Origin of the sequence: Neobacillus novalis NBRC 102450 (assembly GCF_001591805.1) — a bacterium.
Taxonomy (GTDB): domain Bacteria; phylum Bacillota; class Bacilli; order Bacillales; family Cytobacillaceae; genus Neobacillus; species Neobacillus novalis.
Genome location: NZ_BCVP01000002.1, coordinates 1 through 57,671 on the forward strand (window position 1 = coordinate 1; position 57,671 = coordinate 57,671).

A 57,671-nucleotide genomic window follows, 5' to 3' on the forward strand; every position below is an offset into this window, starting at 1 on the left:
GCCGCTGACCAGGGCGCTTGCGCTTTTCTTATTACGATAAATTATTAGGAAATTCTCCATCAGGACTAATCAAGGTAACAGAATATTTGTCCGTAAACACGGCTCTTGCCATGTCGTCCACACTTTTCTTCGTCACTACATCAATCTGCTCAATAATTTCATCGAGGGAACGATGGCGTCTTAATAGGAGTTCATTTTTGCCATTACGGCTCATTCGGCTATTTGTGCTTTCTAAACTTAACATCAAACTGCCTTTAAGCTGTTCTTTACTATTTGTTAATTCTTTCTCGGTAATTCCATTTTGCTTTAATTTCTCAAGTGTCTCTTGGATCGTTTCAAATAAAACATCCAGCTGTTTTGCACCCGTTCCGCCATAAACAGTGACGATTCCACTATCCTTATAGGCAGAATGGTAAGAGAATACGGAGTAAGCTAAGCCTCTTTGTTCACGGACCTCTTGGAATAGTCTCGAGCTCATGCTGCCGCCCAAAATATTATTTAGCGTAATTAAACTATACATGTCCTCATGACCAACCTTAAGCCCTTCAAAACCAATACATAAATGGGCCTGCTCCGTCTCCTTTTTCCTTGATATTCGATTAGAATGAAAAACAGGAACATTTTCGGGGTTTTCCTTTGAGCCGCCCTCGTAGCTTCCAAAATATTTTTCAACTTCCTGAATAAAAGCCTCTGAGATATTACCTGCAATTGAAATAACCACATTTTCAGGAGTGTATCTTTCATGGATATATTCTCTGAGTGTGTCACCAGTAAATGTGTTTAATGTTTCTTCTGTCCCAAGAATCGGGTATCCAAGTGGATGATTTTCAAAAACAGCTCTGCTAAGTAAATCATGGACGATATCATCCGGTGTATCTTCGTACATTTTTATTTCCTCTAAAACAACGTTTTTCTCCTTTTTTAATTCCGCTTCAACAAAAGTAGAATTAAAAAACATATCTGCTAGCACATCTAAGGCAAATTGAGAATGTGTATCAAGAACCTTGGCATAATAGCATGTATATTCCTTAGAGGTAAAGGCATTAACCTGACCGCCAATGCTATCAAAAGATTCAGCAATGTCCTTTGCAGAACGCGTGGCAGTACCTTTAAAAAACATATGCTCTAGGAAATGGGAAATACCATTGTTTTGTGGATTCTCATCTCTAGAACCAGTTCCAATCCATACACCAATGGCAACGGATCGTACGGTAGGAATATTTTCTAATACAATTCTTACTCCATTTTGGCAAGTGTATTTATTAATCATCGACTTCCTCCTGTCTATACACAGCAGATGCTACTACTCCAATTATTTATTATACTTTCTAGAAGTTATTTTCTCCAATTTTAAGAGATATCTTCCTTAAATTATTTAATGATTCTTTCCTCATTCATTAATTCTGAGACCGTACCGATTTTTAAATTCCTTTGCTCGATTAATTTAATTAATTGCTCGAGTGAGTTTGCTGTCGATGCAGTCGGATGCATCAGCACCATGGAACCGTTATCAATTTTTGACATGACACGATTAATCAGGGCTTCAGGAGTGGGCTTTTTCCAATCCACTGTATCGACTGTCCACATTACGGTTTTCATATTTAATTCATGAGCGACTTTTATGGTCTCATCCCGATAACTGCCGCTAGGCGGAGCGAACCAGAAACATTTCGCACCAGTCGCTGCTTCAATGATTTCATTCGTTTTCTTTATTTGTTCCCTAGCCATAGGAGCTGTCAGCCGCTTCATATCCGGATGTGAATACGAATGATTTCCTACCTCATGTCCAGCACTCACGATCATTTTTGCGAGGTCTGGATTTTCTTTCACCCAATTTCCTTCTAGAAAAAAACTAGCTGTTACATGATGCCTTTTCAGGGTTGCAAGCATTTCTGATAAATATTCATTTCCCCATGCAACATTAATAATGAAGGATACCATTGGTTTTTCCGGATGGCCTTTATATATCGGCGAGGGAGGCAATTCGTCAAGATGCACCTGTGGTTTTGTTTGGATAAACACCAGTTTCTTTTCGTCAAAAACTTGCTTTTTTTTCATATTTTTATAAGAAGCTTCAAGATCAACTTCAAGTCCGTTATATCCGGGAATAGCCTTCCAAACCCTATCTATTTTCGCATCTGAAGGTGGGATTTCATATGTAGAAGCATGTTTAATGATACTTTGATAAAGAGGATCTGACTGCTTTGCTGCTGGAAGTGCTGATTGCTTTATTGAAGCAACATACTTGTTCACAATTGGATTGTTAACTAATATCCATGCAGCCAAACCTAAACTTAAAAAAATCCAAACCTTTTTCATCTACCTTTCCCCCCTTCCATACACTTTATGTATCGAAGGGACAAGGTAGAACAGAAAAGCCGACGTCCCAGTGAAAGGCTTTTAATACATGAAAAAAGTCAGGGTGTGTGCCCCGACTTACTGGTGTTTCCTGCCTTTAAAAGCCTGAGTCAACTATTACTGGTTTTCTTCAGCCTTTTCGCGCTGTTCCTTCAGGACCGCTTTACGTGATAGATTCACACGGCCTTGTTTATCAATTTCGGTTACCTTAACTAAGAATTGATCGCCAATTTTAACAACATCCTCCACTTTTCCTACCCGCTCTTCAGCAAGCTCCGAAATATGGACGAGTCCGTCTTTTCCGGCAAAAATTTCAACGAAGGCACCAAATTTTTCAATCCGTTTTACCTTGCCAAGGTACATTTCTCCGACTTGAACCTCACGAACAATATCTTCAATGATTTTCTTCGCTTTTTGATTCATCTCTTGGTTAGTCGAGGCAATAAAAACAGTACCATCTTGCTCGATATCAATCTTCACGCCTGTTTCTTCAATAATTTTATTGATTTGTTTTCCGCTCGGCCCAATGACATCACGGATTTTATCTGGGTTAATTGTCATCGTTAAGATTTTTGGTGCAAACTGGGAAAGTTCTGGCCTTGGTTCCGTAATGGTAGCAAGCATAGAATCTAAAATATGCATTCTTCCAACTTTTGCTTGCTGTAAGGCTTCTTCTAAAATTTCGCGGGAAAGACCATCGATTTTTATATCCATTTGCAGCGCTGTAACACCTTTTGCTGTTCCTGCGACTTTAAAATCCATGTCTCCTAGATGATCTTCCATCCCTTGAATATCAGATAATACAGTATAGTGCTCTCCTGATTTAACAAGACCCATGGCAATACCAGCGACAGGCGCTTTAATCGGCACACCTGCATCCATCATCGCCAACGTACTTGCACAAATACTTGCCTGAGAAGTTGAACCATTGGATTCCAGAACCTCAGAAACAAGGCGGATCGTATATGGAAAATCCTTTTCAGATGGAATAATCGGTTCAAGGGCACGTTCACCCAAGGCACCATGGCCAATTTCACGACGGCCCGGTCCGCGGATTGGGCCTGTTTCCCCTACACTGAATAGAGGGAAGTTATAATGATGCATGAATCGTTTCTCTTCTTCAATTCCTAAACCATCAAGAATTTGTACATCACCCATTGCTCCAAGCGTACAAATACTTAAAGCCTGCGTTTGTCCACGCGTAAATAATCCTGACCCATGGGTACGAGGTAATATACTTACTTGTGACGATAATGGTCGGATTTCATCAATTTTACGGCCATCTGGACGGATTTTTTCCACCGTTATTAGGCGGCGGACTTCACCTTTAACCATCTTGTCCAAAATTTGTTTGACTTGTTTCAAATCTTCAGCTGTTGCTTCTTGTTCTTCATATTTAGCCAAAACTTGGTTTTTAACTTCTTTGATGGCATCTTCACGGGCATGCTTTTCCTGAACCTGGATCGCACTGATCATTTCTGATTCGCACATTTCTCTTATTTCAGCTTCAAGCCTTGCATCTAATTCATACAAGGAAATTTGTCTTTTTTCTTTGCCAACTTCAGCGACAATTTTTTCTTGGAATTCAATTAATCGTTTAATTTCATTGTGACCAAACATAATGGCTTCAAGCATGATTTCCTCTGGAACTTCTAAAGCCCCGGCTTCAACCATGTTAATCGCATCTTTTGTACCTGCTACTGTTAAATGAATGTCACTTTGTTCTGCCTGTTCAACCGTTGGGTTAACGACAAATTCTCCATTGATACGTCCGACAACAACACCGGCAATTGGTCCCTCAAACGGAATATCTGAAGTACTTAGCGCCAACGATGAGCCGAACATTGCAGCCATTTCAGTCGAACAATCCTGATCCACACTCATAACAATGCTAATTACTTGAACATCATTACGGAATCCATCCGCAAAAAGCGGGCGAATCGGACGATCGATAAGGCGGCTGGCTAAAATAGCCTTTTCACTTGGACGGCCTTCTCGTTTAATAAACCCTCCAGGAATCTTACCAACAGCATACAACCGTTCTTCATAGTTAACTGTTAATGGGAAGAAATCCAAGTTTTTAGGTTCTTTGGAAGCTGTTGCGGTACTTAATACGGCTGTATCACCATAGCGAACCATTACTGCCCCGTTTGCCTGCTTTGCCAATTGACCGATTTCGACGGTTAACTTGCGCCCCGCCCAATCCATCGAATATTCATGTTTTGTTTGTTCCATAATTTTACCCCTCTCCATCTAAATCACTTAGGAGGATGATGCGAAATATGACTATCCCGCTGTACTCATCTTACTAAAGATAGCTTATATTAAAAAAGCCATGAAAGCTTATTATATAAATTCAAATTACTTATAGTATGCACATAATTGTTCTGACTTAAAATATGTATAAAAAATTTTAACCTAATAAAAAAGCGGGAAAATTCCCGCTTCTGTAGACTAACGACGTAGACCAAGCTTATTAATTAACACACGGTAACGTTGAACGTCTTTATTACGTAGGAAAGTCAAAAGATTACGACGTTTACCAACCATTTTCAAAAGACCACGGCGTGAGTGGTGATCTTTCTTGTGTGTACGTAAGTGCTCGTTCAAATTGTTAATTGATTCAGTAAGGACAGCGATTTGAACTTCTGCAGATCCAGTGTCGCTCTCATGAGTTTTGTACTCATTGATAAGTTCATTTTTACGTTCTTGAGTGATTGCCATCCGGATTCACCTCCTAGTTTTCTATCCCCAGTTACCGAGCAAGCGTCGGTGACTCGACTTGCCAAGCAAAGGTTGTTTTCAATACGTAGTTAAGAATACATTGTTTTACGCCAAAAAGCAAGTAAAAACCTCATTATCTTGTAAGAAATACTTCATAATGGAAGCAATCTCAGGAAGATTGTCGATTCTTTTCAAAGTAATCTAAGGCATTTTGCTTATCCTTCTCTAGTTGAGTAACGAGTTCTTCTATACCTGAAAATTTTTGTTCTTTTCGTAAATATGGATGCCATTCGATAACCACTTCATTTCCATAAATCTCACGGTTAAAGTCAAACAGATGGACTTCCACAGATAGCCTTGTAGCTTCCTTATTAAATGTTGGTTTGTATCCCACATTACAAACACCATCATGCCAATCATGATCTACTTTCATTCGTACTGCATAAACACCGGTAGGTGGTACAATATATGCCTCATTTAAGTCGATGTTCGCCGTTGGAAAACCAATTGTCCGGCCCCGTTTATCCCCATGTATGACCGTTCCTGTCGTCGTATAGAACTTTCCAAGAAGAGGAGGAAGCTGTATTGTTTTTCCTTCTTTCAGGAGATTACGGATTCTAGTTGAACTAACCTTTTCGTTATCTTGCACAAATTTTGCTACTACTGTATGAGAAAACTGATCTCTTGAATGGAATGGCAAGGTTTCCATTGTTCCTTTACCCATTCGTCCATATGTAAAATCAAATCCAGCGACAACATGGTGTACATTAAGCCCGATTATATATCGATCAATGAATTCCTGCGGAAGCAGATTGGCAAATTCAGCGCTGAAATGGACGATAAATAGAAAATCGATTCCTAAGCCGTTAATAATGTTAATTTTTTCCTCTAGAGGTGTTATATACTGTACATGTTTTCTGCCTTTTCCTAACACGACCGATGGATGCGGGTCAAATGTCATGACCGCACTGTGAAGTCCCGCATTCTCCGCTTGCTTTTTGGCCTCAAGGATTACCTGCCTGTGGCCGCGATGAACTCCATCAAAATAGCCAAGAGCCATTGCTAATGGCGGAAATTCCTTATTTATGTTATATGGAAAACTAAGCCTTATTATTTCCAAATGAAACTCACCTTTTCTTTTGCGGTAACCTTTTATTCTATCTCGTTTCTTAAAACCTTAACTGGTTTAAGCAGATCTGGCTTATTGGGATGTTTTGCATAAATCGCCAGTGCCAGGCCATCCTTAGTTTCTGCAATAATAGGTCCGTTACTAGTGTTTAAATATTCAGGTATTGGCAAAAGTGCACCATTTTTCACTTTCTCTGCTACTTTATCATTAATCAGTAATTTCGGCAAATGAGAAAGTGCTGTTTCTAATGGTCTTAAAACGGTTGATATGTTCCCAGCAGCCATCAATTTTTCAACCTCTTCAAATGTGAGGCAATCATTCAATGAATAGGATGCGGATTGAATTCTTGTCAGGTGCGACATATGTGCTGGATACCCTAGGCGCTCACCAATCATGACCGCCAAGGTGCGGATATAGGTCCCCTTACTGCAGCTGACTCTAAATCGGAAACTAATCGTTTCACCAGCATATTCACTTCTCTCGTCAAGTAATTCTATGGAATAAATCTTCACCCTTCTCGATGGGCGTTCCACTTCAATCCCTTTCCGTGCATATTCATACAGTCGGACTCCTCCGACTTTTACAGCTGAGAACATAGGGGGTGTTTGTTCAATTTCACCCGTTAATGAATTCAGAACCTGCTGAATTTCTTCATGAGTAATCGTACGATTAACGATTTTCTTCTCAACTAGATCTCCTGAGGCATCCTCAGTTGTAGTCGAAAAACCGATTGTCACTTCGCCTTCATATGCCTTGCCAGCATCGGTTATGTACTCAGCAACCTTGGTTGCTTTCCCAATACAAATAGGAAGAACACCGGTCACATCAGGATCAAGTGTACCTGTATGACCCACCTTTTTTGTTTTTAATATCTTCCTTAACTTAAAGACACAATCATGTGATGTTAACCCCGCAGGCTTAAATAATGGTAAAATTCCTTCCAAGATTAACTCTCCTCACTAAAATATTTAAAAAAATGGATAGACCTGTGTCTATCCATTTTCCATTTAAATGTTACTCTTCTTCATTCTTATCCATTGGTTTATCATCTGTATGCAATTCATGAAGCAGCGTTTCAATCCGATTTCCATAATCGATTGATTCATCCCACTCAAAGATGATTTCAGGTGTTTTGCGAAGGCGAATACGCTGACCAATTTCTGTCCGGATAAAACCTTTTGCCTTGGCAAGGCCTTTTAATGTATTTTCCCGTTGCTCTTCATCACCTAATACAGAAATATATACCTTAGCTTGTTGTAAATCTCCCGTTACTTCAACATCGGTAACCGTCACAAATCCAATCCGAGGATCTTTGATTTTTCGACTGATGATGTCACCTAGTTCTTTTTTCATTTGTTCTCCAACACGATTTGCTCTGTGGCTCATCACATTCACCTCTTAACTTAAAGCCAATCCATCTCGGTGATCGTTCTTTCTATTTCCGGAAACGAGTCGATAAATTTCAACGCATTTTGCAGCTCCTGCTCCGTTGATACCCTTGAGGAAGTGACTGCTGCGATGGCAATCTTTGTCCGCTGCCATACATCCTGATAGTCAACTTCAGACACAGATACGTTAAACTTTTGTTTCAAACGTGTAAGGATTCGCTGCAAAACGGCTCGTTTCTCTTTTAAGGAATGGGCATCATAAATGATACATTCACAAACGGCAGCGCCGATGATCATTTACGTTCAATTTCTTCCATAATGTATGCTTCAATGATGTCTCCTTCTTTAACATCATTAAAGTTTTTAATGGTGATACCACATTCATAGCCTTGTGCGACTTCTTTTGCGTCGTCTTTGAAACGTTTTAGGGCATCGATTTGTCCTTCAAAGGTGACAACTCCGTTACGAATTAAGCGAATGCCGCTGTCACGGGTAATTTTACCATCCGTCACATACGAGCCAGCAATCGTACCCACCTTAGATACTTTGAATGTTTGACGAACCTCAGCTTGACCGATGATTTTTTCTTGGAATTCGGGGTCAAGCATCCCTTTCATCGCCGCTTCAATCTCTTCGATAACTTTATAAATGATTCTGTGCAGACGGACATCAACTTTTTCAGCATCTGCAGCACGTTTCGCGTTTACATCTGGGCGAACATTGAATCCGATAACGATGGCATTTGATGCCGCCGCAAGACTAATATCCGACTCATTAATCGCACCTGCACCGCTATGGATAATTTTAATATTGACACCTTGAACGTCGATTTTTTGCAATGAAGCAGCAACAGCTTCTGCAGAACCTTGAACATCAGCTTTAAGGATGATGTTTAAGTCCTTCATTTCACCTTGCTTCAATTGTTCAAACAGCGTTTCTAAGCTTACAATCGATTTCTCCCCGCGATGTGCAACCAATGCCTGCTGGGAGCGTGCTTCCCCAACTTGACGTGCTGTCTTTTCGTCGTCAAACACAACGAAGCGGTCTCCAGCCTGCGGAACATCACTTAGTCCTGTTATTTCAACTGGTGTTGATGGGCCTGCTTCTTTAACACGGCGACCTTTATCATTCACCATCGCACGAACACGACCATGTGTATGACCAACAACAATCGGATCACCAATTTTTAGCGTGCCGTTTTGCACTAGTAAGGTGGCAACCGACCCGCGGCCCTTATCCAATTGGGCTTCAATCACGGTTCCAACAGCTTTTCTATTTGGATTTGCTTTATATTCTTCTACTTCACCGACAAGAAGGATCATTTCTAAAAGATTATCTATTCCTTCGCCGGTTTTTGCAGATAGTGGGACAAAAATAGTATCCCCACCCCATGCTTCAGATACTAAACCATGTTCTGTAAGTTCCTGCATTACACGATCAGCATTTGCGGCCTCTTTATCCATTTTATTTACAGCAACAATAATTGGAACCTCAGCTGCTTTTGCATGGTTAATAGCTTCTACAGTTTGCGGCATTACACCGTCATCTGCAGCTACAACAAGAATGGTAATATCGGTAATTTTTGCACCCCGTTGACGCATGGTTGTGAAAGCAGCGTGTCCTGGTGTATCAAGGAATGTGATTTTCTTTCCGTTTTCAACCACTTGATAGGCACCGATATGCTGGGTTATTCCACCAGCTTCTCCTTCAGTTACCTTTGTGTTTCGAATCGAATCAAGCAATGTTGTTTTACCGTGATCAACATGCCCCATAATGGTAACGACAGAAGGTCTTTCTACTAAGTTTTCCGCACTGTCTTCCGTAAAATACACTTCAAGGTCGGTTGTATCGATTTTAATTTCTTCCTCGACCTCGACACCATATTCCCCGGCGATTAATTCAATTGCATCTTTATCTAACACCTGGTTAATTGTTGCCATAACACCAAGCAAGAAGAGTTTTTTGATGATTTCTGATGGTTCGCGATAGATTTTTTTCGCTAGCTCTGCCACCGTTAGTGATTCACTAAAGGTAATCTTAGCTGGAAGTTCTCTCTCTTTTCTCTTTTGCGGTGCTGCTTGCTGTACTGGTGTATGGTTTTTCTTTTTATTATTGTGATTATTACGATTCTGATTGTTATAGTTATTATAAGGTTTACTTTTTGCTTTTCCTGAACTGAAGACTTTATTTTCTTTTGATTGATTTTCTTGGTTTTGCTTTTTACCTTCTGCCGTTTTTGGTGGAGAGACTACTTTCACCTTGCTAGGAGCAGAATTTTTATCTGCAGCTTCCTCAAATGCTTTAGGTGTTTTCGACTGCACTTGCGGCTTTTGTCCCGTTTGAGCCGGTCTTTGATTTTGACGATTTTGCTGCTGGGCAGGGCGATTACTTGGGCGTTTTTGCTGTCCGCCTTCCTGCTTTTGCTGCGTATTATTTACAGGCTTTTGCTGGGTGCTATTTACCGGCTTTTGCTGCGGTGTATTGGTTGCTTTTTTATTGTAGGCGGCATCAAGTTTTTTGATGTCTTCTTCTTCTATTGTTGCCATATGATTGGAAACCTCTATATTCATTTCTTTTAATTTTGTAATGATATCTTTACTTGAAATATTGTGTTTTTTTGCGTATTCATAAACACGGATTTTACTCATATTTTCACCCCCGCTAGATTTAATCGAGCAACGTTATCAATTTTTTTGCAAATCCATCATCCATAACAGCTACAACAACGCGGGCTTCCTTGCCAATTGCTTGACCAAGAAGGTGACGGTCTTCAACTATTTTAAATGGAACTTCATAGGAATTACATTTATCCGTAATTTTTTTAGTCGTATTTGCAGATGCATCTGCGGATAATAGTACGAGTTTTGCTTTGCCGTTTCGGATTTCCTTGACGGTTAATTCCTCACCCGTTGTGATTTTACGCGCTCGATTGGCCAAGCCAAGCAATGACATCCATTGTTTTTGTTTCATGTGGATGGTCAGTTCTCCTTCTCTATTAACTCAAGTAGTTCTTCATAAATAGAATCATTAATAGAAACCTCTAAATGATTAGACAAGGTGTTTCTTTTCTTGGCTAGTAAGACAGCTTCTTTTTCCTTAGAAAGGTATGCACCTCTGCCGGATTTTTTTCCGGTCAAATCGATGGATACGTCTCCCTCTTTGGAGCGAACGATGCGAACGAGTTCTTTTTTCGGTTTCATTTCACCGGTAGCCACACATTTGCGCATTGGAACTTTTTTTCTAGAGTTCACACGTCTCACCTCAACTTTAATCTATATCTTCTTCGAAATCGAAATCAGTATCAACCTGGTCATCAAAAAGCCTGATTGGTTCTTCATGCGGGTAAATTCCCATTTCACGCGCTTCCGTTTCTGATTTGATATCAATTTTCCAGCCAGTTAATTTTGCCGCCAGCCGGGCGTTTTGACCACGTTTACCAATTGCCAGGGAAAGCTGATAATCCGGCACAACAACTGTGGTTGCTTTTTCGTTTTCAGTCACAAAAACATCCAAAACCTTAGAAGGGCTGAGTGAGTTTGCGACAAAGACAACAGGGTCATCGGACCACTTAACGATATCGATTTTTTCACCCTTTAACTCATTCACGACTGCCTGAACTCTTGTTCCCTTAGGACCGACACAAGAACCAACCGGATCTACTTCATTATTATCCGAGTGCACAGAAATCTTCGAGCGATCCCCGGCTTCACGGGCAACAGATTTAATTTCCACTGTTCCGTCGTATATCTCTGGGACCTCAATTTCGAATAAGCGTTTAAGGAGTCCCGGATGTGTCCGAGAAACGAATATTTGCGGGCCCTTGGTTGTTTTTTCAACTTTGGTAATAAATACCTTGATTCGGTCATGTGGCTTATAACGTTCATTTGGCATTTGTTCATTTGCAGGAAGTAACGCCTCAATTTTACCAAGGCTGACATAAATAAATTTAGAATCTAGCCGTTGAACAATACCAGTCATAATATCTTCTTCACGGTCGATAAATTCTGAATAAATGATTCCTCTTTCTGCTTCTCTTACTCGCTGTGTGACGACCTGTTTAGCAGTTTGAGCTGCGATTCTGCCGAAATCCTTCGGAGTTACTTCCATTTCAACAACATCTTCAACCTGGTAGTTTGGATTGACTTGCCTTGCATCCTCTAAAGATATTTCCAAACGTGGATCGAAAACCTGATCAACAACTTCTTTTCGCGCAAAAACGCGCATGGAACCTGTCTGTAAGTTTATGTCGACCCGTACATTCTGAGCCTGATTGAAATTACGGCGATATGCCGATACGAGTGCTGCCTCAATCGCTTCAATTAAAATCGTTCTGGAAATACCCTTTTCTCTTTCCAGTATTGTAAGAGCATCTAATAATTCGCTGCTCATTTGCTTGTATCCCCCTAATCCTTTTCAATTTTTCTTCAAGAAAAAATAACGGCTAGTCGTGCATTTGCCACTTTTTCATATGGAATTTCAATAGACTTCTTACGGGTCTTGATTTTGACCTCAATCTTCAATGTTTGTCCATTAAATTCCAGCAATGTCCCTTCAAAGTTTTTTTCACCATCAATTGGCTCATATGTTTTGATAACTACATTTTTGCCAATAGCCATTTGAAAATCTTTATCTTTTTTTAATGGGCGCTCTGCACCAGGTGAGGACACTTCAAGAAAATAATTATGGGGAATTGGATCGATTTCATCGAGTTTTTCGCTGAGCCGCTCACTGACTAGTCCGCAATCCTCAATATCCACACCGTTTTCTTTATCAATATATACACGAAGAAACCAGCTTTTCCCTTCTTTTACATATTCAATTTCAACCAATTCCAAGCCTAGCTCTTGAATAAGCGGTGCCGCAAGCTCTTCCACTACTTCCGTTACTTTGCTCATACTAATCCCCCCTTTTTCGATGTTTTTCACCCATATTTTATGTAGTTCACGGAAAGTTTTATTAAGTTCCACTAAAAAAATATTCGACAACAAGACGAAAGAGTGGGTTTCCCCACTCTTAGATACGAGAGTATTTCTTAGTATTTCCAATTAAACTATACCATAACCACTATTTTTATGCAAACCTAAACCAAAGCAAAGCGCCTCGTACAGGGAGGTATAGGGCGATTTGTTTAGAAAAGTGAAAGCTGGTTTTGCTCTGGAAGGGATTTTAGGCAGCCTTGTTTGTCCAAATATTCAAGAATGGTCTTGGATACCTTCCCTCTTTGCTGCAGGTCTTCTTTTGATAAAAATTCTCCCGCGCCCCTTGCCTTCACAATGTTAAAAGCAGCATTTGTTCCCAGTCCTGGAATAGAATTAAACGGAGGAATTAATGTCTTGCCTTCAATAATGAAATCTGACGCATCCGATTTATACAAATCGTAATTTTGGAAAACAAACCCTCTTTCGGTCATTTCAAGGGCCAATTCTAAAACTGTTAATAAGTTTTTCTCTTTATTTGAGGCTTCTAAACCCTTTGCATTTATTTCTTCTATTTTTGCGCGGATGGCTTCTGACCCGCGCGACATTGCCTCGATGTCAAAATCCTCGGCACGGACAGTGAAATAGGCGGCATAATAAAGAAGCGGCAGATGAACCTTAAAATAGGCAATTCGTACCGCCATTAAAACATAGGCAGCCGCATGCGCCTTAGGGAACATATATTTAATCTTTTTACAAGAATCAATATACCATTCCGGAACTTCATTTTTTCGCATTTCCGCTTCCATCTCTTCACTTAAGCCTTTTCCTTTTCGGACTGATTCCATAATTTTAAAGGCAAACGACGGATCCAGTCCTTGATATATCAAGTAGACCATGATATCGTCCCGACAGCCAATTACTTCGCTCAAGTTACATGTTTGATTATGGATTAATTCTTGAGCATTTCCGAGCCATACATCTGTACCGTGTGAGAGCCCGGAGATTTGAACGAGTTCTGAAAATGTCGTTGGTTTTGTATCTTCAAGCATTTGTCTTACGAATCGAGTTCCAAATTCTGGTATTCCTAGCGTACCCGTTTTACACATAATTTGCTGTTCTGTCACACCAAGCGATTCAGTGCCGCTAAAAATCTTCATAACTTCAGGGTCATCGGTTGGAATTGTTTTCGGGTCCATTCCGCTAAGGTCCTGGAGCATCCTGATAACCGTTGGATCGTCGTGACCAAGGATATCAAGCTTTAACACGTTATCATGGATGGAATGGAAATCAAAATGGGTTGTTTTCCATTCAGATGTTCGATCATCTGCCGGGAATTGAATCGGTGAAAAATCATAAACATCCATATAATCAGGAATAACGATGATGCCGCCAGGGTGCTGTCCTGTCGTTCTCTTTACCCCTGTACAGCCGGAAGCAAGCCGGTCCACTTCAGCGCCCCTTAATGTAAGATTATTATCCTGTTGATAGGCCTTTACATATCCAAAAGCTGTTTTATCGGCCACCGTTCCAATCGTACCGGCACGGAACACATTATCCTCACCAAACAGGACCTTTGTATAGTTATGGGCACGAGGCTGATACTCACCAGAGAAATTTAAATCGATATCCGGGACTTTATCCCCTTTAAAGCCAAGGAATGTTTCAAAGGGAATATCATGCCCGTCTTTTGTGTATTTGGAGCCGCACTCAGGGCAGTTTTTATCTGGCAAATCAAATCCAGATCCAACAGACCCATCATTAAAGAACTCAGAGTGCTTACATTTAGGGCAAACATAATGTGGCGGCAATGGATTAACTTCCGTTATTTCTGTCATGGTGGCAACAAGGGATGAACCGACAGATCCCCTTGAACCTACAAGGTAGCCATCATCCAAGGATTTCTTTACAAGCTTGTGTGAAATCAAATAAATAACGGCAAAACCATGTCCAATGATACTCTTCAGTTCTTTCTCCAGGCGTGCCTCAACAATTTCTGGAAGTGGATCACCATAAATTTTCCGTGCCATTGCGTAACTCATTTCGCGCATTTCTTCATCGGCACCTTCAATTCGCGGTGTATATAAATCATCTTTAATTGGTTTAATGTCATCAATCATATCGGCGATTTTATTCGTGTTGGTGACCACAATCTCTTTCGCCTTTTCACTCCCCAAAAACGAAAAGGCATCCAACATCTCATTGGTTGTCCTGAAGTGGACATCGGGTAGCTGATGGCGGTTCAGCGGGTTGGCGCCGCCTTGTGAGTTAACTAATATTTTTCGGTAGATTTTATCATTTTCATTTAGATAATGGACATTCCCCGTTGCCGCGACTGGAAGGCCTAATTTATCGCCAAGGTTTACAATCTTAGTAATGATATCTTCCATGGCCTTTTCATTGCGCACCAATTCCATTTCAATCAACGGAGCATTTACTTCTTTCGGCATAACCTCGATATAGTCATAAAATCGTGCTGCTGCCTCTACTTCCTCTGGGGATTTTTGCATCATTCCCTCAAACACTTCGCCTTTACTGCAGCCTGAGCCTACAAGGATGCCTTCTCTGTATTTTTGGAGAACCGATCTTGGAATTCTTGGTACCCTGTAAAAATACTCAATATGAGAAATCGATACGAGTTTAAATAAGTTCTTTAATCCAACCTCAGTTTGCGCTAAAAGTGTGCAATGATAGGGGCGGGCGCGTTGATAGGCATTCCCTTTCCCCATGTTATTGTTAAATTCATCATGGTATTCAATCCCTTTTTCAAGGGCATCTTTCAGCATTTTCAGAAGTAAATAACCCGTTGCTTCTGCATCATAAATGGCACGGTGATGCTGGGTTAAATCGATATCAAACTTCTTTGTCAGTGTATTTAAACGATGGTTCTTCATTTCCGGGTAGAGAAATCGACCTAACTCAAGTGTATCAATGACCGGATTTTTTGCCTTTTCAAAGCCGATTTTTTTATACCCAACATTGAGGAAGCCCATGTCAAAGGAAGCATTATGGGCAACTAGGACGGAATCACCTGTCCATTCACTAAAATTCCGTAGAACCTCTTCTATTTCTGGTGCAGACTGTACCATATCATCGGTAATCCCCGTAAGGTTGATTGTTGTTGCAGATAAACGGTGATGCGGGTTCGCAAATGATTCAAAACGGTCAATGATTTCACCGTCATAAATCTTCACCGCCGCCAGTTCGATAATCGTATCGTATACGGCGGAAAGTCCTGTTGTTTCAACGTCAAAGACAACAAATGTATCTTCAGCTAATAAGCGGTTTTCGCTATTATAGGCAATTGGCACACCATCATCAACTAAATTCACTTCAACACCGTAAAGAATTTTTATATCATTTTTCTTACCGGCACCATATGCTTCTGGAAAGGATTGGGCACCAGCATGATCAGTAACCGCAATCGCTTTATGACCCCATTTTTTTGCTTGGGCAATCAGAGCACCTACAGGTGTTACAGCATCCATTTGACTCATCGGTGTATGAAGATGAAGTTCAACACGCTTTTCATTTTCGGGTGCTGTATCCTTACGTCCGGCAGGCTTTATTTCATTAATATCATTTCCAATCATCACGAGATCTCGGACAAAAGTATCGTTTTGGATACTTCCCCGAACCTTTACCCACATTCCTTTTTTAACATGCTGAAAAAGGGCTGCGTCCTCTTTATCTCTCGAAAACATTTTTACCATGATCGAGCTTGTGTAGTCGGTAATTTTGAAGGTAAGCAGTGACCGGCCGCTTCGGAGCTCGCGAATCTCGGCATCAAATATATAACCTTCAACCGCTATTCTTCTTTCCTCATCCACAATATCTATTAGACTGCGGAATTCACTATTATCCTTAATGGTGAGTCCAATCGTGAGCGGACCTTGGAGACCCTCCCCAGAAGCCTTGTCCTTTTCAGCCTCTTTCTTCTGTAATTCAACCAATGCTTGAAGTCCTCGTTCTTGGTCTTCCTTTTGCTTGGCAAGTAAAAATTGTTGATATTCTTCGTTTTTTTCTGCATTGTTTATTTCCGTCTCTATCGATAAATTAGGAAATCCGTAAGATTGATAAATAGTAGTGATTGTCCCGCCATATTTCCGCTTTATCGTTTGCCCCTCTGTATCATTACGGACAGTGACAGTAAGCTTATTTCCGTTCACATCGGGGTGTTGTTCATTAAGCAGCTTTAATAGTGGTGGAGCAATACCATCAATTTGCTGAATACAATTACTCCAATATTCTTGAATTAATTCTGGTGATATTGTTTGATTGGATACTTGAATACTATATGAAATTGTTGCGATATTCGAAAATGTTCTCTCTAACTGAGTCGAAAACCGAAGATAAACATTGTAGGGAAGGATTTTTTCAAATAAAAATTGAAAATGCCATTTCCTTGCTTTCTTTTCAACTAATAATCTTTCTATTTGCGCGTTGTTGAAATGGACTACAATAGCATCCTCAACCAATTGCAGCTGCTGGAGCAAGAGTTGAAATCGCTCTTTATTCCCTAAGGCATGATCGCTCAAGCGTCTCTCTCCCATCTATTAAAAAATCACTTATTTTCTCTATGTCAAAACATTATTATATCATATGATACATGATGATTCGGGTTTATTCGACAGAAAACTTCATCCATATTTCTTCTTTCATGAAAAAATAAATAAGGGACCGTTTTCACGGCCCCTTACGTTATTACAAGAAAAATCTTTGTATATCATTCCAGGTAACAACAAGCATCAGCAGCATAAGGAGGGCGAATCCGATAAAGTGAACCATTCCTTCCTTTTGACGGTCAATTGGTTTCCCTCTCACAGCTTCAACAGCAAAGAACATCAATCTGCCACCGTCGAGCGCGGGAATTGGTAAGAGGTTCATTATCCCAAGGTTAATGCTTAAAATCCCTGCCCACTTCATTAAATAATAAATTCCTGATTTGGCTACCTCAGCAGTTGAATTGTAAATACCAACAGGACCTGAAAGCGCATCAATAGAAAATTGGCCCGTAACAAGCTTTCCAACCATCACAAATATTTGTGTTGTCCAGAAATAGGTTTCAGTGAACCCGGATTTAACAGCTTGCACCGGAGATTTTTCGACGGGGCTGTAAACACCGATGATTCCCATTTTCTTGCCTTCAACTGTCTTTTCAAGCGGCGTGACGGGAATCTCCCTTTCGTTACTATCACGAATGACTGTGAAATCAAGTTTTTTATTTGGATTTTTTCGGATCATCTGGACGACATCTTCCCAGCTTGAAATTTCTGAGCCATTAATACTCTGGACGACATCACCTTGTTTAAGACCTGCAGTTTTGGCAGCACCATCAGGGGTTATTTCGCCCAATTTTGGTTCATTCGAAGGCACCCCCTGCAGTAAAGCGATGATAATAAACAAAAAGAAGGCAAGGACAAAGTTCATCATCGGACCAGCAAAAATCGCCAAGAATCTTTGCCATAATGTTTTTGAACCAAATTGCCGGTCAATTGGGGCAATTTGTGATTCCACTCCATTTTCGACGATAACCGCCTGTGGATGAATGGAAAATGTTCGTAAGCTTTCATTTTCATCTTCAGGGAAACCCTTAATGACTAAATCCCGTTCAATATCTGCATACTCCACTTCAACGATCCGGCAATTAGGGAACTTTTCTTTATTATTAAGGATTATTTTGTCTACATTTTCTTCCTTGTCAAACATAAGACCAATCCGGTATCCCGGCTTAATTTCTACCATTTCTGGATCTTCGCCCGCCATACGGACAAATCCGCCAATTGGCAATAATCGAATCGTATAGGTTGTTTCTCCTTTTTTATGTGTGAACACTTTCGGACCCATACCGATTGCAAATTCGCGGCAGAGGATCCCTGCCCGTTTTGCGAAAATAAAATGACCTAATTCATGAAAGAAGACGAGTGCGCCAAAAATGACAATAAAGGCTATAACTGTACTCAAATATAAAACCACCTTTTTTATAGAAGTGAAGTAACATACTGCCTCGTTTCCTTATCTACCTCTTGGATTACTGCTAAACTTGGGTGCGCAATGGTTTGATGATTGCTTAATGCCTTCTCAATCAAATCTTCAATTTGTAAGAAACGAATCTTCCCTTCTAAAAATGCTGCGACTGCTGCTTCGTTGGCAGCATTCAAAACAGTTGGCAGCGTTCCACCTTCTTTACCAGCAATATAAGCAAAATGAAGGCAGCGGAACCTCTCAACATCCATTTCTTGAAAATTAAGTTTGCCAATTTGTGCCAAATCCAACCGGTTGGCGGACAAACGCGGAAGTCGATCCGGGTATGTAAGTGCATATTGAATCGGCACTTTCATATCAGGTGTTCCTAGTTGAGCCATGATACTGCTGTCATGGAATTCAACCATTGAGTGGATGATACTCTCTTTATGGAGCAGTACATCAATTTTTTCATAAGGTATTTGAAACAGCCAGTGTGCCTCAATTACTTCCAATCCTTTGTTCATCATGGTTGCGGAATCGATCGTGATTTTCGCCCCCATTGACCAATTCGGATGGTTTAACGCTTCTTGGACTGTTACATGTTCTAATTCTTTCCGGGAGCGATCACGAAAGCTGCCCCCTGAAGCAGTTAAAATTAATCTCTCAATATTTTTCTCTTTTTCTCCTTGTAAGGCCTGAAAAATAGCGGAATGCTCGCTATCAACTGGAAGCAGCGAAACATTATTTCTTTTGGCAGCATCCATAACCAAATGGCCTGCCGTAACAAGTGTTTCTTTATTTGCTATTGCAATTGTTTTTCCGCATTCAATTGCCTGTAATGTGGGATTTAAACCAACACTGCCCAGAACGGCATTTACAAGAATATCTGCTTTTTCATAAACCGCAATTTCAATTAGTCCTTCATTACCATATGTTAATTTTATATGTGGGAATTCTGCTTTTAATGTATTACAGTCATGATAATCTTGTACAGAAACAAGCTCGGGCTGAAATTCTACAATTATTTTTCGAGCCATGTCTATATTTTTACCTACCGAAATGGCCGCTAATTTAAATTCTGTTGGATGCTCGCGAATAACATCCAATGTCTGGGTGCCAATCGACCCTGTTGCTCCCATTAAACTAATAATTTTCACTGATTTCATCTCCTAAAAAGTAAAGCACATCCGCTTCATCACCACAGGTGGAAAAAGTGTAATAATGGCCAAACAAATAATAAACTGTCAAAGCGATCAAGAATGCCGCCATGTCCCGGTAATATGTTTCCAGAATCTTTTACGTTAAAGTGTCGCTTAAATGCCGATTCGACTAGATCACCAATTTGTCCGAAAACAGAAAGCACGATTGTTATTCCGATTATCGAACCTTTAATATCCGTGAATAATACAAATAAAACCCCTACAATGACTGCACAAACGACACCGCCGATAGATCCTTCAACCGTCTTGTTAGGACTGATTTCCGGCCAAAGCTTCCTCTTACCCAATGCTTTCCCGATAAAGTAAGCCCCGGAATCCGTCGCCCAAATCATAAATAAGGAATATAAAATATAGACAAGTCCACCATCCACCCTTGTTTCAAAGAAAAAGTAAAAGCCAAGGCCTACATAAAGGGCAGAAAGGATGGAGAATGAAACGTCTTCAAATGTAAAACGATTCTTTGTTATGACTGTAAATGCTAATAATAAAAGAATGAACACAATACACAGCTCTGTCTTTGAATAATAGAAAGTATCTAGGACATTCATATATTTCTCAGGGAAAAGCAAAGCCCATAGAAATAAGACTGATAATAATCCGTGACCTGAAAAGATGTTTAGGTTTTTCATTTTATATAACTCATACAAGCCTATAGTCGCTAAAAAATACGTTAATAGCAAAAGAGGAAGTCCACTATAATATACAATCGGCAAAAATAATGCCGCGGCAACGACTGCTGTTATGATTCTTTGCTTCATCTACTAGTTCAACACCTTTTTTTGTTCTTATAAACCGCCAAACCGACGCTGGCGATTTTGGAAGGTTTCTATTGCTTCCAGCAAATGCTCCTCACTAAAATCAGGCCATAACACATCTGTAAACCAAAGTTCGGAGTAAGCCAATTGCCAGAGCATAAAGTTGCTCAAACGTATTTCGCCGCTAGTCCGGATTAATAGGTCCGGATCAGCAAAATTTGCTGTCATCATGTAGGATGAGAAGTTTTTCTCGTCTAGTTCTGTTTCCTTCAGTGTACCATTATTGTAATCATTTAAGACTTGCTTAACGGCATCGAGAATTTCCGATCTGCTTCCATAATTCAAGGCAAAGTTTAAGACTAGTCCATTATTATGTTTTGTTTCTTCTATAGCTTTTTCAATTGCATGCAGTGTATGTACGGGAAGCTGATTTTTATATCCCATCATTTTCACTTGAACATTATTCTCAACTAATTCAGGAAGAAATGTACCTAAAAATTCTTCTGGCAGCCTCATGATATATTCCACTTCATTTTTTGGACGTTTCCAGTTTTCAGTCGAAAAAGCATATAATGTCAGCGTTTTGATTCCAAGCCTATTTGCCAGCATCGTCGTTTTTCGAACAACTTTCATGCCTTCATGATGGCCGGCAATCCGTGGCAATGCCCGTTTCTTTGCCCACCGTCCGTTGCCATCCATAATAATCGCCACATGATTAGGAACAGGCATTTTTTTTATTTCTTCTATTTTATCTCGGAGTGTGGAAGAATCTTTTTGGTTCTTCCTAAGCCAAAATTTTTTAAACATAACATTGCTCCTCAATTAGTTAATCATTTCCTCCGATAATAAATCAGTTCCATCGAACCCCGTCTATTGTTATGTAAAGGAATGTCAGGGTAGCATGCTCTTATCATACCAAAAAAGCTAGAAGATATCTCTACTAAATAACTTATGTAAATTTAAAGAAATGAAGAATAATAAATCAGAGAAAGTCCAATGCAATAGATACAAATTGAAAAAGGTTAAAGATAGTGAAAAAAACCCCCTAAGAAGAGGGTTTTTACTAGAAATCCGGAAATCCGGAAGCAATTTACACTTCTAAAATTTCTTTTTCTTTATCTTTGGTGATTTGATCAATTTTCGTAATATTTTCGTCTGTAAGCTTTTGAATATCATCAGAATATCCGCGCAGAGCATCTTCGGTGATATCGCCATTTTTCTCCAATTTCTTCAAATCATCATTGGCATCACGGCGAATGTTACGGACGGCAACTTTAGCTTCTTCTGATTCCTTTTTAACTAATTTTACAAGTTCCTTGCGGCGCTCTTCTGTCAATTGTGGAATCGCAAGACGAATGACCATCCCGTCATTAGTAGGATTTAATCCTAAATCAGACTTAAGGATTGCTTTTTCAATATCACCTAGAATGGATTTATCATACGGTTGAATAACAAGCAGTCTAGCTTCCGGTGTAGAAATCCCCGCCATTTGGTTAACAGGTGTAGGTGCACCATAATAATCCACCGTAATTCTGTCAAGCAATGAAGCACTTGCTCTTCCGGCACGGATGCTGGCAAGCTCGCGTGAATAAGACTGAATCGCTTTGGTCATTCGATCCTTTGTAGTAGAGATGACTTGTTTTGGCATTAATGTTTCCCCCTAACGATTGTTCCAATTTTTTCACCCATAACGGCTTTTTTAATATTTCCTTGTTCCATAATCGAGAAAACAATAAGTGGGATATCATTATCCATACATAAGGAAGAAGCAGTGGAATCCATGACCGCTAAGCCTTCCTTAAGAACATCCAGGAATGATAGGTCTTCGTATTTCGTAGCATTCGCATCAACCCGCGGGTCTGCAGAATAAACCCCATCCACATTGTTTTTCGCCATTAAAATGACTTCCGCATCAATTTCCGCTGCTCTTAAAGCAGCCGTTGTATCTGTAGAAAAATAAGGATTACCTGTACCTGCCGCAAAAATGACAACTCGCTTTTTTTCAAGATGCCTAATGGCACGTCGTCTGATATAAGGCTCAGCTACCTGGCGCATTTCAATGGAAGTCTGCACACGGGATTCAATCCCTAAATGCTCCAAGCTATCTTGAAGTGCTAAAGAATTCATGACCGTAGCAAGCATGCCCATATAATCGGCAGTTGCCCTATCCATACCCATTTCACTACCGATTTTCCCGCGCCAAATGTTGCCGCCGCCAACAACGACTGCAACTTCAACTCCGAGCTCTGCTAGTTCCTTTACTTGAATCGCAATCGATTTGATGACAGAAGGTTTAATTCCAAAGCTCGATTCACCTGCAAGTGCTTCTCCGCTCAATTTCAAAACCACGCGTTTGTACTTAGGACCGCTCATATAAACCTCCATATGTATAAAATAAATTTATCTTAAAAATAGGGAACACACCGTGTCCCCTATTCAAAAACCTATTACAGTAACATTCCCTTAAAACTTGTTTGTTTTAAGCTAGAGAATATTTGACTATTGTTTATTTACTTGGTTCATAACTTCTTCTGCAAAGTTATCTTCACGCTTCTCGATACCTTCGCCTACTTCGTAGCGGACGAATTCACGAACAGTTGCCCCTTTAGATTCAACAAATTGACGCACTTTTTGATCAGGGTTTTTAACAAACGTTTGGTCAAGAACACAAACATCTTCAAAGTATTTTCCTAGACGGCCTTCTACCATTTTAGCAACGATATTTTCAGGCTTTCCTTCGTTCAAAGCTTGTGTAGTTAACACTTGACGCTCATGTTCCACTTCTTCTTGTGATACTTGATCACGAGAAACGTATTTTGGTCTAAGCGCAGCGATGTGCATCGATACATCTTTAGCAGCATCTGCATCTGTAGTCCCTTCAAGAACCGTTAGCACGCTGATGCGTCCACCCATATGAAGGTAAGCGCCAAATGCATCATTATCAGTTTTTGACATGACTGCAAAACGACGAAGGGAAAGCTTTTCGCCAATTTTAGCAATTGCAGCGTTGATATGGTCGGCAACGATTGCACCGTTTTCCATTGTTTGTGCTACCGCTTCTTCAACTGTTGCAGGATTGTTTTTAATCAGATGTTCAGCAAGTTCTTTCACAAGTGTTTGGAAACCTTCGTTTTTCGCAACGAAGTCAGTTTCAGAGTTTACTTCAAGAATAACAGCATCGTTACCTACTGTTAAGATAGAAGTTAATCCTTCAGCCGCAATACGGTCCGCTTTATTAGCAGCTTTTGCGATTCCTTTTTCACGTAAGAAATCAATCGCTTTTTCCATATCACCATTTGTTTCTGTTAGTGCCTTTTTACAATCCATCATACCTGCGCCTGTTTTTTCACGTAATTCTTTAACCATTTGAGCAGTGACTGCCATAGTTTTTTTCCTCCTTATTTATCTATGTACACCTATCTTTGCCAATGACGCTTAAGATAAAACTTTTCATTAAATAGTTTCTTTAAAAAAAGGTGATAAAGGGTGGTTCACCTCTTATCACCTTTTTCATTTCTACTCTATTATTATTTATGCAGTCGGTTGCTGTTCTTCTTCTTCAACAACTTGCTTTCCTTCAAGGATGGCATCTGCCATTTTGCCTGTTAAAAGCTTAACCGCACGAATTGCATCGTCATTCGCTGGAATAACTACGTCGATTTCGTCTGGATCACAGTTTGTATCAACAATACCTACGATAGGAATGTGTAATTTCTTTGCTTCTGCAACTGCGATACGCTCTTTACGAGGGTCAATAATGAATAGTGCATCTGGAAGCTTCTTCATGTCTTTGATACCGCCTAAGAATTTTTCAAGGCGTTCTTGTTGTTTCTTTAATTGAACAACTTCTTTTTTCGGTAATACTTCGAAAGTACCGTCTTCAGACATTCTTTCGATATCTTTTAAGCGGCTAATACGCTTTTGAATTGTTTCAAAGTTAGTTAACGTACCACCTAACCAGCGTTGGTTAACAAAGTACATACCAGAACGAGCTGCTTCTTCTTTAACAGAATCTTGAGCTTGTTTCTTTGTACCAACAAAAAGAACTGTTCCGCCGTTACCAGCAAGTTCCTTCACCCAGTTATAAGCTTCTTCAACCTTTTTAACTGTTTTTTGAAGGTCGATGATGTAGATACCGTTACGCTCTGTGAAGATATATTTCTTCATCTTAGGGTTCCAACGGCGAGTTTGGTGTCCGAAGTGTACACCAGCTTCAAGCAATTGCTTCATTGAAATGACTGACATGTTTTTTCCTCCTAATGGTTTGATTTCCTCCGCTCCTTTCATTTTTAAACAGAAACTGTCGTAAACAGCACCATCTGCTTAAATCAAAGAGCGTGTGTATTAACACCATGAAATAATATAGCATAAGTACAATAAACAATCAAGTTGAACTTATAAAAAAAATCCCCAGGTATGCCTGAGGATTAATTATTATTTAGATCTTAATTTGTCAAGCTCTACTAGAAACTTGTCGTTTAAGACTTTGATATATGTTCCTTTCATACCAAGGGAACGAGATTCAATTACGCCTGCGCTCTCAAGCTTTCTTAAAGCATTAACGATGACTGAACGAGTAATACCGACGCGATCGGCGATTTTAGAAGCAACCAATAAGCCTTCATGGCCATTAAGTTCTTCAAAAATATGCTCAATTGCTTCTAGCTCACTATAGGATAATGAACTGATAGCCATTTGAACAACCGCTTTGCTCCGAGCTTCTTCCTCAATTTCTTCCGATTTTTCTCGCAAAATTTCCATCCCTACAACTGTTGCACCGTATTCAGCAAGAATAAGGTCATCATCTTGGAATTTTTCCTGCAGCCTAGCAAGGATTAACGTACCAAGACGCTCCCCGCCGCCAATTATCGGAACAATTGTTGTCCACCCTTCACGGAATAGCTCTCTGTTCTCCACAGGAAAAGCAGTATATTGACTTTCGAAATCAAGATTTGATGAAGTTTCTCGAATACTAAATAACCCATTTGTATACTCTTCAGGAAATTGACGGTCCTCGAACATTTTTTTCATGCGCTCGTTTTCAATTTGCTGATAAATGGAAAAGCCTAAAAGCTTCCCACGGCGGCTGACAATGTAAACATTCGCTTCAATCGTTTCACTTAAGGTCTCTGACATTTCCTTGAAGTTAACTGGCTTTCCTGCAGCTTTTTGCAATAAAACATTAATTTTTCTTGTTTTTGAAAGTAAATCCATCGTATTTCTTCCTCCTAATTGACTATAACCATTATTAAATTTTATTGTTTATTTTTTGATGCAATAGGTATATATACGCACCTTCGTCCAACCATAAAAATCAGGTTGAAGAGGTCCCGTTCCTATAGGATAAATTGACTTAAATCTTTATTTTTAGAGATAGCTCCAAGCTTATCATCTACATACTGTGGTGTAATCGCGACTTTCTCCAATGAAATATCCGGCGCTTCAAAAGATAAATCTTCTAAAAGCTTTTCTAATATCGTATGAAGACGTCTTGCCCCAATATTATCTGTATTTTGATTCACCTCGAATGCCACTTCAGCAATTCTACGAATAGCATCGTCAGAAAATTCAATTTGTATACCTTCTGTTTCCAATAATGCTTGATATTGCTTAATGAGAGCATTATCCGGTTCAATCAAGATCCTGTAGAAATCCTCAACAGTCAGTTTTGTTAGTTCCACACGGATTGGGAAACGCCCTTGAAGCTCTGGAATTAAATCGGATGGTTTCGCCATATGAAAAGCTCCTGCAGCGATAAATAATATATGATCGGTTTTTACCGAACCATATTTAGTTACCACTGTCGAACCTTCCACTATCGGTAGGATATCCCTTTGAACCCCTTCTCTTGAAACATCCGCGGAAGAACCACCGGAATTTTTACTGGCGATTTTATCAATTTCATCAATAAAAATAATACCCGTTTGTTCGGCACGATAAACCGCTTCTGACGTTACTTCATCCATATCAATTAGCTTTGCAGCCTCTTCGCTTGTAAGTACCTTTCTTGCTTCCCGAACCGTTAATTTTCTCTTTTTGCGTTTTTTTGGCATAAAACTGCTGAGCGCATCCTGCATATTCATACCCATTTGCTCAATTCCTGAGCCTTGAAGCATATCAAACATAGATGGAGCCTGCTCCTCGACTTCTACGGTAACAATTTCATCCTCTAAATCACCTAGAGCCAATTTCTCTTTTACAATCTTTCGTTTTTCCTGAACCGAATAATCTTCCTGATGTGTCTCTTGCTCGGAAGAGGAATTTCCGCCTCCAAACAACATCTCCAACGGATTTTTATAGTTTGTTGCCTTTTTAGCTGTAGGAACGAGTAAATCAACAAGCCTGCTGTTGGCATTTTCCTCGGCCCGTTCTTTTACGCTTTGCATCCGATCCTCTTTTACCAAACGAACGGAGGTTTCCGCAAGATCCCTAACCATTGATTCAACATCGCGGCCAACATAACCCACTTCTGTAAATTTAGTGGCTTCCACCTTAATAAACGGGGCACCGACAAGCTTGGCAATTCTTCTGGCTATTTCTGTTTTCCCAACTCCAGTCGGTCCAATCATCAAAATATTTTTGGGGATGATTTCTTCCTGAAGCTTATCATTCAATAAACCCCTTCGATATCGGTTCCTAAGTGCCACCGCAACCGCCTTCTTTGCATCCTTCTGTCCAATAATATATTGGTCAAGTCTTTCCACAATTTGGCGGGGGGTTAAATTAGTTGTTATTCCCATAGTTATTAATCTCCTTCCCGTTATAGCTCTTCCACGATGATGTTGTGGTTCGTATATACACATATTTCCGCAGCTATTTCTAAAGAAGCTTTTGCTATTTCTTTCGCTGATAAATGTTCCCCTGAATATTTTTTCAGTGAACGCCCTGCAGCTAATGCGTAATTCCCCCCAGAACCAATGGCAAGAATTCCATCGTCAGGTTCGATAACCTCACCAGTTCCGGATACGAGCAGCAAATAGTCCTTATTCATGACAATTAACATTGCTTCTAACTTTCTGAGGATTTTATCGCTTCTCCACTCCTTCGCAAGCTCGACGGCTGCTCTTTGAAGGTTGCCATTAAACTCCTCTAATTTTCCTTCAAAAAGTTCAAAAAGGGTGAAAGCATCAGCCACAGAACCTGCAAAGCCTGCCAGCACACGACCATTAAATATCTTTCTAACCTTTTTTGCTGTGTGCTTCATCACTACAGCATTGCCAAATGTAACTTGACCATCACCTGACATGGAGCATTCACCATTATGATGGATTGCAAATATGGTTGTTGCATGAAATTGGCCCATTTAGCTAATCCTCCTTTTGGAGTATTTTTCTTTTACGTATTGTGATGATATGTAACAAAAGAATAAATCTAGGACATAAAATGATGAAAACTGTATTCATTTATGCCCTCTGACGATGGGCTATATACGTTTTTCAACTGTTTATTCGCTTGTTCATCAATGAAAAGAAAGAATGAAATTACTGATAGCATGTTGGGAATGTTCAATTTTATATTCTGCGCAATTTCACTCCATTTGTAAATACGCAATAAATAAAGTTTAAAAAACATTCACATTTGTCTTAATATTTACTTCGCAAGGACTATTAAATCGTATCATACATCGCTAAGCCTTGCAATAAACTTTACAAAACCTTCACAAAGTTCTGAATTGTTTCTAATGCACGATTTGCATGCTTTAGGTTTCTTTCCTGCTTCCCTTTAATTTTTTCAGGCAATTCCGGGAATAATCCGAAATTTGCATTCATCGGCTGGAAATTACCGGGATTGGCCGTTGTGATATAACGCGCCATGCTTCCAATAGCAGTTTCAGCAGGAAACACAACTGGGTCCATTCCCTGAACCAATCGGGCTGCATTGAGGCCGGCAATTAAGCCGCTCGCGGCCGATTCGACATACCCCTCAACACCGGTCATTTGACCGGCGAAGAATAAATCTTCACGGTTTTTGAATTGATAAGTTGCTTTCAATACCTTTGGTGAATTAATAAAGGTATTGCGGTGCATAACACCATAGCGAATAATTTCTGCATTTTCAAGGCCTGGAATTAATTGAATAACTTCTTTTTGTGCCCCCCACTTTAAATGTGTCTGAAATCCGACAATATTAAATAGAGTTCCAGCGGCATCATCTTGACGCAACTGAATAACGGCAAATGGCCTTCTTCCAGTTTTCGGATCCTCTAAACCAACTGGTTTTAATGGTCCAAATAACATCGTCTTTCTCCCTCTTGCTGCCATTACCTCAATTGGCATACAGCCTTCGAAAAAGATTTCCTTTTCAAATTCCTTTAATGGAACCGTCTCCGCAAGGGTAAGAGCATCATAAAAACGATTAAACTCCTCTTCCGTCATTGGGCAGTTTAAATATGCGGCATCCCCCTTATCATAGCGGGATTTCAAATAAACCTTATCCATGTTTATACTTTCTTTTTCCAGAATCGGTGCCGCTGCATCATAAAAATACAGGTAATCCTCACCTGTTAAGCTTTTCAGCTGTTCCGAAAGATCTGGACTTGTTAGTGGCCCTGTTGCAATGACAGTAGGACCTTCGGGAATTTCGACTACTTCCTCGTTCACAACTGTAACGTTCTCATGGTTTTTGACCAGTTCGGTAACTTTTGCAGCGAATTCATGACGGTCAACCGCCAATGCCCCGCCTGCCGGAACGGAACATACGTCAGCCGCAGCAATAATCACGGAATCAAGCTTTCTCATTTCTTCTTTTAACACTCCAACTGCATTTGTCAACGTATTCGCCCTGAGTGAATTACTGCAAACCAATTCAGCAAATTTATCGGTATGGTGTGCTGGTGTCTGCTTTACTGGCCGCATCTCATAAAGGCGCACCTTTACCCCCCGCTTAGCGATTTGCCATGCTGCTTCACTGCCAGCCAGACCAGCGCCAACCACGTTTATTGTTACGTCTTTCATGTAGAAACCTCCTGAATCAAGCTAATTAATTATGTATATCAACGAGACCGCAGTAACTATTATTACTTTCCCCTAATTTTAAGTCCATCTTGCATTGTACTATACGAAACAAAAAGAAAAAAGTTTTATGTTTTTACAAATGTAAAAGAGTGGACGTTGTCCACTCTTCTACTCTTAGCTTTGCGGTTCTTCCTTGTAGTCGCAATTAACGCATTGGACTTGAACACCTTTTTTTAACTTCTTTTCTACCAACAGACCTTCACATTTAGGGCAAGGCCGCGACAGTGGCTTATCCCAAGAGATGAATTCACATTCCGGATATTTAGTACAGCCGTAAAACAGCCTTTTTTTCTTGCTCTTCCGCTCAATAATCTGTCCTTCTTTACAATTAGGACAGGTCACACCAATTTCTTTCACGATTGGTTTCGTATTCCTACAATCCGGGAAGTTGCTACAGGCCATAAATTTCCCATAGCGACCCATTTTAAACACCATTGGACTGCCACAGTTTTCACAGTTTTCACCAGCAGGTTCATCCTTTATTTCTATTTTTTCCATTTCCTGTTCTGCTATTTTTAAATGTGTCTCGAATTCTGTGTAAAATGCGTCAATCAGTTCGATCCAAGGCATTTTTACATCTTCAATATGATCTAATCCTTTTTCCAATCTCGCTGTAAATTCCACATCTATGATATCAGGGAAGAATTCCACCATCACCTCATGAACAATTTCCCCAAGCTCAGTAGGGACGAAGCGTTTATTATCAAGTGCTACATAGCCACGCTTTTGAATGGTGTCCAATGTAGGCGCGTAAGTTGATGGCCGGCCAATCCCAAGTTCTTCTAACGTTTTTACAAGTCTTGCCTCCGTGTACCTTGGCGGCGGCTGCGTGAAGTGCTGCTTAGGCTCAATGTCCTTCTTGATTACTTCATCCCCTTCTTTAAGGTCAGGAAGCATTTTAGCTGGTCCATCCTCTTGGTCATCGGAGCCCTCAACATAAAGCTTCATGAAGCCGGGAAACTTTATTTTTGAGCCATTGGCGCGGAACAGGATATTTCCATTCTGCAAATCCACACTCATCGTGTCCATGACTGCCTGCGCCATTTGGCTGGCTAAAAATCGATCCCAAATTAATTTATATAGGCGGAATTGATCCCTTGACAGAAACACCTTCAAACTATTTGGATCTCTTAAAGTACTGGTCGGACGAATCCCTTCATGGGCATCCTGGGCCTTCGCTTGCTTTTTTTCTTTTCTTTGTTCTTCTTTTAAATAATTTTCACCATATTCAGTCCGTATGTACTCAGCCGCTTCTGTTTGCGCGATTTCGGAGATTCTGGTCGAGTCCGTTCTCATATAGGTAATGAGACCAACCGTTCCTTCTTTACCAAGCTCAATCCCTTCATACAGCTGCTGTGCCAGCATCATCGTTTTCTTTGCGCGGTAATTCAGCTTTCTTGCTGCTTCCTGTTGTAAGGAGGACGTAATAAACGGCGGCGCAGGGTTTCTTTTTCGTTCCTTTTTTGTAACAGAAGTGACTTTGAATTTATTATCGTCCATTTGCTGTAGAATCGTTTGGACATCCTGTTCAGATTTCAGTTCAAACTTTTCTTTATTAGCTAAAGAAAAATACTGACCGCTAAAATGATCTTTGCCTTTTAAAAATTCACCATCAATTGTCCAATACTCTTCAGGAATAAAGGCATTTATTTCTTTTTCTCTATCAATGATCAGGCGGACCGCAACGGATTGAACCCGGCCTGCACTAAGCCCTTTTTTCACCTTCTTCCATAGTAAAGGGCTAATGTTATAGCCGACAAGCCGGTCTAGAATCCTCCGCGCCTGCTGCGCATCAACAAGACTCATATTAATCGGACGAGGATGCTTAAACGATTCTTTTATCGCATCTTTAGTAATTTCATTAAAAACAACACGGCAGTCAGATGTAATATCAACATCTAAACTGTGTGCTAAATGCCAGGCAATTGCTTCCCCCTCACGATCCGGGTCAGCTGCGAGATAAATTTTCTTTGCCTTTTTTGCTGCTGTTTTCAATTCCTTTAATACCGGGCCCTTACCGCGAATGGTAATATATTTTGGTTCAAAGCTATTTTCAACATCGACACCCATCTGGCTCCGCGGCAAATCGCGAACATGGCCCATCGATGCCTTAACCTTATATTTATTCCCTAAATATCGTTCAATCGTTTTCGCTTTTGCTGGCGATTCGACGATTACAAGATAATCTGCCATTTAAATCCTCCTTAAGAGGGAAAGTGTGAAAGCCCCTTGAATCCGGCGAATCCCGTTTCTAAGATGCTTATGATTTGATAAGTTTTCCTAAATCCCAGTATAGCAACTTGGAGCGGAGAAAATACTTTACAAAACTGCCTATCCCAAAATTTCATAATATATGTTAATTACAAGTTTATTTATTCTTTTTTAATATATTCTATTTTTCGAACATCTGTTGGAAAATGTATAACATATTAGAAATTTTTGCAACCTTTTTAAGCTAATTTCTCCACATATTCAGAAAAAACCTGCTAAATCAGCGAATTTATTTAAAAGATTATTAGTTAATTCTGCATTTTACCTTATTTCTTCTAATATATCTTTAGCACTTGTCACTAGTTTTGCCCCATGTTGAATCAATTCGTTTGCCCCAATGGAATAAGGATTAAAGATGCTTCCTGGCAATGAAAACACATCCCGTCCCTCGTTAACCGCATAGTTTGCCGTAATCAACGAACCGCTTTTTCGTTTTGCTTCTATAATAAATGTCCCTTTTGATAGACCGCTAATGATACGATTCCTTGCTGGGAAATGCCATCTGAGCGGCTTGGTGTCCGGAGGATATTCCGAGACAACTAGCTGTGTTTTCATCATTTCTAATGCCAGTCCCATATTTTCTTTTGGGTAAATATGATATAAACCACCCGCTATAACTGCGATTGTTTTCCCGCCATTTTTTATTGCGTATTCATGTGCCAGCGCATCAATCCCCTTTGCCAAACCGCTGACAACGAGGACACCATTGTCAATTAACTCGGGAAAGATTAACCTGATAGCGTTTTTTCCATATGGTGTCGCCTGGCGTGATCCTACCACGGCAAGTTTTGGTTCTCTATCAAGTAGAGATAGATCTCCTTTTGCAAATAAAGCCCAAGGCGGCTGGTAAATTTCTTTTAAATACCGAGGATATTCCTTATCTATAATCGTAATGACGGTAATATCATTGGTCTCGTATTGGCGAATTTGTTCGTGAATCATTTCAGGATGAAGAGATATAATAGAAGATTTGGCTAAGGAGCTATCGCGGTTAATGGGTGAAAACAAGGAAATCTGCTGCGGCAATTGGGTTTGGAGCCGGTACAAGGACTGGAGTGTCGGGTCTTTTTTTAACATTTGAAAAACAGTACTCCATGAGATATTTGGATAATGAAGCAAATGAATCAGTTTTTCTTTAAAGTCATCCATCTTAAACTAATCCTCCTTACTATTTATTATACATGCAGAAATAGCCCCTCAATTATGAGGGACTATCTGTATTCACCAGATGTAAAATATTAGTGTGTTTTACATTTTTCATATAAACCTTGTTCTTTTAATACTTCGATTAACGTTTCACCCATTACAGATGGTGTATCAGCAACCTTAATGCCGCATTCGTTCATGACGCGGATTTTTTCATCGGCAGTACCTTTACCGCCAGAAATAATGGCACCGGCATGGCCCATCCGCTTTCCTGGAGGCGCAGTTCGTCCGCCAATGAAGCCGACAACAGGTTTTGTCATGTTTGCTTTTACCCATTCTGCCGCTTCTTCTTCAGCCGTTCCGCCAATTTCACCAATCATGATAACAGCATATGTTTCAGGGTCTTCATTAAATGCTTTTAGCACATCGATAAAGTTTGTCCCGTTAACAGGATCGCCGCCAATACCAACTGCTGTTGTCTGACCAAGACCAGCTTGTGTTAATTGATGAACCGCTTCGTATGTTAAAGTTCCAGAGCGGGAAACAACACCGACATGGCCTTTCGTATGGATGTATCCAGGCATGATGCCAATCTTACATTCATCGGCAGTGATTACACCTGGGCAGTTTGGACCAACTAAACGAGTCTTCTTGCCTTCCATATAACGCCTTACTTTAACCATATCTAATACTGGGATATGTTCAGTAATACAAATAGCTAAATCCAACTCTGCATCAACGGCTTCGATAATGGCATCTGCTGCAAACGGAGCCGGAACGTAAATGACGGATGCTGTAGCACCAGTAGTTTCAACTGCTTCTTTCACTGTATTAAATACAGGCACACCTTCAACTTCCATGCCGCCTTTTCCTGGAGTGGTACCGCCAACTATTTGTGTACCGTATTCAAGCATTTGTTTTGTATGAAAAAGGGCTGTAGAACCAGTTATCCCTTGAACAATAACTTTTGTATCTTTATTAATAAAAACGCTCACGTTAATTCCCCTTTCTTATCGATCCTATTTCACTAATGCAACGATTTTTTGTGCGCCGTCAGCCATGGATTCAGCAGCAATTATGTCAATGCTTGACTCAGCGAGAATTTTCTTCCCTAAGTCAACATTTGTTCCCTCTAAACGAACAACAAGTGGAACACTTAGACCAACCTGCTTAGCCGCTTCTACTACACCCTCTGCGATAACATCGCACTTCATGATTCCGCCGAAGATATTTACGAAAATACCTTTTACGTTTGGATCAGAAAGGATAATTTTGAATGCTTCAGTAACCTTTTCAGCTGTAGCACCGCCCCCAACATCAAGGAAGTTAGCGGGGTCGCCGCCGTAATGCTTAACGATGTCCATGGTCGCCATCGCAAGACCGGCGCCATTAACCATACAGCCGATATTTCCATCTAAGGAAATATAGCTTAAATCATATTTAGATGCTTCGATTTCTTTGGCATCCTCTTCTTCAAGGTCACGATACGCCAGTACATCTTTTTGACGATATAACGCATTGGAGTCAAAGTTTAATTTGGCATCTAATGCGATAACTTTTCCATCACCTGTAACGACAAGTGGATTAATTTCGGCAATCGAGCAGTCCTTTTCAATGTAGGCTTTGTATAAAGCTGTCATGAACTTTACCGCTTGATTGACTAACTCTTTTGGAATATTGATATTAAAGGCGATTCGGCGTGCTTGGAATGGCTGTAAGCCAATCACTGGGTCGATTTCTTCTTTAAAAATTTTCTCCGGAGTCTTTTCAGCAACTTCTTCAATTTCCGTTCCGCCTTCTTCAGAAGCCATTAAGACAACACGTGAAGTGGCACGGTCTAATACTAAACCAACATAATACTCTTTTTTGATGTCACAGCCTTCTTCAATGAGCAGACGCTTTACTTCTTTACCCTCAGGACCCGTTTGGTGTGTTACCAAGGTTTTTCCAAGGATTTCATTTGCATATGTACGAACCTCATCAAGGTTTTTCGCAACTTTAACACCACCGGCTTTCCCCCGTCCGCCAGCGTGGATTTGCGCTTTTACGACACACACTTTAGTTCCTAGTTCTTTCGCCGCTTCCACTGCCTCTTCAACCGTGAATGCCACTTTTCCGTTTGGAACTGTTACCCCGAATTGCTTGAGGATCTCTTTCCCTTGATACTCATGGATATTCATTTCCCATCCTCCTAAATCTTACTCTTCTAAAAATTGACTCCGTTTTCATTTTATATAATGACAGATACCTTGTCCACCAATATGCAAAAAAATTATATTTTGATAATATCTTTGATTGGTGCAAAGCTTTTTCGATGATAGGGAGTTATCCCATGCTGCTGAATCGCATTTATATGTTCCTTTGTCCCATACCCCATATTTTGTTGAAAATGATAGCTGGGATATTCCAGCGAAATTTCCTTCATCAGCTTGTCTCTTGCCACTTTTGCAATAATCGAAGCAGCTGCGATGGAAATACTTTTTGCATCCCCTTTAATAATCGATTCTGATGGGTAGGGAATTTCTAGCTTCATCGCATCAATCAGCAAAAAATCCGGTTTTGGCTGTAACGAAACAATTGCTGCTTTCATTGCTTTCTTTGCCGCTTCGTAAATATTAATCTCATCAATTTCGTTTGCATCAATCATTGATACACTAAATGCCAGCGCTTCTCTGCGAATGATGGCATCGTATTCCAGGCGTTTCTTTTCTGATAGTTTTTTAGAATCATCAATCCCAGCCAAGAAAAAGTCAGCAGGCAAAATGACGGCCGCCGCAGCAACCGGACCTGCAAGCGGACCTCTGCCGACTTCATCGACACCGGCAATCAATTCAAAGCCTTTTGAACGCCATTTATTTTCATAGGTATTCATCTCAAGGAATTTTTCTTTTAACCGCTGTTCCTCTGCAATCTTCTTGCGCCATTTCTGTATTAATTGTTTAACACCCTTGCGCTCATCTTGAAGGATTTGTAGTAAAAACGGGTCATGCTCATCCTTAATATTTTCTAATTGTCTTGCTGCTTCTGCAATTGTTAATACCTTCATTTTTTTCACCCATTTAGGATCTAATCAGATTTTTGAGTTTAACCGTGTTGCCGCTTCCAAATATTTCTTGCTCTAATCTTCTGCCTGTCGGTGTCGCAGCAAGTCCGCCCTCAGCAGTTTCCCTTAACGAAGAAGGCATCGATTGGCCGATTAAGAACATGGCGTGAATGACTTCATCACAAGGAATTCTGCTTGTTACACCGGCAAGTGCCATATCCGCAGCTGTAATGGCATTGGATGCGCCCATTGCATTCCGTTTTACACAAGGGACTTCGACTAACCCCGCTACTGGATCACACACTAATCCAAGCATATTCTTTAACGTGATAGCCATCGCCTCTGCAGCCTGCTGTGCGGAGCCGCCAGCCAATTCTACAATCGCCGCTGCAGCCATTCCGCTGGCAGAGCCTACTTCTGCTTGGCAACCCCCCGCAGCACCGGAAATGGAGGCGTTATTTGCGACCACGAAACCGAAAGCTGCTGCTGTAAACAAAAATTCAATCATTTCCTCGCGGGTAGGCAGCAATTTTTCCTTTACTGCGAATAAAGTCCCTGGTACTACGCCTGCTGAACCTGCAGTTGGTGTCGCACAGATTACACCCATTGCGGCATTCACTTCATTGGTTGCCACCGCTTTACTGACCGCGTCTAATAGAACCGTTCCCCCAAGAGCCTTCCCGCTTTTAATATAGTTCTGGATGAGCACGGCGTCGCCGCCAGTAAGACCAGTATGGGAATGGACACCATTTAGGCCTCTTTCCACCGCCTGTTCCATTACCGTTAAATTCTTATCCATTTTCGCGATTACTTCTTCTCTCGTAAGACCCGATACTTCTATTTCTTGACGGATCATGATTTCTGCTATTTTTACTTGATTAGTTTCTGCAAGTTGAACAAGCTCCGCTACATTTCGAAACATGATCATACCTCCTGATGATGATTAATCTATTCCGCCATACGAATAATTTTCGATACATTTGCAAGATTACTTAATTCCTCAATCACCATATCCTCAATTTTTTGGTCGACTTCAATGACCATTAAGGCCATTTCCCCTTTATCCAACCTTGAAACCTCCATATGGCCGATGTTAATTTGATATTTTGATAATACACTAGTTACCGCTGAAATGATTCCAAATCGGTCTTGGTGGACAACCAAGATTGCCGGATGTTCGCCGGACAGCTTTAGCGGGAAAGAGTTTAATTCGGTAATTTCAATGGTTCCGCCGCCAATTGAAATCCCAACCAGCTCAAGCTCGTCATCCCCGCCATATAGATTTATTTTAACGGTATTCGGATGATCCGTTACTGCCTCTTCCGCCTGAAACACAACCTCTAAACCGAGGTCCTTTGCTATTGCCAATGATTTAGGCATTCTTTCATCAAAAGTATCCAGGTCTAGGAGGCCTGCAACAATCGCAAAGTCTGTTCCATGTCCCTTATATGTTTTCGCAAATGAACCGTATAATGAGATAATCGCCTTCGTCGGAAGTTTGCCAAACAATGTCCTAGCAACCCTGCCAATACGTGCTGCACCTGCTGTATGAGAGCTTGACGGTCCAATCATGACCGGACCGATAATATCAAAAGCTGAACGATATTTCATTTAAGTACGCTCCTTTATCAAGTAATCAATCTTAGTCGTTAAACTAATTTTACGAAAATAGTTCCATTGTAACCAGAGATAAATGCTGGTAAAAGTAGAAAAATGAAAGAAATAGTTAATTGGAAAGTTTTACTTTCCTCTCGGCAAAAAATAAGCTCCCCATTCAGGAGAGCTTCATGCAGTTTCATTATTCCTTCATTAGATCGGCAGGTCGTTCAAACGTAAGCCGGCCAAATTTCTCTGACCGTATCTCTCTTATCACCAATTCCGATACCTTATCATAATCGACGATGCCGCCAGCCATAAGACAGCCGCGAAGTTCACCGATATGATCAAACATTTCGACAACGTTATCTGGCAGAATTTCCAGATTGTACCGTTCTTTTAAACGCTTTGGATAGGCACGTTCTAGAAATCTAAGTGAGTAAACGGTCAAGTCCTGTAGGTTTAATAATGTATCTTTAATCGCTCCTGTGATAGCCAGTTTCATCCCAACCTCTTGGTCTTCAAACTTCGGCCATAAAATCCCTGGAGTATCAAGCAATTCCATTTCCTTGCCAACTTTAATCCATTGCTGCGATTTCGTTACCCCTGGTGTATTGCCTGTCTTGGCGATATTTTTTTTGGCAAGGCGATTGATAAGTGTCGATTTCCCTGCATTAGGAATGCCAACAATCATCGCACGAATCGCCCTTGGGTTAACGCCTTTTGCTCTCATTCGATCAAATTTTTCTTTAAGAATTTCATGTGAGGCTTGGACAATCGTTTTCATTCCTTCTCCAGCCTGAGAATTAATCGCCAGGGCTTTTATCCCCTTCTCCGCAAAGTGGGCAATCCATTCCCTTGTCACGTCTTTATCTGCCATATCCGCTTTATTTAACAAGACTAATCTAGGTTTATGCTGGATAATTTCATCAATCATTGGGTTTCTCGAGGAATACGGAATTCTTGCATCAACCAATTCAAAAATAATGTCAACCAGTTTTAACTTTTCCGTGACCTCTCTGCGAGCCTTGGCCATATGGCCTGGAAACCATTGGATCGTCAAAGCTGCCACCTCCTTTAAAGCATAAGCGCCTTGGTGTTCTATTTCGCTGTAACAATATGTGCATCTTTAATCGGCCAATAGACGACACTTGTTTTGCCGATTACCTTACTCATTGGAATCGTCCCGATGTGTCTGGAATCTTTACTCCAGCGGCGATTATCTCCCATCACAAACAATTCACCTTTCGGAACCGTTTTACGGCCTACAACGGTTTCTTCTAACGTAAAGGAAGCGGTTAGCGGTCCGTCCTCAACCTCTTTCTTATATTGATCCAAGTAAGGCTCTTTATATGCTTTTCCATTTACATATAACGTATCATCCTTATACTCAACCGTGTCACCAGGAAGACCAATCACACGCTTTATGTAATCCTTTTTCTCAGGTGCATGAAAGACGATGATATCAAACCGCTTCGGCTCTCCAATATCATAACTGAATTTATTAACAATCATTCGATCTTGGTCTTTCAATGTCGGCATCATCGATAGGCCATCGACTACAATTGGAGCAAACAGAAAGTACCGAATAACTGCTGCCAGCGCTACCGCAATTAACAGGGCCTTTGTCCATTCCCATAGTTCATTTTTCTTTTTTGTCATACAATCCCCACCAATCTAAATAAAACTCATATAAAGCCTATTTTACATAACTTAAACAAATTTAACACGATGGGATTATCGTTTTTAATCAAACTTTAATAATTAGTTTAAAAAACAGTAACATTCGGGGAGTCCAATATGATTAGTCTTTCTATCAAAGAAGAAGATATGTATCAAAAAAAGAGCCTGCTCCTAAAGCAAGCTCTTTCCTTTTCATATTAGCGGATCTCTTTAATTCTTGCTTTTTTACCGCGAAGTTTACGCAAGTAGTAAAGCTTAGCACGGCGAACTTTACCGCGACGAAGTACTTCAAGCTTCGCAATTTTTGGTGTATGAACTGGGAAAGTACGCTCAACGCCTACTCCGTAAGAAATTTTACGAACTGTAAAAGTTTCGCTAATCCCACCACCACGACGCTTAATCACTACACCTTCGAATAACTGAATACGCTCGCGAGTACCCTCGACAACTTTTACGTGTACACGTACAGTATCACCAGGACGGAACGTTGGAAGATCAGTGCGAAGTTGTTCTTTTGTGATTTCTTCAATCAATTTTTGCATCGTTTTCAACTCCTTCCAACAGATGCTCATGCACATAAATTCCCTTATACCCTGCAGCGGAACATCGTTATAAGACTATCACTGAAACATATCAGCCCAAGTCACAAGTAGTATCATACCATAATTATTGCAGGCTCGCAATATTACTCGCAATCTTTTTTTACTTCTTCTAGCCATTTTTCTTGTTCTGCTGTCAGTTCTATTTTATCCAATAAATCCGGGCGTCGTAAAAGGGTACGGCGTAATGCCTCTTTATTTCGCCATTCTTCAATTAATTTATGATTTCCCGACAACAATGTATCAGGCACCTTCATGCCGCGAAAATCTGCGGGTCTCGTGTAGTGTGGATGTTCTAAGAGCCCCGTACTAAACGAATCCTTCATATGTGATTCCTGATTTCCTAATACTTCCGGTAAAAGGCGGACCACACTGTCGATCACGACCATTGCTCCAAGCTCGCCGCCAGTCAGGACATAATCACCAATCGAGATTTCATCCGTTACCACATGTTCACGGATTCGTTCATCATAGCCCTCATAATGGCCGCAAATAAATAGTAAGTGCTCTTCATTTGCCAGTTCCTCTGCCTTTTTCTGCTCATAGCGTTCTCCTTGCGGGCAAAGCAGAATCACCCTTGGTTTGCTGCTTTTGGCCTTTTCCTTCAGTGCTGCAACAGCATCAAAGATTGGCTGTGGTTTTAATACCATGCCAGCCCCGCCGCCATATGGATAGTCATCAACCGTAGAATGTTTGTTATCGGCATATTCACGGAAATTAACGACATTATAGTTGACCGCTGCTTTCTCAGCCGCTTTTTGCAAAATCGATTGTCCCAGTACCCCGGAAAACATTTCTGGAAATAAGGTAAGAATATCAATCTGCATCATGAAAGTAACCCTTCCATTGGTTCAATGATAACTATTTTTTCTTGTACATCCACTTTCTTGACCACATCATGGATATATGGGATTAGGACTTCCTTACCGCCTTTTCCTTTAACCACCCAAACATCATTGGCACCAGGGGAGAGAATTTCAGCTATTTTTCCGATTTCCTCTCCTTCAGTTGTTGAAACAAGGCAGCCGATAATTTCGTGGTAATAAAATTCATCTTCAGCTAATGTGCCAAGTTGTGATTCAGGTACTTTCAAAATACCATCCCTGAATTTTTCAACTTCATTTATATTATTAAAACCTTCAAATGTGAGTAATTCGAAATTTTTATGGGTCCTGTGGCTTTTGACTGTTAGTTCAACTGGCGTATTTGAATTTGGCATAAACAAAAATAAAACATTTCCGGCTTTATAGCGTTTCTCAGGGAAGTCCGTTTTTGAAATAACGCGCACTTCACCTTTTATCCCTTGAGTATTGACGATTTTCCCAACATTGAACCATTTTTCCATATTTTTCACACCTCTAGCGTATTTCAACTATTATACCGTCACTTACGATAATTTCGGATTGCCCAAACCGTTCATCCCATTTGTCACCGACGTTTAATTCAACAAGGGCCTGAACTTCCTTTTCCTTAATTTCACTGCCTAACGGTAGGATATGTAATTGTTCCGCTTGAAACTCAAGAAGCTTTATTTTTTCTTTGCGCATTTGAATTTCTTTTTCAAACTGTTTTTTCAATGTCCCCGGTGAAAGGTTTTTAGACTTTTCTAACCGTTTCAATTCGAATTGTAGCTGATCACACTCTTTCTGGAGCTGCAGCTTCTTGGTATGGTAACCATTAAATAGCTCTTGTTTGCTATTTTCTGTTAATAGCTGCTTAACGATAACCGTTTGGATTAGTAGCATAATTGGGCCCCCTTTTGCATTTTTTATAGCAAAAAAGGGAGGATTTTTATTCCTCCCTTTTATCTAGATGCAAAAAGCTATTCACCAATTTCTAGAAAAATTTTCTTTTGTTGTGATGATCCCGTTGCATATACAACAGTTCTAATGGCCTTTGCAACACGCCCCTGCTTGCCAATCACTTTTCCCATGTCTGTCTTGTTAACAGAAAGCAGATAGGTAATTCGTGAATCGTCTTCCGTGACAAAAACATGCACATCTTCCGGAAAATCAACAAGAGGCTTAACAATCGTTTCGATTAGTTCCTTCATAATCGCCTGTGATTACTTGCTTAATTTTGCATTATGGAATTTTTCCATGATGCCTTGGTTTGAGAACAGGTTCCGAACAGTATCAGATGGTTTTGCACCGTCTTTTAGCCATTTAAGAACTAATTCTTCGTTAATTTCTACTTTAGCCGGTTGCGTTACAGGGTTGTAAGTTCCAACGATTTCAATGTAACGTCCGTCACGAGGAGAACGAGAATCTGCTACTACGATACGATAGAAAGGAGTTTTTTTAGCTCCCATACGTTTTAAACGAATTTTAACTGCCATTTTAAATAAGCACCTCCGAATAGTTTCACACAAGATAGTATAATATCAATTCTTTATTAGTTTGTAAAGTGTTTTTTCTTTACAGTCATTATTACCAATAATTCCGAAAAATAAAACAAGCTAGAATGGTTTAAATGGAAATTTAAACCCGCCTTTTTTCCCTTTTGGACCTCTTGGATTCATACCTGTCATTTGCTTCATCATTTTTTTCATGTCTTCAAACTGCTTGAGCAAACGGTTCACCTCTGTGACAGTCCGGCCGCTGCCTTTGGCAATCCGGTTTTTGCGTTTGGAGTTCAAGATTTCCGGGTTGTTTTTTTCTGCCTTGGTCATCGACCTAATGATGGCTTCTACATGGGCAATTTGCTTCTCATCGATTTGCATATTATTTAAACCTTTGATTTTGTTTGCGCCAGGCATCATTTTTAATAATTCATCAAGCGGACCAAGATTACGAACCTGGCCGAGCTGTTCCAAAAAATCCTCCAGTGTAAATGTTGCTGTCCGCATTTTCTGCTCTAACTCTTTCGCCTTTTGTTCGTCAACATTTGCTTGTGCCTTTTCAATCAGGGTCAGCACATCGCCCATGCCGAGAATTCTTGAGGCCATTCGTTCCGGGTGAAACGGTTCCAATGCGTCCATTTTCTCGCCAAGACCGACAAATTTAATCGGCGTTTGGGTAACGGCGCGGATGGAGAGTGCGGCCCCGCCTCGAGTATCACCGTCTAGCTTTGTCAAAACAACGCCGGTTAAACCCAGTTGTTCATTAAAGCTTTGGGCCACATTGACAGCATCCTGCCCTGTCATGGCATCAACAACAAGGAAGATTTCATCCGGTTTGGTTAATTCTTTAATGTCCTTCAACTCGCCCATTAACGCTTCATCGACATGCAGACGGCCAGCGGTGTCAATCAGGACATAATCATGATGTTCCTCTTTCGCCTTCTCAATTGCCTGCTTGGCAATTTCAACCGGGCTCACTTGATCGCCGAGCGAAAAAACCGGCATGTCTAATTGTTTGCCGAGAGTTTGCAGCTGCTTGATTGCGGCCGGACGGTAAATGTCCGCGGCAACAAGCAATGGTTTGCGATTATACTTCTTTCGAAGCAGGAGCGAAAGCTTTCCTGTTGTCGTTGTTTTACCAGCACCCTGGAGCCCGACCATCATGATGACCGTTGGCGGTCGGTTTGATGCTGCAATCTTGCTTTGCTCACCTCCCATTAAAGCGGTCAATTCCTCATTAACAATTTTAATGATTTGCTGACCTGGAGATAAGCTCTTTAGTACTTCCACCCCTACTGCACGTTCGCTGACTTTTTTTACAAAGTCTTTGACAACTTTGAAGTTTACGTCTGCTTCGAGCAGTGCAAGGCGGACTTCGCGCATCATTTCTTTAACATCCGCTTCTGAGACCTTTCCTTTTCCACGGATTTTTTGGATGGTATTTTGCAGTCGGTCGGCTAATCCTTCAAATGCCATTCATGCCGCCTCCTAATCTAATTTCTCAAGCTCGGCAACAGTTTCTAACATTGCCTGCTTTGAAGGGTTCTCCTCATTAAGCAATTCTCTTACGTGCGTGATTAGTTTTGCGCGCTCTTGAAATTTTTGGAATAATTGCAGCTTTTCCTCATACTCCTCGAGCATTGCTTCCGTCCGTTTAATATTATCATACACGGCCTGACGGCTTACGTCATACTCTTCGGCAATTTCTCCAAGAGAGTAATCATCTAAATAATAGAGAGACATGTAGCTTTGCTGCTTTGGTGTTAACAACGAATAGTAAAAATCATAAAGATAGTTTATTCGTGTTGTCTTTTCAAGCATCATGCATGGGTTCCCTCCAATACCAATGTTAAGTGAAAAGCCTTTACAAGAGTAGTTTACACAGTCATATTATTTCTGTCAAGAAAATATCTTTACATATTCCAAACGACCAAGCCCCTAACTCCTTTTCCAATTTTACTTCTTTCTTTTCTTTGCTTCAAGCAAACGTTTCATTCGTTCTTCCTTTTCTTCAGTGGACACAACGGGTACGTTGTTCTGCTTCTTCGCTGATGTTTGCAGTTCCGGTTTCTGCGGCTTTTCCTTCGTTATTTCTTGCTTAGATTCTGTAAATTCTCGTTTGCTTTCTACCCCCGCCTTCACTTTTGCTTTAGCCCTTGAAAGCTGCATTAGTACTTCTGTGCCTCCCTGTTCACCTTTTTTCGAGGTTTTCTTCTGCAGGTGCAGCAAGGATAGAAATGGCTGGAAGCCTAGTCTCCTGATTAGAATCTCGAACACTAGAAGTAGGAAGGCAGCTAGTAAGAGCTGTTCACTAATTGGATCTTTGCGTTTTGGCTTTTGTTGTAACGGTCGAAACGCTTCTTTTGCCGTCTGCAGTTCTTTTCCGCCAGTAAGTGCGGCCAGTTCTTTTAATAACTCACTATTGGTCGCTTTTAACAAATATTCATCCGAATAGGGAACCGAAAAGCCAGTTTGAAACAATTTATCCTGCCCCTCCTCGGTCGTTTGTTTCACCCGTAAAAAATACATACCGGGCTTATTAGGAAAACTCACTTCAAATTCACCTGGAGCTGTCGGCTTAGAATTGGTGTCGATGACCGTACCATTTTGTGAAACCACCGATACATCAAGTGGAAGAAATTGCCCATCCGCTGCCTTTAATTGGACCACCGTATTGCCATTTTCTTTTTCGATTGTAAAACGGAACGGCTCGCTGTCATATTGCGGCAGCGACTTGACCACCAGCGTATTCAAAAATTGCGGCCAGTTAGCCCATTTAGCCCAGTCACCAGACCATTTTCCCGTCATATCAGACGTAAACGCTAAGGTCGTTCCTAAGCCATAATGCCACTCGGCAAGAACCGGATCCTTTTTTTCACTTATTAGCGGCACCTGCGCCATATTTTTCGCTGTTACCGCAATATAGGCATTCATTTTTGGAATTCCCTGTTCAAAAATGGCTCTCCAATCTGGATAGGGCTGCACAACAGGATAAAAAGGATGGTCTTCAATATACGTTCTTGTGGTCATAACCGTTTCCCTTGAAAGAATGCTCGGAATAACGGATGCATCGGTTACATCGTAAAATCGTCCACTCCCCTGACCGGCAAGATCTTCTAACAGGTTTCGATCGGCATCCGATCCTAAAGCAACCGTTGACAACGTGATATTATTTTTTTTACCCTCTGAAATAAGCGTTTGATAATCACCGCCAGTGGCTGACTGTCCGTCCGTTAACAAAATAATGTGTTTTCTTTGCAGCTTCAAATCCTTTAACTCTTGATAAGCCTTTTCAAGTGAGGGGTAAATGTTCGTCCCGCCACCTACTGAAACAGAGCGGATTTTTTCTATTACCTTTTTCTTGTTTTCAAGCGGTGCGGTTTCAACAATCACCCATGGGCGGTCGTCAAAGGCAATAAAACCAAGCGTATCTTTTTCGCGCAATAATTCTACCGATCGTGCGGCCGCTTCCTTTGCTAATGTCAATTTATTGCCGCTCATACTTCCGGATCGGTCAATGACAATCACCAATCCAAGTGAGGGCATCTCTTTTTTTCCTTTAATGTCCATGTCAACTGGTAATAGTTTTTCAATCGGTGTTTTAAAATAACCGCCGAGGCCAAAGCTGTCCTCTCCGCCGAGCATCACAAAGCCGGTGCCAAATTCTTTGACTGCTTTTTCAATCAAATTCATTTGCTGTTCGCTGACCTTCGTTCCCGGAACATTATTAAAAATAATCGATTGGTATTGCAAAAATCCCGCTAAGGTAGTAGGAAGCTTCTCGGGAATAAGCTTATCGGTGATTAACCCTGAGGCTTGTAAAATTTGTGCTAATGGGTCGTCTTGATTTCCTTGAACGACGAGTACCCTTGGTGTTCCTTTGACATTTGTGACCGCATAAAGGGTATTATTTTCGCTAAAGGTATCCTTTTCTGCGGCAATCTCAGCCTTATAAATCGACATTCCTGGCACGAAGGCATTATCTGAAAAGGAAAACTCATTTTGCCCCTCTTTTACGGTAATCTTCTCATGGAGAATATCTTTGTTGTTTAAGGAGATTCTTATATCAGCTGTCTTTTCGACGTTACTTGCAATCGAAACCACTAAATTTGCCTTTTCTCCCTCATAGAGAGTGGGAGGAACATCCAGCCTCGTGATGGCCATATCCTCACGAAACTTTTGCTTGAATCGGACATAATCTAACTCAAGCTTCTGATTTTTTAACAGTTTGGCAGCCTCTTTACTAGTACCGGCCGTTTCATTTCCATCAGATAAGAGGACAATCCGGCCGCTTTGCCCCGGTTTCAGCAGCGAAGCAGCAAAGCCAATTCCCTCTTCGAGATTTGTTTCGCCATTGTTCACTTTCCCATTAAATTGATCTAACACTGTTTTTTTGTTTGATAGTGATTGTTCGACAAGCGCACCATCAGCAAACGACGCTATCGCAAATGATTGATTCGCTTTCTTTGATTGGCTGCTTTCGTCAAGCCACTCGATTATCCCAGTTTCTGCATCTTCAAAACTTGCAGAGCGATCGACAAGAAAAATAATCATTTCCTCTTTGATGGGCAGCAAAATTTGCGGAATCGTCAGCGCAAAAATAATCAAGAAAAATAGAACCGCTCTTAGACAGCCAATCACCACTTTATCCGGACTATTTGAAGCGTTTATATGTTTAAAGTATCGATAAATCAGGAAAGAAGCCGGTATTATTAATATAAGAAAGATGGGATATTTAAGCTCTATAGCCATTTTCGATAAACCTCCCATTCCACCATAAGCAGCACTAGCACGATGAGCGTCAGCCAAAACCATATTGATCCATTTGGCTTCAATGCCAGTTCAGTATCATTTGCGGTTAAATGATTCAATTTAAACGACGGGGCTGTCTCCGGTTTTTTTTCGCGATCATCAAGCAGAGCTGAGAAATAATACACCTGCTCATCAGCTACAGCTTGGTAGATTCCCGGTTTATAGGGAGCTTTAAAATTCTCCGTATTTAACTGGAGTGAAGATAAGCTTTTTCCAGCTGAATTATAGATTTCCAAAACGGACTTTTTACTATCAAGCTGAATCCACTTTTCCTCACCAGGCTGAAAATAGCCAAGAAAGCCAGTTTGCTTTGACAGCCACTGATAGCTATTAAAGAGAAAAATCGGAAAACCCGGGTGCAGTGGCCAATCGGTATTCTCAAGCGAAAAATTCATCAGGATAACCGGCTGTCCATTGATTGTTCCTGTTTGAATCAGCGGGTGTTCGCCGCTGGTTACAATGTTTTCCCAATTTCCCTTTATCGGGTTTGACGCGTATTTTATGTAAGTTTTGCCGATATCAACATATTCGGTGAGCGGCGAGTCCTTGCTCATGATTGGTTCCTTTAATTCAATAAGTTCATCCTGATTTTTGGATTTGTTAATGTAAATAACCGGCATTTTCGGCAATTCACTAAACTGCAGCCCTTCTGCAAGAATGATTCCACTTTCCGTTGATCCTAGAGAGTTTTTTGCATCAAGCTGGACTGTTTTGATGCCCAAGGTTTCCAGCCCCTTAATAAAAAAGGGATTCACGTCACCAAGTGCATCGATGGTTGGATTCAAGTCTGAGTAAACAGCTGTTAATTCATTATCGGCCGCGTAATGGTCCCCGGCTTTTATCGACGCTTGATAAAAGCGGTGCTCCGGCAAATCGGGAATATTTATCACCACTTGTTGACCGGCTGGAATCGTTACTTCTTGTTGGAAAACAACCGAATCCTCACTGGTAATCACAAAGGGAAATGTTTTCGATTTCTTCCCTTGGTTTTCCAAAACGGCCAGTCCGGAAATTCGCTTTTCTTTAGCCGCAACCCCAAAGGAAAGGATGGCGACGTTATCTTGTATGCCGGCAGCATTGTGAATCTCATAGGGGATATTAGAAAGGTCTGATTTCAGGTCTGCCTTTTTTACAGAATCAGAAAACAAATGAATCACCGTATCTTTATTATGTACTAGTGATTCTGCAAGCTTTACGGCCTTTTCGATATTTTCATGTTCGTATGTAACAGTAAGCCCCGCAATCTCCCGTTGAATCACGGCTGTATCGGTTTCCCGGCTCAATAGGATTTTCGGCTTTGCACCGGCATTAATCACGGTTACTTCCTGACCAGTTAAGCGCTCGGTCATTTGCTTCATCTGTTGTTTAGATTGTTCAATGAGCGGCTTGTCCGCCTTTATCGCTGACATCGTTGCCGATGTATCTACAATCCAAATGATTTGTTCGCCCTTTATCCCCTCCGAGAACCATATCGGTTTTGCCAACGCCAACATTAATAATGTAAGAGCAGCGATTTGCAGCCAAAACAAGAGATTTTGCTGTAACTTTTGAATCCAGGGCGAGGCATTCCACTCATTCATAGCCTGCTGCCAAAGGAGATTAGCTGGGTTGATGACCGCGGTGTATTGTTTACGGAAAAAGTATAATAACACAACCAAGGCGATAAAAATGACAAGTATAAAAAATAATCCGTTCGCAAAGTACATCATCATCACCTCTGGTTAATAAAGGATTCTTTTCGCAGAACACTCATGAAATAAAAAATCATTTAGGTCAGCATCATCTGCCGTTAATAAATAACTGAACCCAAATCGGCGGCATAACGCTTCAAGCCTGCGATTATGCTCTGTTACTTGCTTTCGATAGTTTACGAGAATCGAATCACTCATCGTGACATTCACACTTTCATTTGACTCACTATCAATTAATTTGACATCCCCCGAATAACTCGGGTCGAGTTCCTCCCTGCTCAATAGTTGGATTAGTTTCACCTCTTGTTTGGCGGCAGCAATAAATCGAAAAAGCGCTTCAAATGATGCAAGCGGCTCAAGACCGTCCGTGATAAGAATCGCCAGCTGATTATTTTTCATGCTGTTTTTATGAAAGTTGTCCGTAAATGCCCCGGCATCCTCTTGTTCTGATAACTGGAGGATTTCAAAAAATACATTTTTCCCATATACAGACCCTTTTCTGTTTACCTTTGCATACACCCCCGACGAAACCGGAATGAACGACAAGCGATCTTCACCACTCAGAGCAATATAACTAAAGGCGGCAGCGAGCTCCTTTGCTCTTTTCCATTTTGAAGCAATCGCCTGCATCGAACTCGAAGCGTCCAAAAAAACGGTAACTGCTAATTCTTGTTCATCTAAAAACCTTTTAATATAATGCTTTTGCGTCCGGCCGTAAATATTCCAGTCTATCTGGCGGACATCATCGCCGGGCTGATAAAGACGAAAATCTGAAAATTCCAGGGAAGCACCAAATTTATTCGCCGTCCTCCCCCCTTTATGAGCGCCGCGCCTCCGGGTTTTCGCCATCAATCTCCGTTTTTGCAGTCGTGAAAGCATGGAATGCATTTGGGCTGTCATCGCTGACTAACATCCTTTCCAGCCTGCTCCAATACATCAGCAATCAAGTCATCCGGAGTCACACCGTTTGCCTCACCTTCAAAATTCAATAAAAGACGGTGCCTTAAGACTGGGATGGCCGTCCTCTTTAAATCGCCGATTGAAATATGGTATCTGCCGGCAAATAGTGCTCTCGTTTTTGCCATTTGGATAAGACTTTGTAATCCCCGGGGGCCGCTCCCAAATTGAACATATTGTTTTATCCTTTCCGGTGCATCCGCTGAAGCCGGGTGGGTAGCATCAATCATCGATACGGCTGCATTTAGTAAATCATCAGAGACTAAAATTTCCTTCGAGAGCTGCTGCAAGGCTAAAACGTCTGATGAGCCTAAAATTTTATTTAATTGAGGAACCTTGATACCTGTCGTTCTTAAGGCAATCTCTTTTAGTTCTGCTTTGGTCGGATAGTCGACATGAACTTTACAAATAAACCGGTCCATTTGTGCCTCTGGGAGCGGATAGGTGCCTTCCATATCTATCGGGTTCTGTGTTGCCAGCACAAAGAAGGGCATGGAAAGCTGTTTTGTGCTGCCCATAACGGTTACCGTTTGCTCGGCCATTGCCTCTAATAGAGAGCTTTGTGTCTTTGGAGTGGCCCGGTTTATTTCATCAGCTAAAATGATATGGCCAAACAATGGCCCTTCATGAAAGGCAAACTCCTGCCTGCCGTCTGTTCCGGGCTGCAGAATTATCGTCCCGGTAATATCGGATGGCATTAAATCAGGGGTGAATTGGATTCGATTAAACGATAAATCCAGGCATGACGCAATCGACCGGACAAGCATTGTTTTTCCAAGCCCCGGCAGCCCCTCCAATAACGTATGTCCTCCAGAGAAAATGCTCCACAGTACCTGGTCAATCACTTCCTCTTGACCGACGATAAAATTCATCAGCTCTTGTTTTACCGACTTAAGCTGTTCGGCTGCCGTGATAAATTGAGTTTCTTTCTCTTTTAATTGAGTCATTTGAGTCACTCCTTATTGGGATCAAGCAATAAAAAATAGTTTTTGACGATTTCTTCTAAATCAGCAGGGAGTTTTACCCGATCGGTACTTTTTCGATAGGCATCTGCATAATTCCCATATACTTCCTGATAGGACCGAAGCTGTCCTTTTAATATTGGTCCATTGCCTGCAAACTGTTCTGTCGGGCTGCCCTTTCCAATCATTCCGGAATCGGTTTCAAGATTGTTTTTACCGGCTGTTTTCTCTGGAATTGTTAGTAGTTGCCGAGAACCCGGTCCCAACCCGGCACCACTGCCACCGCCATTGCCGGTACCAGCTCCCGCTCCATTTCCTGAGCCTTGGCCAGTACCTGACCCATTTCCGTTTCCAGAGCCATTTCCATTCCCTTGTGAACCATTTCCTGGTGATCCATTTCCTGAGGGCTGATGTCCCTTGCCGCTTCCATTTGAAGCACTTAAGGGATTGTCATTTTTGTTGTTTTGGCCGTTTGACTTTCCTCCCTCAGGCTGACTGGATGGACTAACGGCGAGTTGTTCGGACTGAATTCCGTTAGCTAGCATTTCGCTTTTCAGACTATTAGCCGCCTCACCAAGTGCAGCTTTTGCTTCAGCAAGTTCCGTCAGTTTATTTTCTGAGTTTAGTGCTTCGGAAATCTTCTTCGTGAGATCTGCTAATTCTTGTTCCGAAAGCTGTTTATCTGAACCACTCATCCTGCTGAGTGCCCTCTTTTGACTTTCAGTTAATGAATCATATTTTTTATTTAACTGCTCCAGTTCTTTTTGGATGTTTTTACTATCCTTCGCTTCCAGGGCTGCAGCCAATTTATTTAAATCAGCCTTTTTTAATTCCTGCTGCCATGCTTGGAAGTTTTCTTGTTTTTCCTGTTCCTTCAAGGCCTTTAGTTCCAGCTCTTTTTTTTGTTTAGCTAACGCTGCTAATGCTTCTTTAGGGTTGGAGGTTTTTGTCATTAGTTCCTGTGCTTTTTCCAGCGCTTTTTTCGCTTCCATGTTTTGTTCCTTTTTTGCCTTTTCTTCCAGCTTCTTTTCGACCTTCTTCATGATCGCCATTTCCGTTTCTTTTTTTGCCGCTAATTGCAGATTTTGATTGGGCAAAAAATTGAGGAGTGCAGAAATGCAGACAAAAACCGCTGCTATCAATAGCCACTTTGGTAAAAAATAGCCTTTTTTCCGTGCCAAAACACGGTGCTGTTCCTTTTTCATCAAGGTAAGTGCATCAGCAAGCTGCAATTTCTGGAGCATTCCCTCTTCATCTAAAAACGAGAGGGCTGTTATGACGCGGTCTTCAGGAATATAAGCGTTAAATAGCTGTGCCGCTTCCCTCCACCCCGGCCGATTCTGCCAAATTCGAAAAACAAATATCGGTAGAAGGAGGAAGCTGCCACTCCAAAGCATTTCATGGTAGAAAGGAATGACCATAACCCGAGCTGCCAATAGGAGAAGCGCTGAGAAGATAGAGGCAGCTAGAATCCAATAGTGGAATTCCACCATCGTCCTTTTGATTAGAAGCTGCCTGCGAACAGGCTTCAGCAACTGATAAAACTGGCTTTTATCCTCCATTTAACCCATCCCTATCCTTTCGACTTTACTTTCATATTTGGACGCAGCTTCCGGATACTGATCATTATCATAATGAGAAAAATAATCGTATAGGAAATCAAATAGGCTGCCGATAATGGAAAATCGATTCCTCCCCCAGATTGACTGGATAATTCCCTGAATGCATTCGGTTCAAGAAAACCGAGGAGAATTATCATTGGGTTAAGCATCGCAAAGAAATAGGGAACGGGATTATTCGCGGCCATCCCCATTTGACTGACCGACATTGATATCGCATATAGAAAGGCTGAACCCGCTGTTAGGAAAAGGGTTACCCCGTACGTACTAATCATCGCAATGATGGTTCTTCGGATAAGTGTCGAGAAGAAGATGCCAATACTTCCAAATGCAAGAATCGTAAAGATGTAATATCCTAGAATGGTGACTACCTGTCCGGGAGAAATTCCTCCAAACAGGAAGACAATACTGTAAATAGGCATACTCGCCACTATCATCAGTAATAAAAACGAAACAGACGAAATCAATTTGCCTAAAATAATGCTCGTCGAGCTCTGATTCGTTGTTAATAAAATATTTAATGTTTGCTTTTCCCGTTCACCACTAATGACTCCTGCCGTTAACCCCGGGGTAATAAACAGAATTAACCCCATTTGAATAAACGACAGCATCATAAACATACTTCTGCTTTGATCTGGTCGAAACAGCCCCATCGGTGAGTTTTTGGTTTCTAAATAAATAAAGCCAATAATCAAGATGGAAAGGGCCAGTAAATAAAAAGCTAGACCGAGAAAGCCTTTAAATGAGCGGAACCTTAACTTAAATTCCTTATTTAAAACGGGATTAAGAAGAAGATTTCTCATGAAAGTTCCACCCCTTTCGTTATTTCCATAAAGACATCTTCGAGATTTGTTTCAATTTCCGAAAAGCTGACAATCGGGATATCATGCAAAAGAGCATTTTTTAACAATTGTATTTGTTCTTCCACACTGCCATTAAACATAAATTGAAGCGATTCCCCATCATCCCGTTTCGCCAATTGGCTTACAAGCGGCTGGTCCTCGAAAAAATTTACCGCTAGTTCCAATTCTCGGTACAGCTTGGCAATGATTAGCTTTTCTCCCCGAAGACGCTGCTGGATTTCATTAACTGACCCTTCCGCTACTAATCGCCCTTGATCAATAATTCCGATGGTATCACACATTTCCGCAAGTTCAGGAAGAATATGTGAAGAGATTAAAATCGTTTTCCCCATATTCTTTAATTCTTTTAAGATTTCTCTCATTTCCACCCGTGCTCTCGGGTCAAGACCGGAAGCAGGCTCATCGAGAATCAGTACCTCCGGGTCATGGATCAAGGACCTTGCAAGGCAGAGCCGCTGCTTCATCCCCCTTGACAGCACATCGACATATGAATCTTGTTTTTGCGTTAAATTTACTAATTCAAGAAGCTGTGGAATCAATTTGCTTCGCTCACTCTGGCTGATCCCATAGCTTGCTCCATAGAAATCCAAATATTCGACAGTCTTTAACTGGTCATAGACACCAAAGAAATCGGGCATATAGCCTATTTGGCTGCGGACAGCTTTTGGTTCCTTAGAAATATTATGGCCATTAATATACGCCGTTCCCGAAGTAGGAGATAACAATGTCGCTAAAATCGAAAAGGTAGTAGATTTGCCGGCACCATTTTGTCCAACAAAGCCAAAAACAGTACCCTTTTCTATTGTTAGATTTAATGAATCAAGGGCGGTAAATTTTCCGTATTTTTTGGTTAAATCGATGATTTCAATCATTGGCTGATTTCCCCCTTTATTGAAAGCGCAGGCATCCTAACATGAGGGTCACCTTGTCCTGTTTTTATTAATTTTATGGTGATAACTCCATCCTTTGAAATAAACTCATCAAGATGTTCCTTGATGGTTGTATGCGAATTAGTTAACGGCAAGAATGTGCCGTTCGAATGATTTAGCAGTGAGCAGGTGATATTTGCACCTTGCCACGTAATCTCTAAATCTTTGAACTCATGTCTCATTTTTGGCAATTGGTTGGGGAGTTCCATGACATAATCATATTCACCCTCATCAAGCTCCATTTCACGGCGATTTTCCGAACTATCATTAAAGAATCCGCCATGGATTGTATTAATATGGGTCCTTAGCATGTCATCCTTGATTGTAAATGGACCGGAAAACTTCGTGTCTAACGCTATTGTTTGATAGATTAAGCTTAATCCTTTTTTCGATTCGTTTTTTCCTTTAATATCTGCTTCAATAACTGAGTCCTTTGTGTAACCATATAGAATTGGTTGATTTTCCGATTGGGAATTGTTGTACAGATATTCAATCGCACCATACTCCATTCTTTCCCTTTTAAATTTGTCCACTTCCTGCTGGGAACTTGGAACCTGGTAGGAATTACCGGTACTGTATGGTCCAGCCAGATAATCCTGCTGGAATGTTTCGTTTACCGTTAAACTTTCTCCACGCTTCAGCGCTCCGAGTTTAAACTTGTTGCTGCCTGACCAAATAAATACTTCTTCAAAATCGTATGGAAATTGATTAATGATTGTTCCAGTTAACTTTTTATTTTCATAGGTTAGCTTGATATCAAATTGACCCGCACTTTGCTTTGATGCATGCCCAAAATAGGTTCTAGTTGCCCAATATTCTACATTCGGAAAGGTAACACTGCTGGTTTTCCGGCCATTCTCGAGAACGGCATAACGTTTCCCATCACTTACAGCCATCGCAGTTGAACCGGGTACACCATAGAATTTCCCTTTCGAAAATCCTACTTCATAATCACCGCCAGTGTTAGACAGGAAGGTAACAGCCTCAAGACCAGTTAACTGGTCATTTTCTGCTTTATAAATTCCCGTTTGGTTCATTTGCGGTTTCGCAATCCTGTCCTTTGCCCCGATGGCAAAGATGCCAACGGATGATAGGACAGCAGCACCAATAATAATCCACCAGGCATACTCGCGTTTATCCAGCCTTTTTAACAAGAAATAGAGAAACGGAGCAAGCAGCAGGAGATAAATGAACAGAAACAGACTAATCTGCCCCACAGAAAACTGCGTGGACGAGAAATATTCATTGATCTCTGCGAATTCATTAAATAACATGTCAAATGGGTTTTGACCGCCATTTTGTAATTGAGACTTGGACGTGTTACTAAGCATGGGGCTGGTGGCAAACCATTGTCCATATTCCTTCGAAGAAGAAAGCGGTTCATCACCGAGCGAAAATGCCGTTTGCCAAATTTCACCTGCACCATAGCCTTTATGAATGACCATCGGTAAATCACCGCTTTTTACAGCAATATCAGCTCCCTTTTCGACTTGTCCAATAAAAACAGGGATTTGTTGAAAAGCAGGTAACGCCGGGGTTACCTGGAAGAACTTCGTATCGGCCGCTGCCTCTTTATCTGGTTTCATCGGCAGCACCTGATATAGGCTTCCATAGGAACCAGCTGCATTTGGTTCCGCGCCAGCAATTAATTTCCCGCCGTTTTGAATCCAGTTCAGGATTGCTTGCTGCTGAGGCTTCTTTAACTTGGAAATTGCAAACTCATCAATCAGTATGTAATCCAGTGAATCTAGGCCAAGTTCATCTTCAGGAACCATCTCCGAAGTGAGAACAATCGGCTCAATTTGATTAGTTAAGGCCATAACCTTTAGTTCTTTTAGTCGATCGGAATCCTCACTAAAAAAGCCCATTGTTCTTTTGTCAAGGTCGATATATTTAGGCTTCAAAATTTTATCGCCAATAAAGTCTTGTTCGTGATCATCCTTCCAGCTGCCTTTATATAAGAAAATCGATTGTTTTAGCTGACTATTTTGGGAATAGTCTTCTGAAAGGGCTGGGATTGAAAGCGAGTACGTTTTTTTACTCCCCTTCGGCACATCGATAGATAATAGTTTAGCTCCACTAGAATTATAGTTAGTAGCAAAGTTGAAAAGGATATCGCCGTTAAAATCAGCACCGCTGTTTTCAACTGTCACTTGAACAGGAAAGCCGCGCCCGCTTTTTACCTTTCCGTCAAAGCCTTCCTTAACTGCTATTCTGATAAAATTACTTTCAGCCTTTGTTGGCTCGACTCCCTGGCTGACAAAAAAAAGACAAAACAACAAAATAAATAATAGCGCTTTCTTTAGCAAAACAATTCCCCCTCTAAAAGCCTGTCTAATAAATAGACGAATAATTCTCTCTACCACACTACAATTTTAATAAAAATTTTATTTTTTCATCACATCCACAAAAATATCCTTTAGTGTATTTTTACACCTTTACCAAGAAAATGCAATTAGAATTTTACGCAAAAAAAAAAAAAAACAGCAGGTTTAAGCTGCTGTTTTCATCAATGCTCATTATATTATTCTGTTTTTTCAATCTGATCGGCGAATAATCCATAGACATATCGTTCTGCATCAAATTCTTGAAGATCATCCATCTTTTCACCCAAGCCGACAAATTTCACCGGAATTTTCAATTCGTTGCGAATCGCCAGAACGATCCCGCCCTTCGCTGTTCCGTCCAATTTTGAGAGGACAATCCCGGTAACATCAGTTACTTCCTTAAAGGTTTTCGCCTGAATAAGCGCATTTTGCCCCGTTGTCGCATCAAGAACCAGGATGACTTCATGCGGGGCTCCCGGAATTTCCCTCTCAATCACACGCTTTACCTTTTCAAGTTCTTTCATTAAATTCACTTTATTTTGCAAACGGCCAGCTGTGTCACAGAGCAAAATATCTGCTTGGCGGGATTTGGCCGCAGATATAGCATCGTACATTACTGCTGCCGGGTCAGAGCCTTCAGCCTGTTTTATTACCTCAACGCCAACCCTTTCACCCCATACTTCAAGCTGTTCAATCGCGCCGGCACGAAAGGTATCACCCGCTGCCAGCAATACTTTTTTCCCTTCACTCTTGAACTTATAGCTAAGCTTGCCAATCGTCGTTGTTTTTCCAACACCATTGACCCCGACAAATAATATTACTGTCAGCCCGTCCTTCTGGATATTTAATTGTGAGGATAGCTCCTCCCCAGCATTGTAAATATCAACAAGCTTCTCGGAAATAACACTTTGAACTTCCTTCGGGTCTTGAATGTTGCGGCGTTTGACCTCCCTCTTAAGTTCATCGATCAGCTGCATAACCGTGTCAAAGCCGACATCGGCCTGAATTAAGATTTCCTCTAATTCTTCAAAGAAATCCTCATCGACTTTCCGGTATCTTGCGACAAGGTCATTGACCTTTCCGGAGAAGCTATCCCTTGTTTTCGTTAAACCCTCTTTAAACTTTTCTGTTACGCTATCGGTCGATTTCGTAATTTTTTCTTTTAACTTTTTAAAAAAGCTCATTTTCTCACTTCCTTCATTTATGTTTCTACAAGTTCCTTTGTATCCTCAAGACGGACAGAGACAAGCTTTGAAACGCCGGACTCCTTCATGGTTACCCCATAAAGGACATCTGCTTCCTCCATCGTTCCTTTGCGGTGGGTAATCACAATAAACTGAGTTTCTGCACTATAGCGCTTT

The 57,671-nt window shown here is 40.9% G+C and carries 53 protein-coding genes (1 of these 53 running past the window's edge); all 53 read right to left on the minus strand.

Features of this window, described 5'->3' with window-relative positions:
* Window positions 1-31 precede the first annotated feature (31 nt).
* Entirely contained in the window at window positions 32-1,270 is a 1,239-nt protein-coding gene (locus tag BANVL01_RS00540; RefSeq protein ID WP_066085378.1) for a M16 family metallopeptidase, read from the minus strand.
* Between the two features lie 101 nt (window positions 1,271-1,371).
* Window positions 1,372-2,319, minus strand: coding sequence for a polysaccharide deacetylase family protein (locus BANVL01_RS00545; RefSeq protein WP_066085376.1), 948 nt, complete (start codon window positions 2,317-2,319; stop codon window positions 1,372-1,374).
* Between the two features lie 156 nt (window positions 2,320-2,475).
* Window positions 2,476-4,593, minus strand: coding sequence for a polyribonucleotide nucleotidyltransferase (gene pnp / locus BANVL01_RS00550; RefSeq protein WP_066085375.1), 2,118 nt, complete (start codon window positions 4,591-4,593; stop codon window positions 2,476-2,478).
* A gap of 219 nt (window positions 4,594-4,812) precedes the next feature.
* On the minus strand, window positions 4,813-5,082 hold the full coding sequence (gene rpsO, locus BANVL01_RS00555; RefSeq protein ID WP_024026799.1) for a 30S ribosomal protein S15: 270 nt from the start codon (window positions 5,080-5,082) through the stop codon (window positions 4,813-4,815).
* Between the two features lie 169 nt (window positions 5,083-5,251).
* Window positions 5,252-6,202, minus strand: a complete 951-nt coding sequence (gene ribF, locus BANVL01_RS00560) for a bifunctional riboflavin kinase/FAD synthetase (RefSeq protein ID WP_066085373.1) — start codon at window positions 6,200-6,202, stop codon at window positions 5,252-5,254.
* A gap of 32 nt (window positions 6,203-6,234) precedes the next feature.
* A complete protein-coding gene (gene truB / locus BANVL01_RS00565; RefSeq protein WP_066085371.1) occupies window positions 6,235-7,155 on the minus strand; it encodes a tRNA pseudouridine(55) synthase TruB in 921 nt (306 codons plus the stop codon).
* A 70-nt stretch (window positions 7,156-7,225) separates the two neighbouring features.
* The gene (gene rbfA / locus BANVL01_RS00570) at window positions 7,226-7,597 is read right to left on the minus strand and encodes a 30S ribosome-binding factor RbfA (protein WP_066085369.1); all 372 of its coding nucleotides are present in this window, start codon (window positions 7,595-7,597) and stop codon (window positions 7,226-7,228) included.
* 17 nt (window positions 7,598-7,614) lie between these two features.
* Window positions 7,615-7,896 (minus strand): DUF503 domain-containing protein, encoded by a 282-nt coding sequence (locus tag BANVL01_RS00575; RefSeq protein ID WP_024026803.1) that lies wholly within the window; start codon window positions 7,894-7,896, stop codon window positions 7,615-7,617.
* The gene (infB, locus tag BANVL01_RS00580) at window positions 7,893-10,247 is read right to left on the minus strand and encodes a translation initiation factor IF-2 (protein WP_066085367.1); all 2,355 of its coding nucleotides are present in this window, start codon (window positions 10,245-10,247) and stop codon (window positions 7,893-7,895) included. The genes BANVL01_RS00575 and infB overlap by 4 nt, the downstream gene beginning before the upstream one ends.
* A gap of 19 nt (window positions 10,248-10,266) precedes the next feature.
* Window positions 10,267-10,569, minus strand: coding sequence for a YlxQ family RNA-binding protein (locus BANVL01_RS00585; RefSeq protein ID WP_066085366.1), 303 nt, complete (start codon window positions 10,567-10,569; stop codon window positions 10,267-10,269).
* Between the two features lie 8 nt (window positions 10,570-10,577).
* A complete protein-coding gene (gene rnpM, locus BANVL01_RS00590) occupies window positions 10,578-10,850 on the minus strand; it encodes an RNase P modulator RnpM (protein ID WP_066085364.1) in 273 nt (90 codons plus the stop codon).
* Between the two features lie 16 nt (window positions 10,851-10,866).
* Complete coding sequence (gene nusA, locus BANVL01_RS00595; protein ID WP_066085362.1) at window positions 10,867-11,988, minus strand: transcription termination factor NusA; 1,122 nt, start codon at window positions 11,986-11,988, stop codon at window positions 10,867-10,869.
* Window positions 11,989-12,023: 35 nt separating this feature from the next.
* The gene (gene rimP, locus BANVL01_RS00600) at window positions 12,024-12,494 is read right to left on the minus strand and encodes a ribosome maturation factor RimP (protein ID WP_066085359.1); all 471 of its coding nucleotides are present in this window, start codon (window positions 12,492-12,494) and stop codon (window positions 12,024-12,026) included.
* Window positions 12,495-12,727: 233 nt separating this feature from the next.
* Entirely contained in the window at window positions 12,728-17,053 is a 4,326-nt protein-coding gene (locus BANVL01_RS00605) for a PolC-type DNA polymerase III (RefSeq protein ID WP_066085356.1), read from the minus strand.
* Between the two features lie 166 nt (window positions 17,054-17,219).
* Window positions 17,220-18,479 carry an RIP metalloprotease RseP gene (rseP, locus tag BANVL01_RS00610; protein WP_066085355.1) on the minus strand — a complete coding sequence of 420 codons (1,260 nt, stop codon included), beginning with the start codon at window positions 18,477-18,479 and terminating at the stop codon, window positions 17,220-17,222.
* A gap of 17 nt (window positions 18,480-18,496) precedes the next feature.
* On the minus strand, window positions 18,497-19,639 hold the full coding sequence (dxr, locus tag BANVL01_RS00615) for a 1-deoxy-D-xylulose-5-phosphate reductoisomerase (RefSeq protein WP_066085353.1): 1,143 nt from the start codon (window positions 19,637-19,639) through the stop codon (window positions 18,497-18,499).
* A 38-nt stretch (window positions 19,640-19,677) separates the two neighbouring features.
* Window positions 19,678-20,460 (minus strand): phosphatidate cytidylyltransferase, encoded by a 783-nt coding sequence (locus BANVL01_RS00620; RefSeq protein WP_066085351.1) that lies wholly within the window; start codon window positions 20,458-20,460, stop codon window positions 19,678-19,680.
* Window positions 20,461-20,487: 27 nt separating this feature from the next.
* Window positions 20,488-21,264: an undecaprenyl pyrophosphate synthase gene (gene uppS / locus BANVL01_RS00625; protein WP_066085349.1), complete on the minus strand. Its 777-nt coding sequence runs from the start codon at window positions 21,262-21,264 to the stop codon at window positions 20,488-20,490.
* 283 nt (window positions 21,265-21,547) lie between these two features.
* Entirely contained in the window at window positions 21,548-22,105 is a 558-nt protein-coding gene (gene frr / locus BANVL01_RS00630; protein ID WP_066085347.1) for a ribosome recycling factor, read from the minus strand.
* Window positions 22,105-22,830 carry a UMP kinase gene (gene pyrH / locus BANVL01_RS00635; protein ID WP_066085345.1) on the minus strand — a complete coding sequence of 242 codons (726 nt, stop codon included), beginning with the start codon at window positions 22,828-22,830 and terminating at the stop codon, window positions 22,105-22,107. Before pyrH ends, frr begins: the two co-directional genes overlap by 1 nt.
* Before the next feature lie 126 nt (window positions 22,831-22,956).
* On the minus strand, window positions 22,957-23,841 hold the full coding sequence (tsf, locus tag BANVL01_RS00640) for a translation elongation factor Ts (protein ID WP_066085341.1): 885 nt from the start codon (window positions 23,839-23,841) through the stop codon (window positions 22,957-22,959).
* A 147-nt stretch (window positions 23,842-23,988) separates the two neighbouring features.
* Window positions 23,989-24,702, minus strand: a complete 714-nt coding sequence (gene rpsB, locus BANVL01_RS00645) for a 30S ribosomal protein S2 (protein ID WP_066085340.1) — start codon at window positions 24,700-24,702, stop codon at window positions 23,989-23,991.
* A gap of 189 nt (window positions 24,703-24,891) precedes the next feature.
* Window positions 24,892-25,671: a GTP-sensing pleiotropic transcriptional regulator CodY gene (gene codY, locus BANVL01_RS00650; RefSeq protein WP_066085338.1), complete on the minus strand. Its 780-nt coding sequence runs from the start codon at window positions 25,669-25,671 to the stop codon at window positions 24,892-24,894.
* Window positions 25,672-25,793: 122 nt separating this feature from the next.
* Complete coding sequence (hslU, locus tag BANVL01_RS00655; RefSeq protein WP_066085337.1) at window positions 25,794-27,197, minus strand: ATP-dependent protease ATPase subunit HslU; 1,404 nt, start codon at window positions 27,195-27,197, stop codon at window positions 25,794-25,796.
* Window positions 27,198-27,217: 20 nt separating this feature from the next.
* A complete protein-coding gene (hslV, locus tag BANVL01_RS00660; RefSeq protein WP_066085335.1) occupies window positions 27,218-27,760 on the minus strand; it encodes an ATP-dependent protease subunit HslV in 543 nt (180 codons plus the stop codon).
* A 343-nt stretch (window positions 27,761-28,103) separates the two neighbouring features.
* The gene (gene trmFO / locus BANVL01_RS00665) at window positions 28,104-29,411 is read right to left on the minus strand and encodes an FADH(2)-oxidizing methylenetetrahydrofolate--tRNA-(uracil(54)-C(5))-methyltransferase TrmFO (protein ID WP_066085333.1); all 1,308 of its coding nucleotides are present in this window, start codon (window positions 29,409-29,411) and stop codon (window positions 28,104-28,106) included.
* A 174-nt stretch (window positions 29,412-29,585) separates the two neighbouring features.
* Entirely contained in the window at window positions 29,586-31,664 is a 2,079-nt protein-coding gene (gene topA, locus BANVL01_RS00670) for a type I DNA topoisomerase (protein ID WP_066085329.1), read from the minus strand.
* 339 nt (window positions 31,665-32,003) lie between these two features.
* Window positions 32,004-32,891: a DNA-processing protein DprA gene (gene dprA, locus BANVL01_RS00675; RefSeq protein WP_066085321.1), complete on the minus strand. Its 888-nt coding sequence runs from the start codon at window positions 32,889-32,891 to the stop codon at window positions 32,004-32,006.
* Between the two features lie 89 nt (window positions 32,892-32,980).
* Window positions 32,981-33,883, minus strand: a complete 903-nt coding sequence (gene sucD / locus BANVL01_RS00680) for a succinate--CoA ligase subunit alpha (RefSeq protein WP_066085320.1) — start codon at window positions 33,881-33,883, stop codon at window positions 32,981-32,983.
* Between the two features lie 24 nt (window positions 33,884-33,907).
* Window positions 33,908-35,068: an ADP-forming succinate--CoA ligase subunit beta gene (gene sucC, locus BANVL01_RS00685; protein WP_066085319.1), complete on the minus strand. Its 1,161-nt coding sequence runs from the start codon at window positions 35,066-35,068 to the stop codon at window positions 33,908-33,910.
* Between the two features lie 92 nt (window positions 35,069-35,160).
* Window positions 35,161-35,934 carry a ribonuclease HII gene (rnhB, locus tag BANVL01_RS00690; protein ID WP_066085318.1) on the minus strand — a complete coding sequence of 258 codons (774 nt, stop codon included), beginning with the start codon at window positions 35,932-35,934 and terminating at the stop codon, window positions 35,161-35,163.
* Window positions 35,935-35,947: 13 nt separating this feature from the next.
* The gene (gene sdaAA / locus BANVL01_RS00695) at window positions 35,948-36,853 is read right to left on the minus strand and encodes an L-serine ammonia-lyase, iron-sulfur-dependent, subunit alpha (RefSeq protein ID WP_066085316.1); all 906 of its coding nucleotides are present in this window, start codon (window positions 36,851-36,853) and stop codon (window positions 35,948-35,950) included.
* Between the two features lie 26 nt (window positions 36,854-36,879).
* Window positions 36,880-37,542 (minus strand): L-serine ammonia-lyase, iron-sulfur-dependent subunit beta, encoded by a 663-nt coding sequence (gene sdaAB, locus BANVL01_RS00700; protein WP_066085315.1) that lies wholly within the window; start codon window positions 37,540-37,542, stop codon window positions 36,880-36,882.
* Window positions 37,543-37,729: 187 nt separating this feature from the next.
* A complete protein-coding gene (gene ylqF / locus BANVL01_RS00705; protein WP_066085313.1) occupies window positions 37,730-38,590 on the minus strand; it encodes a ribosome biogenesis GTPase YlqF in 861 nt (286 codons plus the stop codon).
* Between the two features lie 38 nt (window positions 38,591-38,628).
* Window positions 38,629-39,189: a signal peptidase I gene (lepB, locus tag BANVL01_RS00710; RefSeq protein ID WP_066085307.1), complete on the minus strand. Its 561-nt coding sequence runs from the start codon at window positions 39,187-39,189 to the stop codon at window positions 38,629-38,631.
* Window positions 39,190-39,407: 218 nt separating this feature from the next.
* On the minus strand, window positions 39,408-39,752 hold the full coding sequence (rplS, locus tag BANVL01_RS00715; protein ID WP_066085305.1) for a 50S ribosomal protein L19: 345 nt from the start codon (window positions 39,750-39,752) through the stop codon (window positions 39,408-39,410).
* Window positions 39,753-39,895: 143 nt separating this feature from the next.
* Window positions 39,896-40,636, minus strand: a complete 741-nt coding sequence (trmD, locus tag BANVL01_RS00720) for a tRNA (guanosine(37)-N1)-methyltransferase TrmD (RefSeq protein ID WP_156482171.1) — start codon at window positions 40,634-40,636, stop codon at window positions 39,896-39,898.
* Window positions 40,636-41,154, minus strand: a complete 519-nt coding sequence (gene rimM, locus BANVL01_RS00725) for a ribosome maturation factor RimM (protein WP_066085301.1) — start codon at window positions 41,152-41,154, stop codon at window positions 40,636-40,638. The genes trmD and rimM overlap by 1 nt, the downstream gene beginning before the upstream one ends.
* Before the next feature lie 13 nt (window positions 41,155-41,167).
* Complete coding sequence (locus tag BANVL01_RS00730) at window positions 41,168-41,554, minus strand: YlqD family protein (RefSeq protein ID WP_066085299.1); 387 nt, start codon at window positions 41,552-41,554, stop codon at window positions 41,168-41,170.
* A gap of 77 nt (window positions 41,555-41,631) precedes the next feature.
* Complete coding sequence (locus tag BANVL01_RS00735) at window positions 41,632-41,862, minus strand: KH domain-containing protein (protein ID WP_066085297.1); 231 nt, start codon at window positions 41,860-41,862, stop codon at window positions 41,632-41,634.
* Window positions 41,863-41,874: 12 nt separating this feature from the next.
* Window positions 41,875-42,147: a 30S ribosomal protein S16 gene (gene rpsP, locus BANVL01_RS00740; RefSeq protein ID WP_024030223.1), complete on the minus strand. Its 273-nt coding sequence runs from the start codon at window positions 42,145-42,147 to the stop codon at window positions 41,875-41,877.
* A 120-nt stretch (window positions 42,148-42,267) separates the two neighbouring features.
* Window positions 42,268-43,626, minus strand: a complete 1,359-nt coding sequence (gene ffh, locus BANVL01_RS00745; protein ID WP_066085294.1) for a signal recognition particle protein — start codon at window positions 43,624-43,626, stop codon at window positions 42,268-42,270.
* 12 nt (window positions 43,627-43,638) lie between these two features.
* A complete protein-coding gene (locus BANVL01_RS00750; RefSeq protein WP_066096331.1) occupies window positions 43,639-43,971 on the minus strand; it encodes a putative DNA-binding protein in 333 nt (110 codons plus the stop codon).
* 135 nt (window positions 43,972-44,106) lie between these two features.
* Window positions 44,107-46,902 carry a VWA domain-containing protein gene (locus BANVL01_RS00755; RefSeq protein ID WP_066085291.1) on the minus strand — a complete coding sequence of 932 codons (2,796 nt, stop codon included), beginning with the start codon at window positions 46,900-46,902 and terminating at the stop codon, window positions 44,107-44,109.
* Window positions 46,893-48,668, minus strand: a complete 1,776-nt coding sequence (locus tag BANVL01_RS00760) for a vWA domain-containing protein (protein WP_066085289.1) — start codon at window positions 48,666-48,668, stop codon at window positions 46,893-46,895. The genes BANVL01_RS00755 and BANVL01_RS00760 overlap by 10 nt, the downstream gene beginning before the upstream one ends.
* A gap of 15 nt (window positions 48,669-48,683) precedes the next feature.
* On the minus strand, window positions 48,684-49,553 hold the full coding sequence (locus tag BANVL01_RS00765; RefSeq protein WP_156482170.1) for a DUF58 domain-containing protein: 870 nt from the start codon (window positions 49,551-49,553) through the stop codon (window positions 48,684-48,686).
* Window positions 49,550-50,557 (minus strand): AAA family ATPase, encoded by a 1,008-nt coding sequence (locus BANVL01_RS00770; protein ID WP_066085287.1) that lies wholly within the window; start codon window positions 50,555-50,557, stop codon window positions 49,550-49,552. Before BANVL01_RS00770 ends, BANVL01_RS00765 begins: the two co-directional genes overlap by 4 nt.
* Before the next feature lie 5 nt (window positions 50,558-50,562).
* Entirely contained in the window at window positions 50,563-52,134 is a 1,572-nt protein-coding gene (locus tag BANVL01_RS00775) for a DUF8809 domain-containing protein (protein WP_066147661.1), read from the minus strand.
* Between the two features lie 11 nt (window positions 52,135-52,145).
* On the minus strand, window positions 52,146-52,994 hold the full coding sequence (locus BANVL01_RS00780; RefSeq protein WP_066085285.1) for an ABC transporter permease: 849 nt from the start codon (window positions 52,992-52,994) through the stop codon (window positions 52,146-52,148).
* Window positions 52,991-53,926: an ABC transporter ATP-binding protein gene (locus BANVL01_RS00785; RefSeq protein WP_066085284.1), complete on the minus strand. Its 936-nt coding sequence runs from the start codon at window positions 53,924-53,926 to the stop codon at window positions 52,991-52,993. The genes BANVL01_RS00780 and BANVL01_RS00785 overlap by 4 nt, the downstream gene beginning before the upstream one ends.
* Window positions 53,923-56,292 carry a DUF8725 domain-containing protein gene (locus BANVL01_RS00790; protein ID WP_066147664.1) on the minus strand — a complete coding sequence of 790 codons (2,370 nt, stop codon included), beginning with the start codon at window positions 56,290-56,292 and terminating at the stop codon, window positions 53,923-53,925. Before BANVL01_RS00790 ends, BANVL01_RS00785 begins: the two co-directional genes overlap by 4 nt.
* Before the next feature lie 215 nt (window positions 56,293-56,507).
* Window positions 56,508-57,494: a signal recognition particle-docking protein FtsY gene (ftsY, locus tag BANVL01_RS00795; protein WP_066085283.1), complete on the minus strand. Its 987-nt coding sequence runs from the start codon at window positions 57,492-57,494 to the stop codon at window positions 56,508-56,510.
* A gap of 17 nt (window positions 57,495-57,511) precedes the next feature.
* Window positions 57,512-57,671 carry the final stretch of a chromosome segregation protein SMC gene (gene smc, locus BANVL01_RS00800; RefSeq protein ID WP_066085281.1) on the minus strand. 3,407 nt of this gene lie beyond the right edge of the window, so 160 of the gene's 3,567 nt are visible here — the last part of the coding sequence; the start codon falls outside the window, past its right edge — the gene reads right to left on this strand; its stop codon occupies window positions 57,512-57,514.

Bases quoted from the DNA above. Each gene is read 5' to 3' on its own strand.
- ffh (WP_066085294.1), bottom strand. From the start codon at position 43,626: ATGGCATTTGAAGGATTAGCCGACCGACTGCAAAATACCATCCAAAAA.
- dprA (WP_066085321.1), bottom strand. From the start codon at position 32,891: ATGGATGACTTTAAAGAAAAACTGATTCATTTGCTTCATTATCCAAAT.
- rimP (WP_066085359.1), bottom strand. From the start codon at position 12,494: ATGAGCAAAGTAACGGAAGTAGTGGAAGAGCTTGCGGCACCGCTTATT.
- BANVL01_RS00785 (WP_066085284.1), bottom strand. From the start codon at position 53,926: ATGATTGAAATCATCGATTTAACCAAAAAATACGGAAAATTTACCGCC.
- rnhB (WP_066085318.1), bottom strand. From the start codon at position 35,934: ATGAAGGTATTAACAATTGCAGAAGCAGCAAGACAATTAGAAAATATT.
- BANVL01_RS00735 (WP_066085297.1), bottom strand. From the start codon at position 41,862: ATGAAGGAACTAATCGAAACGATTGTTAAGCCTCTTGTTGATTTTCCG.
- sdaAA (WP_066085316.1), bottom strand. From the start codon at position 36,853: ATGTTTCGAAATGTAGCGGAGCTTGTTCAACTTGCAGAAACTAATCAA.
- sdaAB (WP_066085315.1), bottom strand. From the start codon at position 37,542: ATGAAATATCGTTCAGCTTTTGATATTATCGGTCCGGTCATGATTGGA.
- pyrH (WP_066085345.1), bottom strand. From the start codon at position 22,830: ATGAGCGGTCCTAAGTACAAACGCGTGGTTTTGAAATTGAGCGGAGAA.
- BANVL01_RS00755 (WP_066085291.1), bottom strand. From the start codon at position 46,902: ATGGCTATAGAGCTTAAATATCCCATCTTTCTTATATTAATAATACCG.
- topA (WP_066085329.1), bottom strand. From the start codon at position 31,664: ATGGCAGATTATCTTGTAATCGTCGAATCGCCAGCAAAAGCGAAAACG.
- BANVL01_RS00545 (WP_066085376.1), bottom strand. From the start codon at position 2,319: ATGAAAAAGGTTTGGATTTTTTTAAGTTTAGGTTTGGCTGCATGGATA.
- rbfA (WP_066085369.1), bottom strand. From the start codon at position 7,597: ATGAGCCACAGAGCAAATCGTGTTGGAGAACAAATGAAAAAAGAACTA.
- nusA (WP_066085362.1), bottom strand. From the start codon at position 11,988: ATGAGCAGCGAATTATTAGATGCTCTTACAATACTGGAAAGAGAAAAG.
- BANVL01_RS00730 (WP_066085299.1), bottom strand. From the start codon at position 41,554: ATGCTACTAATCCAAACGGTTATCGTTAAGCAGCTATTAACAGAAAAT.
- BANVL01_RS00620 (WP_066085351.1), bottom strand. From the start codon at position 20,460: ATGAAGCAAAGAATCATAACAGCAGTCGTTGCCGCGGCATTATTTTTG.
- codY (WP_066085338.1), bottom strand. From the start codon at position 25,671: ATGGATTTACTTTCAAAAACAAGAAAAATTAATGTTTTATTGCAAAAA.
- BANVL01_RS00540 (WP_066085378.1), bottom strand. From the start codon at position 1,270: ATGATTAATAAATACACTTGCCAAAATGGAGTAAGAATTGTATTAGAA.
- BANVL01_RS00775 (WP_066147661.1), bottom strand. From the start codon at position 52,134: ATGGAGGATAAAAGCCAGTTTTATCAGTTGCTGAAGCCTGTTCGCAGG.
- rplS (WP_066085305.1), bottom strand. From the start codon at position 39,752: ATGCAAAAATTGATTGAAGAAATCACAAAAGAACAACTTCGCACTGAT.
- BANVL01_RS00760 (WP_066085289.1), bottom strand. From the start codon at position 48,668: ATGTACTTTGCGAACGGATTATTTTTTATACTTGTCATTTTTATCGCC.
- rpsO (WP_024026799.1), bottom strand. From the start codon at position 5,082: ATGGCAATCACTCAAGAACGTAAAAATGAACTTATCAATGAGTACAAA.
- hslV (WP_066085335.1), bottom strand. From the start codon at position 27,760: ATGGGCCAATTTCATGCAACAACCATATTTGCAATCCATCATAATGGT.
- pnp (WP_066085375.1), bottom strand. From the start codon at position 4,593: ATGGAACAAACAAAACATGAATATTCGATGGATTGGGCGGGGCGCAAG.
- trmD (WP_156482171.1), bottom strand. From the start codon at position 40,636: ATGCAGATTGATATTCTTACCTTATTTCCAGAAATGTTTTCCGGGGTA.
- rimM (WP_066085301.1), bottom strand. From the start codon at position 41,154: ATGGAAAAATGGTTCAATGTTGGGAAAATCGTCAATACTCAAGGGATA.
- hslU (WP_066085337.1), bottom strand. From the start codon at position 27,197: ATGGGAATAACAACTAATTTAACCCCCCGCCAAATTGTGGAAAGACTT.
- rpsP (WP_024030223.1), bottom strand. From the start codon at position 42,147: ATGGCAGTTAAAATTCGTTTAAAACGTATGGGAGCTAAAAAAACTCCT.
- rpsB (WP_066085340.1), bottom strand. From the start codon at position 24,702: ATGTCAGTCATTTCAATGAAGCAATTGCTTGAAGCTGGTGTACACTTC.
- sucC (WP_066085319.1), bottom strand. From the start codon at position 35,068: ATGAATATCCATGAGTATCAAGGGAAAGAGATCCTCAAGCAATTCGGG.
- tsf (WP_066085341.1), bottom strand. From the start codon at position 23,841: ATGGCAGTCACTGCTCAAATGGTTAAAGAATTACGTGAAAAAACAGGC.
- lepB (WP_066085307.1), bottom strand. From the start codon at position 39,189: ATGACAAAAAAGAAAAATGAACTATGGGAATGGACAAAGGCCCTGTTA.
- BANVL01_RS00575 (WP_024026803.1), bottom strand. From the start codon at position 7,896: ATGATCATCGGCGCTGCCGTTTGTGAATGTATCATTTATGATGCCCAT.
- frr (WP_066085347.1), bottom strand. From the start codon at position 22,105: ATGCCAAAACAAGTCATCTCTACTACAAAGGATCGAATGACCAAAGCG.
- BANVL01_RS00770 (WP_066085287.1), bottom strand. From the start codon at position 50,557: ATGACTCAATTAAAAGAGAAAGAAACTCAATTTATCACGGCAGCCGAA.
- infB (WP_066085367.1), bottom strand. From the start codon at position 10,247: ATGAGTAAAATCCGTGTTTATGAATACGCAAAAAAACACAATATTTCA.
- BANVL01_RS00750 (WP_066096331.1), bottom strand. From the start codon at position 43,971: ATGCTTGAAAAGACAACACGAATAAACTATCTTTATGATTTTTACTAT.
- trmFO (WP_066085333.1), bottom strand. From the start codon at position 29,411: ATGAAAGACGTAACAATAAACGTGGTTGGCGCTGGTCTGGCTGGCAGT.
- BANVL01_RS00780 (WP_066085285.1), bottom strand. From the start codon at position 52,994: ATGAGAAATCTTCTTCTTAATCCCGTTTTAAATAAGGAATTTAAGTTA.
- ftsY (WP_066085283.1), bottom strand. From the start codon at position 57,494: ATGAGCTTTTTTAAAAAGTTAAAAGAAAAAATTACGAAATCGACCGAT.
- uppS (WP_066085349.1), bottom strand. From the start codon at position 21,264: ATGTTTAAAAAATTTTGGCTTAGGAAGAACCAAAAAGATTCTTCCACA.
- BANVL01_RS00765 (WP_156482170.1), bottom strand. From the start codon at position 49,553: ATGACAGCCCAAATGCATTCCATGCTTTCACGACTGCAAAAACGGAGA.
- BANVL01_RS00585 (WP_066085366.1), bottom strand. From the start codon at position 10,569: ATGAAACAAAAACAATGGATGTCATTGCTTGGCTTGGCCAATCGAGCG.